The sequence below is a fragment of the Amycolatopsis cynarae genome (assembly GCF_026802195.1).
Lineage (GTDB): Bacteria > Actinomycetota > Actinomycetes > Mycobacteriales > Pseudonocardiaceae > Amycolatopsis_E > Amycolatopsis_E rhizosphaerae.
Map to the genome: position 1 here is coordinate 2,210,309 of NZ_CP113836.1, position 56,078 is coordinate 2,266,386.

A 56,078-nucleotide genomic window follows, 5' to 3' on the forward strand; every position below is an offset into this window, starting at 1 on the left:
AATCGTCAACGCGCTCGACCACGGTGTCCGCGTCATCCCGATCCTGTGCGACAAGGCCCAGCCCCTGACTCCCGCCGCGCTGCCCGCCGAGCTGTCCCGGCTCGCCGATCACCAGTTCCTTCGCTTCTCCACCAGGAACACCGAAGCCGATCTGAACACGATCGCGGCCGCGCTCGCCGACCTCGTCCCGGGTCTGGTGGACTCGACCGCCGAGAAGGCCGCGCCGGAGCCGGGGAGTGTGTACAACTCCAACACCGGCACCGTGCACGGTGGTCTGGTCCAGGCGCGCGACATCCACGGCGGTTCGGTCGGCGGAATCGTGATCAACAACGGATACACCGGTCCCCAGTACGCCGGGCCCGTTTTCCAAGGGCCCGTGACCGGCTATGTCGGCGGCGACAACTCGGGCGGCATTCACCAGAACATCGGCGCGGAGCAGCGGGAAGAACAGCGGTGACCGAAACACCCGGCGTTCCGGTGCCGCCGCACGACGGCGCCCAGCAGCAGTACTACCACTCGGTGGTCGTCAACATCTCCGAGATGTCCGAGATCGTGGCCCGGCAGGCCCGGGAACCCCGGCTGGTGCCCGCGGAGGACCTTCGCTGGCTGAGGCCGCGCTTCCTCGCACCACCCGGCCTGGGGCTCGCCCGCGCCCGCCTGCAGGAGTCCCGGATGGTGCTGCTCACCGGGCAACCGGGCAGCGGCAGGCGTACCGCGGGGAAGATGCTGCTGAGCGAGTCGGCCGCACCGGGCAGCCCGTTCACCATGCTGGACGACGAAGCCCACGATCCCCGTGAGAAGTTGAGTGAGGTTCACCCCGACTCCGGGCACCGGCTCCTGCTCGACCTTTCCGCCAGCACCGACGAGGCCTTCCGCTGCCGTCAACGGGAACTGCCCGCGTTCCGGACGGTGCTCCGGCAACGCGACGCGTACCTCGTGGTCGTGGTTCCCGACCGGCGCGAGCACCAGATCGACGGCGAGCTGTCCGAGTTCGTCGTGCGGATCGGCAGGCCCGACGGCGCCGTGGTGCTGCGCAGGCACCTCGAGTCGGCCAGCATCTCTCCAGGGGAGCGGGACCTCGGTGCCAAGCCGCTGGTGGCCCACCTGGCCGCGCCGATGCGGGACATCGCCGAACTGGCACGCATGGTGGTGCAGGCCCGCGATCGCGGCACTCCGGGGGGAGTGCGGGCGTGGCTCGACGAAGCCGTCTCCGCCGTGGACCGCGGCGGCGAGGTTTCCGACCAGATGCGGAAGTACTCCTCCGGCCGGATGCGGGCGGTGCTCCTCGCGGCGGCGATGTGCGAAGGCGCGTCGGCCGATGCGGTGTTCTTCGCGTCCGACCACCTGCTCCGGCTGCTCAAGGTCGGTGAGTCGGCGTCGCGGCTGGAGCAGGACGGCCATCACGCCAATCTGGACGTCCTCGGGGTCGAACTCGGCGAGGACGACGCGGCCCGCTTCGGCCGGTACGCCTACGACCGCGCCGTGCGGAGCCATTTCTGGGATAACTACCCCGATCTGCGCGAGCGTTTTCGGGATTGGGCCGACGAGATCGTCCGCCTGCCCCAGTTGATGCCGCGGGACCGGAAGCGGATCGTCGAACGCTTTGTGGAACAGTCGTTCCGGGCCGGCACCCCCGACCCCGTGGTGACCCTGGTCACCGGCTGGGTGAGGCCGAAGCAGAACGAACCGAAGTACCTGGTGGAACTGGGCGTGCAGGCGCTGCTGACCGGACTACGGGACGAGCGGCACGGCTGGCGGTTCCGGCGGCTGGTGTACGACTGGTCGTGCGACGAGGCGCTCCCGGCCGATCTGGGCCAGTTGGTCGTCGAGGTGTGCACGGAGGTGATCGCGCCGGACTTCCCCGACCAGGCCCTGGTGCGGCTGCACCACCGGGCGCGGCGCGAGGACGGTTCCGGGCGGCCCTCCGCGCGGCGGGCGCTGTGGCAGCTCACCGGGCGCGACCGGATGCTGTTGCGGCGATGGCTCTCCAGGCTCACGGAGAAGATGCAGCAGCCGGGGAGGTGGCAGCGCGCCGACGTCGCGTTGTTCCTGGACGTGGCCGTGCCCTTGCACGCCGGTTACGACGGTGCTCGGGGCCAGGCACTGGTCACGGACGCCTCGCTGAGGTCGTCTGTGGTGACCGGTTGGCGAGTGGGGATGGTTGTGCAACCGGATCTGATCTGGGCCGCGGTGCCCCGGTGGCTCTCGGCCGCCGCGGCGAGCCCGGCGCCGGACCGACTGCTGGCGATCCTGGTCGAAGCGGCGGACCGCGATGTCACCCTGCTCGGGGACCTCCACGTGGTCGCCCGGAACTGGAGCCTCCACGAGCACGGCGGCCCCGAGGTGGCCGCCCGGCTGGCCCGGCTGATCGACCGGGCACAGGGGATCGAGCCCGCTGACTTCGTCCTGCCGCGTGAGACCGAGGAGGCTGTTCGATGAGCAAGGAAAACGGGATCCTGCTGTCCGGCCTGGCCGTCGCGGCGGTGCTCCCGCTCGCGCTGGGCTGGCTGCTCGCCTGGCCCGCCTGGGTGACCGCGCCGGTGTTCGTGCTCGTGACGGCCGGGATCTACCGGAAACTCAGGCACGCGAACCCGTCGGCGGCCGATCACGTCGGCGCACTGCTGGACAAGATCGGCCTCTACCAGGGCAACAACGTGCGCGACCTGACCGCGCGCCGGATCGCCCAGTTCCTCGAGGCGGCGGGCAAACCGGAGATCGCGCGCGAGGTACTGCGGAGGTTCGACGCCCCGCCGAGCACTCCCGTCCGCCTGCCGGAGGGCCCTCCCGCCGGGACACGGGCACGCCCTCTCGAACCCCAGGGGTGACGCCGAGCCCGTACTTGTTCACGGCTCGCCCCAGCCCCGCATTGACGCGGTGGGACTCCGGCCACCGAAGCGCGGGCAGGCGCGCGCCGGTGGGTATGGTGGCTTTCCGGACATCGCACCCCAGTGCGGCGGTGTTGGGTGTGTGGCGTGACGATGCCGGGAGACCGATGTCGGGGGAGTGGTGATCACGGGTGTACTCACTGTGGCAGCACGGTGTGCTGGCTGTGCCGGGCGGAGCGGGAGCGCTGGGGCATGCCCGCGAAGTGCTGCTGGGCGAGTCCGCCGAGCCCGTGCAGATCGGCGAGCTGAGTTCGCCGGTGCCGGACCGGGTACTGCTGGAGGCCACCTGGGTGGAGGGCCGCGCTCAGGTCCGGGCGTTGCTGGTGCTCGACGAGCCGGAGGACGGGGGCGGCAGGCTCCGGTGGCGGCTGCTGGCCCTGTCGGACCGGGCGTGGCAGCCCAGTTCGTCCTCTCCCGTGACGCGGCTGGGCCTGCCGGAGGTGGGCGTGTGCAGCGATCCGGCCGGTGTGCCGATGCTGATCGCCCCGGACAACCACGTCGGCTCCAGCGGAGCGGACACCGAGGCGTGGGGCGCGCAGACCGCCGCGAGGCTGCGGCATCCCGACCGTAGTGCCGGGCTGGCCGTCGTCACCGTCGAGGCGGTGACCGACGTGGCCAACGACCCGTCGGTGATGTTGCCGCAGTTCGGCTGGCCCGGCCTGCTGACCTGCGTGATCATCGACGAGAGCGCCCGCACCGCGCTGAACCACCACTGCCGGGAAACCCCCGTGCCGGAGCGCGGGGCGAGGCTGTTCCCCGCAGTCTGCGACACCGTCCCCGCCGATGTTCTCCAGACCAGCCACCTCACCAAGTCCGGGCTGGCCACGATGGTGCGCCGGGTGCTGGCCGCCCGGCAGGACGCTCCGCTGCCGGTCTGGGCCGGTGAGAAGGACATCGCCGCCTGGATCGAACGGGCCCCGGCGGCCGCCGCGGCCGGGGCAGGCGTCCGGGAACACAGCGAACCGCCCCAGCCGCGTTCGGCGCCGCCGGAGCCGGGTTGGATCGAACGGGAACGCCTGCTGGCCGAGGAGAACGCCCGGTTGCGGACGGAACTGGCCCAGGCGCAGGAGACCATCGCCGGGTTGCGGCGCGCCCTCGACGCGCAGCGGGGACCGGCCGCGCCCGCGCCGCTTCCGCCGGGCGGGCGGCACCACCGCCCCCAGCCGGTCGCCGTCGCGCCCACTTCCGAGCACGCCCGGTTTCCGCGCCAGGGCATGCCCCCGGCCCCGCCGCGCCACGCGGCGGGGAACCGTCCCGTCACCAGCGACGCGTTCGGCAGCTTCGGCGAGCTGATCAGCGCCGCCCGCAGCCGGTTGAAGCTGCTGGTGATCGGCGCGGACCCGGACGAGGCGGGGGCGCTGGACTCCCATCCGCGGGCCGCGCTGCTGCGGCGGGAGGCGTGGCGCGCGCTGTGCACGCTCCAGGTGTACGCCCACGCCAAGGCCACCGCACACGCCCAGAGACGGCGGCTGGGGCCGGAGTTGCGCAACCTGCTGCAGTTCGTGTCGTCCGGGCAGGAGGGCGCGCTGATCGGCGAGGCCAGCATCAAGCTGAAGGAGCCGCCGGATCTGGCGCAGCATCCCGTCTACCGGCGCCGCCGCACCTACCCGGTTCCCAAGACCGTCGACGATTCCGGCTGGGCGTTCTTCCCCGCCCACATCCGGCTCGGCGGGGAGTCCGGGGTGCGGCTGCAGTTCCTGGACGACACCAGCCGTACCGGGAATGTCTACATTGGATACATCGGCGAGGATCGTTCGGCGCTCTGAAACGCGTCTTCGCCCGCAGTGGGTGGGGGCGCCCGTTCACCGATTGGTTGCGCCCTCGCCGCCCTGATAGCGTCGAACGCACTGAAAACCTCGTGCCGCCGAGGACGGCACGCCCGGCGGTGTGGCTCGCCGGGTGAGTGGACCGTTGGGTTCGACCTCGCCTGGCACCGGCCCTCAGGCGTCCGTTCAGGAAGGAGCGAACGCCGATGTTCACCAACGCCGACGAGGTTCAGCGGTTCCTCGCCGAACAGGAAGTCCGGTTCGTCGATGTCCGGTTCTGCGATCTGCCCGGCGTGATGCAGCACTTCACCATTCCGGCGGAGGCCTTCGACGCCGCGGCGTTCGAGGAGGGGCTCGCCTTCGACGGCTCGTCCGTGCGGGGCTTCCAGTCCATCCACGAATCGGACATGCTGCTGCTCCCGGATCCGTACACGGCGCGGCTCGACCCGTTCCGCGCCGAGAAGACGCTGATGATGAACTTCTTCGTGCACGACCCGTTCACCCAGGCGCCCTACAGCCGCGACCCGCGCAACATCGCCCGCAAGGCCGAGCAGTACATCAGCGAATCCACCATCGCCGACCGCGCGTATTTCGGCCCGGAAGCGGAGTTCTACATCTTCGACACGGTGCGGTTCGCCAACACCGAAAACGGCGCGTTCCACGAGGTCGATTCGGTGGAGGGCTGGTGGAACACCGGGCGCGAGGAGGAAGGCGGCAACCGCGGCTACAAGACCCCCTTCAAGGCCGGTTACTTCCCGGTCTCGCCACGGGACCACTTCGCCGATCTGCGGGACCAGATGGCGCTCAACCTGGCCGCCGTGGACATCGACGTGGAGAAGGGGCACCACGAGGTCGGCAGCGGCGGCCAGGCCGAGATCAACTACCGGTTCAACACCCTGCTCCACGCCGCCGACGACCTTCAGTTGTTCAAGTACATCATCAAGAACACCGCGTGGGAGAACGGGAAGAGCGTCACGTTCATGCCCAAGCCGCTCTACAACGACAACGGCTCGGGAATGCACTGCCACCAGTCGCTGTGGGACGAGAACGGCCCGCTGTTCTACGACGAGACCGGCTACGGGGGCCTGTCCGATCTCGGCCGCCACTACGTGGGCGGGATCCTGCACCACGCGCCGAGCCTGCTCGCGTTCACCAACCCGACGGTGAACTCCTACCACCGCCTTGTCCCCGGGTTCGAGGCCCCGATCAACCTGGTCTACTCGCAGCGCAACCGGTCGGCGTGCGTGCGCATCCCGGTCACCGGTTCCTCGCCGAAGGCCAAGCGGATCGAGTTCCGCTGCCCGGACTCGTCCGGCAATCCGTACCTCGCGTTCGCCGCGATGCTGATGGCCGGGCTGGACGGCGTCAAGAACAAACTGGAACCGCCCGCGCCGATCGACAAGGACCTCTACGAACTCCCGCCCGAGGAGGCACGGGGTGTGGCACAGGTGCCCGCCTCGCTGGAGGCCGTGATCGACCGGCTGGAGTCCGACCACGAGTTCCTGCTCGCCGGCGACGTGTTCACCCCCGACGTGATCGAGACCTGGATCGATTTCAAACGTGAGCACGAAATCGATCCGCTGCGTCTGCGGCCCCACCCGTACGAGTTCGCCCTGTACTACGACGTGTGAGGTGAAATCGGGTTCGGCCTGGTAAAACGCGTGACCAGCGTGTTCACTCCGCCTCGAAAAACTGCTGCGTGCCGATTACGCGTAGCAGCTCAAGCTTGTCGGCGGCATCCGTGCCCTCCAGCGGCAGGAGAACTCGCATCCGGATACCGGTCTCGGGCGTCACGAGCACCTGGCAACGCAGCCGGACCAGCCCGACCGTGGGGTGCTGGATATTCTTCAGATCGGTGCCTCGGACGGCCACATCGTGCCGGTCCCACAGAATCCGGAACTCCGCACTGTTCGCAGCGAGGTCGTTGACCAGCTCGGTGATCCGATCGTCTTCGGCCCGGCGGGAGTAGGTGGCGCGGAGGTCGCTGACGTGAGCCCTCGACAGGCGGTCCCGATCTGCTTCCGGAACGCGATCACGGGACGCTGGGCGGGTGAACCAACGCCAGTAGACATTGCTTTCCCGGCCAGGGCGAAGCCGGCCACGGCAGTGCAGAGCGTCATCGAGCGCGTTGGTGTGGAGCACCTCGCCGAGATCGTTGTAGACGCACGTCGGCAGGCCATCCAGGTGCACGGCAAGTTGACGCAGTCCCGGGCCGATATGGCGACCGACCTGCCGCGGCGGAATCGGCACACCGGCGAGGCGGAAGAGATGGTCCTTTTCATCCGGGGTGCACCGCAATGCGCGAGCGAGCGCGGCCACGACCGACTCCGACGGGTCGGAGCCGCGCGCCTGTTCCAGGCGCGCGTAGAAGTCGCTCGACACGCCGGCCAGTACGGCGACCTCTTCGCGGCGCAGGCCGGGCGTCCGGCGACGCGACGTTTCCGGCAGGCCGACGTCCGAGGGCGAGAGCCCCGCACGCCGCCGACGCAGGAATTCGGCGAGTCCGGGCCGGTCGATCACCGCATCAGTATGTCCCCGCCTATGCGGCCGCATCCAGGACCGGATCGGTCCTGGATGGACCAGCCCTGGCAGACCACGACGATCAGCCGCACGGTAGGGCCGTGACCAACAACTACGTCCAGCTCGCCCGGCGCATCCCCGTCCCGCAAGCAGTGCCCACCGTCTCGGTCAACCCGGTCACCCTGCCGGCGCCCGACCGCGGCCTCCCGCTGGAACTGCGGGTCACGGCCCCCCTGCGGGGCGACGCCCTGCCGATCGTGCTCCTGTCCCACGGTGGCGGCAGCTCGCACTATCTGAAGTCCAAGGACGGCTACTCGCCCCTCGTCGACTTCTACGCGAGCCACGGATTCGCCGTCATCCAACCGACCCATCTGAGTTCCCCCAGCGGCGGACTCGGCCTGGACAAGAACGCTCCCGGCTACCCGCTGTTCTGGCGATCACGGATCGACGACTTCGGACTCATCCTCGACAATCTGCACGCCATCGAGGCCCAGGCACCGGTGGTCGCCGGACGGCTTGACCCGGCGCGCGTCGCCGCCGTCGGTCACTCCGCGGGCGGTAACACCGTCAGCGCGCTGCTCGGCGCGCGGGCGACCGATCCGGCCAGCGGCACCGTCCTCGACCTGCTTGACCCCCGCATCAGCGCCGGTGTGCTGCTCGCCTCGACCGGCAGTGCCGAGGGCATGACCGGCACCATGCGCGAGCGGTACCCCGAGCTGGAAACCGACTTCTCCCACCTGACCACGCGGACCCTGGTCGTCTACGGCGACCAGGACGACAACCCCGCCGCCACCACCCGCGGCGCCGACTGGCACGCCGAGCCCTACCACCTCAGCCCCGGCGCCGACGCCCTGCTGACCCTCCCCGGTGCGAAGCACCACCTCGGCGGCATCATGGGCTACAGCCTCGCCGAGACCGACGACGAAGACCCCGAACGGCTCGCGGTCACCCAGCGCATGACGTGGGCCTACCTGCGATCGGCTCTCGATGCCGGTGACCCGGCGTGGCAACAGGCCACCGGCACCATTCGCAACAACCCATCACTCGCAAGTGTGCGCATCAAGTAGCCGCGAAGAATGACCACCGGCAACGCCCGGTAACCACCACAAAGGCGCAGGTCAGCGCGACGGTCGTCATCCGGCGGTGGCGGGGTGGACCGGGCCGATGTAGGTCCCGGGGTGGGTGGCGGAGTCCTGCTTGACCAGGTCGAGGCTGTCGGCCCACGGCATGGTCTGGGTGTTGGTGCTGTTGGGAGGAGTCACCGCCACGTGGGCGACGTGCCAGCCGGAATGGGCGCCGGAATCGTTACCAGGGACGACGGCGCTGGCGGTGAGGTAGGTGAGGTCGGCAGTGGCGTGCTCGCCGGGGCCGAGCAGCACTGGGGCGCCGGTTCCGCCGGCACGGACCAGATCCCAGCTGGTGCCGTCCTCACCTTCGAGGCGGACCCCGGGGAAACCCTGCACGGTGCAGGGAGCGCTGCTCTGGTTGGTCAGGATGATCGGGAGCTTCCACTGCGTGTTGGTGCCATTGACCAGGTCCGGCGACGACTGCGTCACCTTCAGGGCCGTGCAGTTCGGGTGGCCGCCCGCGGTGGCGACGCCCCTGCCGTCAGTGCCTTTGGCGTTCGTGGCACTCGTGGTGTCCGTACCCTGGCGAGTTCCGTTGTCCGGTGTCGCGCTGACGCTGTCCCCGGTGACAACGGCGCCCTGCGGCACCGGCGTGGCGTTGCCCGGCTGGCCGGTCGAGCACGCCCCCAGCGCACCCACCACCGACACCGCGGCAACCGCCATCGCGCCCCGCCGGATCGGTTTCGTGCTGATGTTCATAATCAGTGCCCCCCAAATGGTGCTTGTGCATTTGTCGATGAGCTTTGGTACTTGCCCACGGAGACGGGCGGGACCGCGAAAGCGGTGCGTGGGCGTGATGCACATCACCGTCGGGCAACGCCGTGAAAAAGCGGCCGGGCTGCCGACACCGGCCGAGTGGGACACAAGCGCGTGAGCGTGGGACACAAAACGGCCGTGAGGGGGTCCCTCACGGCCGTTTCGATCAGTGGAGCGGTGTGTGGCTACGAAGTCGGCAGGAGGTGCCGGACCGAACGGATGCTGGCGAGCACGGCGGCGAGGCTGGGAAGCCAGCGCTGGTGGGTGTCCGGGGCGACGAGCCAGTGGGCCAGGTCGTCGGGGCGGCGCTCGTTGGGCAGCGGGATCGCGGTGCCCGCGGTGAGGATCTTGACCTCCGGCGGCAGGGTTTCGCCGACCGAGGCGAGCATGTCGGCCTCGGCGAGCAGGATCGCGACCATGCCCTGCTTGGTCGGCAGGCTCAGCGCGGGACCGGAGCAGCCCTGGCGTGCGAGGGCTGCCAGCACGGGCCCGGCCATCGCCTTGGGGATGGCGACCGCGGTGATGCCGGAACCGGTCACCAGGGTGAGGCCGTCGTTGTGCCAGCGCACGGGCCAGCCGAAGGTCCCTCGGTAGTCCCAACGGGGCGCCGCGGTCGCGGGCATCGGGTTCTGTTCGAGGCGCATGGCAGGTTCCTTCCGCGGCGCGGCACTTCATTGGCCGCTCGCCCTCCTACTGTAAAGGCACTGCGTGCCGTTAGCAAGAGGACCTGTTAGGGTTTTCGCATGTCCGACGAGACCCGTCGCCGTCCGGGCCGGACTGTGGCCGGCCGTCGCCGTCTCCGCCATTCCCTCACCGTGGCGGCCATCGACCTGTTCCACGAGCAGGGTTACGAGGCGACCACCGTCGACGACATCGCCTCCGCCGCCGGGGTCGGCAGGCGCACGTTCTTCCGGTACTTCCGCTCCAAGGACGACGCGATCTTCCCGGACCACGACGAGGTGCTCCGGGACATCGAAGAGGCCCTCGCCGCCGCCGACACGACACGCAACGCGATCGAGGTGACCTGTGAGGCGGTCGGCCTTGTGCTCGACTTCTACCTGGCCGACCCGGACGTCTCGCTCAAGCGGTACGCGCTGACGCGGACGGTTTCTTCGCTCCGTGACAGGGAAGTCGCCAGCGTCGACCGGTACCAGCGGGTGTTCGCGCGGTACCTGCGGGGCCGGTTCGAGGCCGACGGCGAGCCGCTGCCGGACCTGCGCGCCTCCGTGGCCGCCGCCGCGGTCGCCGCCGCGCACAACCACGTGCTGCGGAGGTGGCTGCGCAGCGGCGGCAGGCAGGACGTGCGCGCCTACGCCAAGGAGGCCTTCGACCTCGTGATCGAGGCGTTCCCGCCGGGCGGGCCGCGGCGGAGTCTCGACGGGGAGGACACCGTGGTCGCGGTGCTGCGCACCTCCGCCGCATCGTCCGAAGTGGTCCGGCAGCTCGGCGCCGCCCTGCGCGAGCTGCGTCCGTAACGGCACGGCGTGCCGTAAATTAGTGCGCTGTCGTGGTGCCCGAGCGCGCTTCCCGTGAGGGGACCCCTCACGGCCCTGTTCGGGTGCCCTCAAGGCCGCCTTCAGGGTCCGCGTCCCTCAGTCGAAGCGCGCCGATTCCCCATCGGCGACTGCCTCGCTACCACTGAGCCAAGTGTCACATTCGGCATGCTTTGTCTCTGTTTTCATAACTAATATCGCCGGGTGCCGTTACCTGCCCGTGCCGCGACCGACGTGGCAGCCGAGCCCGTCGACTTCGCCGCGGTGGCGGGGCGGCCGGGCGCGCCGCTGCCCGTGCTGGTGTGCGCGGTGGAGCGGCGGCTGGGGATCGAGTATCCGGGCCGCTGATCGCCCCTCTGCGGAATTCCTTCCGCTGCTTGACTTTTCGATCCGTGTGCTCCCTTCGTGAGCCGGATCGGCCACCCCTCATCGAGACATCACAAGGAAATACATGGGAATCACTCCTGCCGATGGACTGTCGCAGGCGCAGACCGCCGCGCCGTCCCGAAGGGGAGCCCGAGCGAACCCCTGGCTCACACTGGCTTCCGTGGCCTTCGGGCTGTTCATGATCGGCCTCGACGGCAGTGTCGTCGCCATCGCCAACCCCTATCTCAGTGCCGACCTCAACGCTTCACTGGCTCAGCTCCAGTGGGTCACCAACGCCTATCTCCTCGCCCTCGCGGCGATGCTCATCCTGGGCGGCAAGCTCGGGGACCGGTTCGGGCGGCGCACCTTCTTCCTGATCGGGATCGCGGGTTTCACCGCGGCCTCCATCGCCATCGGGCTCGCCGGTTCCATCGAAGGCGTCATCGTGTTCCGTGCGCTGCAAGGTGCCTTCGGCGCGCTCATGATGCCCAACACCCTCGGCCTGATCCGCGCGGTGTTCCCGCCGCGGAAGTTCGGGATGGCGGTGGGAATCTGGGCGACGACCTCGTCGGTGTCCACCGCACTCGGTCCGATCGTCGGGGGACTGCTGGTCGAGCACGCGAGCTGGGAATGGGTGTTCTTCGTCAACGGCCCGATCGGCCTGGCCGGACTGGTCTTCGGCGCGTGCGTGCTGCCGCGGAGCAAGGCAGGCGACGGCGCCCGGCGGTTCGACGTCCGCGGGGTGGCGCTGCTGGCGGCCGGCATGCTCGTCCTGGTGTTCGGGGTGGTCAAGGGCGAAAGCTGGGGCTGGGGTTCGGCCGCGACGCTGGGCTGCCTGCTGCTCGGCGCGCTCGTCCTGGCGGCGTTCGGCTTCTCCCAGAAGCGGCATCCCGACCCGCTCCTGCCGATGCGGCTGTTCCGCAGCCCGGTGCTGACGGTCGGCGCGACCATCGTCGCGCTGAACTTCTTCGTCCTGCTCGGCGTGATCTTCCTGCTGATGCTGTACCTGCAGAACGTCCGCGGCTACAGCGCGGTGATGGCGGGCGTCTACACCCTTCCGCTCAGCCTCGCCAACGTCGTCTCCCCGCTGATCGGCGCGCGGCTCACCGAGCGGTTCGGCCCCCGGCTGACCATGCCGCTCGGCATGGCGCTGCAGGCCGGTGCCGCCGCGGACCTGCTCTGGCTGGACACCGGTTCGTCCTTCGGGTCGATGTGGCCGGGGTTCGTCCTGCTGGGCCTCGGGGTCGGCATGGTGATGGCAGCGGCGTCGGAGGCCGTCGTCGGCAACGCACCGATCGCCGACGCCGGCGTCGCGGGCGGGCTGCAGGCCACGGCACTGCACCTGGGCGGGGCGCTGGGCACCTCGGTCCTCGCCTCCGTGCTGGCGAGCCGGGTGAGCGCCGTCCTCCCGCGCGAACTGGCCGGGGCGGAAAGCGCCGTGTCCCAAGGCTTCGCGCCGGTCACCCCCGCCATGAGCCCGGCGGTACGGGACGCCGTGATCGGCGGGAGTCACCGGGCCTTCGTCACGGGTCTGCACACCGCGATGGCCGTCACCGCCGCGGTGTGCGTGACCGGTGCCGTTCTGTCCATTGTGTACATCCGGCGAGCACCTCTGCGGGATCTCGCGGGTTGACCCGCCGAGCTTTCGGGGTCACACCTTGATCCAGGTGGCGAGGGCTTCGTGCAGGCCCTCACCGGTGGTGCCCTGCCAGGCGACGTAGCAGTCGGGGCGGAGCAGGAGGGCGGAATCCAGCCCGGCGACGGTCACGGTGTCGACGTGCGGGGCCCAGGGACCGGGGTCGAGGGTGCCGGTGGGGTCCAGCAGGAGCGGGCGCCCGGACCGGGTCAGCTCGCGCAGGCCCGGCAGGTCCGGCGCCCATCGGCCGACCAGCGCTCCGTCGGCCGCACCCATCTCGTAGACGAGGTCGGAGCCCGCGAGCAGGTTCGCGATGTGCTGCCTCGCCGGGAGCAGGGTGAGCAGTTCGCCGAACAGTTCGCGCAGTGCCGTGACGTCGCCGCCCGGGCGGATCAGCAATGACTGGGCCTGCGTGTGCATCGCGACGCGGCGCGCCACGGGGCGGCGTTCCGCCTCGTAGCTGTCCAGCAGCCCGTCCGGGGCGTGGCCGCGCAGTTCCGCGGCCAGTTTCCAGCCGAGGTTCACCGCGTCCTGCAGGCCCAGGTTGAGCCCGGGGCCGCCGATGGCGGAGTGCACGTGGGCGGCGTCCCCGAGCAGGAACACGCGTTCGTCCCGGTACTTCTCGGCGATCCGCGTGTTTCCGCCGGACAAACGTCGCATCAGGTGCGGTCCGGGACCGGAGGGCGGCCCGAGCGGTACCTCCGTGCCGAGCACGCGGGCCGCGCTGGCGCGCAGTTCCTCCAGTGAGGCCTCGCCCTCGGCGGGCCGCCCCCACTCCGTCGTGCTGAACAGGGGAGTGCGGTCCGGGAACGGTGCCCAGGCGATCATGCCGTGCTCGGTGCGCAGGTGACGGAACGGCGGCACGACACCGAATCCGGGCACGACGAGCCCGCCGTCCGCGGCCACGCTGCCGGCCGGCACGCTCACGTTCCCGGAGAGCGACACCGAATCGTCGGTGGTGACGCCGGGGAAGCCGATTCCGGCGAGCTTGCGGACCACGCTGTGGCCCCCGTCCGCGCCGACCAGGAACGCCGCCTCGACCGGCGGCCGGTCGCGCACCTCGATCGTCACCGATTTCCCGCCCTGGACCAGACCGGTGACCTCGTGGCCGCGCAGGATTTCGACGTCCAGTTCGGCTGCGCGCGCGGCGAGCATCTCTTCGATGCGGCGCTGGGGAACCGGCAGGGTGTGGAGCGGGTTGTCCGGGAGGTCGTGCAGGTCGAGCGGGAAGGCCCCGAACACGTAACCGGGCGACGGTTCGGGGGTGGTGCCGGGGCCGGCCAGCCGTTCGTACAGGCCGCGCCGGTCGAGCAGGGGCACGACCTGTCCCACCAGGCCGTTCGCCCGCAGTTCGGTCGCGGGTTCGGTGCGCCGTTCCAGTACCAGCGGGCGGATGCCGGCCAGGGCGAGCTCGCAGGCGAGCATCAGGCCGTTGGGTCCGGCGCCCGCGATGACGACGTCGATCATGGTGGTCTTCCCTTTCCGGGCAGGAGGCAGCGGCTCCGTGGCGGCGGTGGTTTCCGGGCCGTGAAAATCCTGCACGGCAACCGCCCCCGCCCGGGCTGACTGTCTGAAGTGGAGTGATCAGGGGGTGGGCAGCCCCGCCGCGATGCGGGCGATGGCTTCTTCGAGCAGGCTCGACACCTTCACCGGCGGGTCGGTGCGGAGGTGGTGTGTGATGGCGGTGTTGGTCGCCGCCATCACCGCGGCGGCGACGAGGTGCGGGTAGAGGTCGTGCTTCGGGTCGGTGCCGGTGCGCTCGGCGACGGCCGCGGTGATTTCGGCCTCGGCGCGCGCACCCGCCCGCAGCATTTCGCCCTGCAGGGCCGGTTCGGTGAGCATCGCCCGGACACCCGCGGTCCATTCGATGGGGTCGGCAACGGGATGGGCCAGGGCGGCGTCGTCCGCCCCGAACCGGGGCAGCACGGAACGCGTGATGGCTTCCCACAGGGGTTCGCCGTCCGGGCGCTCGCGCAGCGCCTCGGCGATCCCCAGACACCGGTCCAGGTGCCGGGCGACGATCGCTTCGCCCTTGCTGGAGAAGTAATTGTTGAAGGTGCGCGGCGAGACTCCCGCGGCCTCGGCGATGTCCTCGACCTTCACCTGGGCGAACCCGCGTTCCACCACCAGCCGGACCGCCGCCCAGCTCAGTGCCGTCCGCGTCTCGGCCTTCTTCCGCTCCCGCAACCCCATGCGACGAGACTAGCAGAAGTTGCGTGGCACGCAAAGATGCGTGCCACGCAACTTTCCGGCAACTGCGCCAGCACTCCGAGTCCGGGCCGCCTCGATGTCGGCCCTCAAGGCGACCTTGAGGGCGTTTATGACCCTCAAGGCGACCTTCAGGGCATCCGGCACCTGCCCAAGTGGGGAACTCAAGCGCACCAGGGTGGACCCGGAAAGATCAGGCGCCCGGCCCGCTGTAGATGTCCTTCGCGGGGGGTGCGGTGACCGCCACGGGCTGGTTCCAGCCGGTGAAGTCCAGCGTGACGTTCTTCTCGTCGGTCATGCGGAGGAGGTAGTGCGGTTCGCTCGCGGCGACATAGGCGACGCCCTCCGGGCTGCGGAAGACCAGCGCGGACGTGCCGTTGACGGTGTCGGTGCCACCGTCGGTGAAGATCGCCGAGCGCATCTGGCCGACCGTGTTGTCCACGAAACCGCCGTAGGCCAGGAAATCCTTGAAGTTGGCCGCCACGCCGTCCCCCAGCTTGGAATCCGAGGACACCCACTTGTCCTTCATGAGGCCGCCCAGCTGCGAGGTGGGCGAGACGCCGAGCTTCTGCAGCATTGAACTCGCGACCTGGACGTAGACGACCTGGCCGACGCGGACCACCGGGACCAGGGTGCCGTCCGTTTCCACCGTGCCGCCGGCGCTGTCCTGGTTCAGCTGGAGATCGATCTTGACCGTGCTTCCCTGGTCGGTCATGGCGCCCTTGACGTGCACCGCCGACGCCTGCTTGTACGCGCTGACCACCGTCGAGCCGACCTGGTCGCCGGTGAGCGCGGCCTTGACAGCGGCCGCCGACATCGCCGCCGGGGACGACGGGGCGGAGGCCGGCGGCGTCGCCGTGGTGGCGGAGCAGGAGGCCGCGGTGGCCGCGGTGGCCGCGGCGGCCACGAAGGCGAGCGCGCGCAGGTGTCGACGAATCATGAAAGTGTCCGTTTCGTGAGAAAAGCCGGGTCCATTGTGGACCCCGAGGGGTATCCCCCGGGCGCGTGGTCCCGTTACCGCTTCCAGATCACGATTCGGAAGGCCGCGGCGAGACGGAAACCGCTTCCGTGCCCTGTTCCACCGGGGCCCGCCGGGTTGGTATCGTTCGCGCGCTGGTCCGGCTCGAAGTGGGGGAGAAACGTGGGACTGTTCGACAAGGTCCGCGGCGAGTTCATCGACATCATCGAATGGCTCGACGACAGCCGGGACACCATCGTCTGGCGGTTCCCGCGTTACGAGAACGAGATCAAGATGGGCGCCAAGCTCACCGTGCGGGAGTCGCAGGCGGCCGTGTTCGTCAACGAGGGCCACGTCGTCGACGTGTTCACCCCCGGCATGTACACGCTGCAGACGCAGAACATGCCGATCCTGTCCACCCTCAAGGGCTGGAAGTACGGTTTCAACTCGCCGTTCAAGGCCGAGGTGTACTTCGTCAACACCCGCCAGTTCACCGATCTCAAGTGGGGCACGCAGAACCCGGTCATCATGCGGGACCCGGAGTTCGGCATGGTCCGGCTCCGCGCCTTCGGCGGCTTCGCGGTGCGGGTGACCGACCCGGCCGCCCTGATCCGCGAACTGGCGGGCACCGACCCGCAGTTCCGCACCGAAGAGGTGTCCGAGTATCTGCGGCAGATCATCGTCAGCAGGCTCGGCACCGCGCTGGCCACCGCGGGCGTTCCGATGCTCGACCTGGCCACCCAGCAGGGCCTGATCGGCGACAAACTGGCCGTGGCGCTGTCCCAGGAACTGGCGCCGGTCGGTATCCAGATCGCGAAGTTCGCGATCGAGAACATCTCGCTGCCGCCCGAAGTCGAAGAGGCGCTGGACAAGCGCACGCAGATGGGCATCGTCGGCAACCTGGACCAGTTCGCCAAGTTCCAGGCCGCGACCGCGATCGAGGACGCGGCCAACAACCCGGGCGGCGCGGGCGAAGGGCTGGGTGTCGGGCTGGGCATGGCGCTCGGCCAGCAGATGGCCGCCGGTTTCCAGCAACCCGGCTACCAGCAGCCCGGCTATCAGCAGCCCGCCCCCGGCTACGCTCCGGCCCCGGGTTACCCGCAGGCCGCCGCGCCCCAGGCCCCTCCGCCCCAGGCGCCGCCGCCGATGCCCGTCCAGGAGCAGTGGTACCTCGGTGTCGGCGGGCAGCAGCTGGGCCCGTTCGACCGCGGCGCGCTCGGCGCGCAGGTGACCGCGGGCACGCTGAACGCGGGCACCCTGGTGTGGCATGCGGGGATGCCGCAATGGCTTCCCGCCGGCCAGGTGCCGGAACTGGCCCCGCTACTGGCGGGCAGCCCGCCGCCGCTGCCCCCGCAGGCCTGAGCGGGGGAGAGAAGCCGCCATGACCGATTCGTTCACGCAAGGCGGAACGACCTCGCCGAGTGCCTTCCCGTGCGGCGGCTGCGGCGCCCGGGTCGAGTTCGCGCCGGGTACCACCGTGCTGCGCTGCCCGTACTGCGGCCACCAGCAGGAGATCACCGCCGGGGACCGCCAGATCACCGAGCACGCGATCGAAGAACTGGCCGTGCTGCCGCGCAAACCCGTCGGCAGCATCGGCAACTACGTGTACGCCTGCCAGCGTTGCGGTGCGCGCACCGAATCCAGCGAATCGGCCACCCTGTGCCAGTTCTGCCGGTCGCCGCTGGTGATGGATCCGAACTCGACCGGTCAGATCGTGCCCGAGGGCGTCCTGCCGTTCCTGCTCGACCAGCGCGGGGTGCACGAGGCGCTGCGCAAGTGGATCTCGTCGCGGTGGTTCGCCCCGAACGCGCTGAAGAAGGTTTCCTCGGCCGAGTCCACCAGGGGCACCTACCTTCCCCATTGGACCTACGACTCGCAGACCTATTCCGCCTATGTCGGGGCGCGCGGCGAGTACTACTACGTCACCGAGACCTACACCGACAGCGACGGGCGGCAGCAGACCCGGCAGGTCCGGCACACCCGCTGGTACCCGGCCAGCGGTCAGGTCAGCCGCTTCTTCGACGACGTGCTCGTCCCGGCGAGCCTGATCGTGCCGCCGGACAAACTCGACAAGCTCGCGCCCTGGCCGCTGGACCGAGCGGTACCGTTCCAGCCGCAGTACATGGCGGGTTTCCACGCACTGCGCTACGACGTGGAACCCGAGCCCGCGCTCGACGAGGCCAAGGTGCGGATGTCCCGGGTCATCCACGAGGACTGCCGCCGCGACATCGGGGGCGACGAGCAGCGCGTCGAGGCGGTCAACACCAACTACGCGAACCTGATGTTCAAGCTGATGCTGTTGCCGGTGTGGATCGCCACCTACGTCTACGCGGGCAAGAACTGGCAGGTGCTGGTCAACGGCAGCACCGGCGAGGTGCTGGGCGACCGGCCCTACAGCAAGGCGAAGATCGCCGTGGCCGTGCTCGTCGCGCTGCTGGTGGTCGGGGTGATCCTGTACTTCGTCGTCACCGGGCAGCACCACCACACCCGGACACGCTGAAAACAGGTTGCCCGGGCTTGGCCGACGGCGCTAGGCTCGCCGCACTTCAAGATCACGCTCTCTGGAAACACAGCCGCAGAACGGGAGCGAGCCCGCGCACGGCAGCGCGGTGCCACGAAGGGGCGGCACCTGATTCGCCTTACCCTTCGGAGGTACCCCTGTGAAGATCGGTCTCGGTCTCCCCATCGATGATCCCGCCCTGCTGCTGACTTGGGCCCAGCGCGCCGACGCCGGCCCGTTCAGCACGCTCGGCCTGCTCGACCGGCTCGTCTTCGACAATCCTGAGCCCCTCGTCACCCTTGCGGCGCTCGCCGGTGCCACCTCGCGCATCCGCCTGCAAACCGAGGTTCTGCTCGCGCCCGTCCACAACACGGCGATGCTCGCCAAGCAGACCGCGACCCTCGACCGCCTGTCCGGCGGCCGGTTCACGCTCGGCATCGGCGTCGGCGGTCGTGAAGACGACTGCCTGGCCGCGGGCATCGACATCCGGCACCGGGGGCGCCGCCTCGACGAGCAGATGCCCCTGCTGCGCCGGATCTGGCGCGGTGAGCCGTACGGCGAAGGCGTCGGACCCATCGGTCCCGCGCCCACGACGCCCGGCGGTCCGGAAGTGCTGTTCGGCGGCTTCGCCCCAGCAGCGATCGAGCGAGTCGGCCGGTTCGGCGACGGCTTCCTCGGCGCGGGGCTGCCGCCGCAGGCGATGGCCGGCCTGTTCCGCGACGTGGAGGCGGCCTGGGAGAAGCACGACCGCTCTGGCAGGCCCCGCCTGGTCGCTCAGGTCAACGTCGCCCTCGGCCCGGTGAGCACCGTCGAGCAGGCCGGACGCAATATCCGTGACTACTACGCATTCACCGGCCGCGCCGACTACATGGCCGACGGTCTGCTCACCACGCCGGAGACGATCCGTCAGGCGGTCGACGACCACGTCCGCATCGGCGCCGACGAAGTCATGCTCTACTGCTGGTCCCCGGACATCGACCAGATCGACCGCCTTGCCGATGCCCTGTTCTAGGGACTGCGGCAGCCTCGACCGGGATGACGCCGGGAGCCTGCGGGGCGGAGGGGGTGCCGGGTTCAGCCCATGGTTTTCGCGCCGTCCAGGGATTCGCGGATGATGTCGGCGTGGCCCGCGTGCTGGCTGGTCTCCGCCAGGATGTGCAGCAGGGTGCGGCGAGCCGACCAGCGCGCGCCCGGTTCGAACCACGGTGCCTCCGGCAGGGGATGGGTGACGTCGAGATCGGGCAGCGCGGCCACGATCTCTTCCGTGCGGCGTGCGACCGCGTCGTACTCCGCCAGCACGCCGTCCAGCGTCTCGCCCTCCAGCAAGCGGAACTCGTCGGCCCAGCGTGCCCGCTCCGCCTCGGTCAGCTCGCTGAAGTTCCCGATCGCCGATGGGCCCTCCACCAGGAAGTTCGCCCAGTTCCGTTCGACGGCGGTGACGTGCTTGATCAGGCCGCCGAGGCACAGTTCGCTGGCCGTGGTGCGCTGCCGGGCCTGCTCGTCGCTGAGGTTGCGCACCGTGAAGCGCAGGAAACGGCGATGCTGGGCCAGTGTCGCGAGCAGGTCGGCCCGCTCGGTGGACAGGGTGCTGGTGAGGTCGCCGGTCATGTCTTGATCCCTTCGTGTCGGTTCCCACCCCACGTTATGTGGCATAGCGGTCACTTTCCGGCCTCAATGGGAGGAAAGTGGAAGCCATGGCGAACACGAGTTCCCGCACCCTGCGGCTGCTGTCGTTGTTGCAGACCCACCGGTTCTGGCGAGGCGCCGAACTGGCCGAGCGGCTGGAGGTTTCGGCCCGCACACTGCGCCGTGACGTCGACCGGCTGCGCGAACTGGGCTATCCCGTCGAGGCGAGTCGCGGGGTCGACGGCGGGTACCGCTTGGCGGCGGGGGCGGCGCTGCCCCCGCTCGTGGTGGACGACGAGGAGGCGGTCGCGCTGGCGGTGGGCCTGCAGTCCGCCGCACAGGGCGCGGTCGCCGGTATCGAGGAGTCCTCGCTCCGGATCCTGGCGAAGGTGATCCAGGTGATGCCCGCCCGGCTGCGCCGGCGGGTGGAGGCACTGCGGGCGATGACGGTTCCCGCGACCTGGCAGCCTGCCGGGGGAGCCGGGGTCGATCCTGCCGCCCTGACCACGGTGGCGCTGGCCTGCCGGGACAGTGAACGGCTCACGTTCGGCTACACCACCGCCGACGGACGGCGCGGTGACCGGCAGGTGGAACCGCACCGGCTGGTCTCGCTCGGGCAGCGGTGGTACCTGGTCGCCTACGACCTCACCCGGCACGACTGGCGCAGCTTCCGCGTCGATCGGCTGAGCGCTCCGGCGGCAACGGGCGAGCGCTTCCGCCCGCGGGAACTGCCCGCCGAGGACGCGGCGGATTTCGTCCGCGCGGGAATCGGGAACATGCCCCCCGCCTACGAGGTGGAGGTGCTCGTCCACGCCCCCGGCGAACCGGTGCGGGCCCGGGTGGGGCGGTGGTGCACGATCGAGGACCTCGGTCCGGACCGGTGCCTGCTGCGGATGACCACCGAATCGCTGGACTGGGCGGCGTTCGCGGTGGGACTGACGGGCGCGGAGGCCGAGGTGCGGGCCCCGCGGGTGCTGGCCGACCAGTTGCGGGAATGGGGACGGCGGTTCATCGCCGCCGCCGACGGCGCCGTCCACTGAGGACGGTCTCAGCCCTGGGCGGTCGGCCGGACCACGATCTCGTTCACGTCGACCTCGGCCGGTTGCTCGATGGCGAACGCGATGGCACTGGCGATCGCGTCCGGCGGGATCGCGATCCGGTCCCGGGTGTGCAGGAGTTGTTCCCGCACCTGCGTGTTCGTCGTCGTCTCGGCGAAGGCGGTCTCGACGAAACCGGGGGAGACGGTGGTCACCCGCAGCGTTTCGCCCGCCTCCTGGCGCAGACCTTCGCAGATCGCCCGCACGGCGTGTTTCGTCCCGGCGTAGACCGCCATGCCCGGCACGATGCGGAACGCGGCGGTGGACGCCGTGGTGACGAAGTGGCCGCCGCCCCGCGCCCGGAAGACCGGCAGGGCGGCGGCGATGCCGTACAGCAGTCCCTTGATGTTGACGTCCACCATCCGGTCCCATTCGTCCACGCGGAGGTCGTCCAGAGGGGAAACCGGGCCGATGCCCGCGTTGCCGACGAGAACGTCGAGCCCACCGAACCTCCCGCACGCTTCGTTGACCAAAGTGGACAGATCTTCCCGCCGGGTTACATCCGTACGAACGGCCACCGCCGTGCCGCCCGACCGCGTGATCCTCTCCGCGAGTGCCGTCAGGCGATCCGAGCGGCGTGCGCCCAGGACGAGCCGTGCACCGCGTTCGGCGAGCAGTGTCGCGGTCGCCTCGCCGATTCCGCTGCTGGCACCCGTGATCGCCACGACCTTGCCTTCGATTCCGGACATGCCGCCCCTTTCGGTTCCGGAGCCAGGACAGGCTCCTTTCACCGCCCAGTTTCGGGCCGGTTCAGCCTGGTATCCAGAATCAACTCATGCTGGAACCAGGAGTGCCACGGTCGATGCCGGACCCGGTCGAAAGGCGGCGCGAGCTCGGCGTTTTCCTGCGCAGCCGCCGTGAGCGGGTCGCCCCCGCCGAGGCCGGCCTGCCGCCGACCGGGCGCCGCCGGACGCCGGGCCTGCGCCGGGAGGAACTGGCGCTGCTCGCGGGGATCAGCGCCACCTGGTACACCTACCTGGAGCAGGGCCGGGACGTGCGCGCCTCCGACCAGGTGCTGGGGTCGCTCGCTTCGGCGCTGCGGCTCGACACCGCCGAACGCGATCACCTGTTCCGGCTCGCGGGAAGCGAACGGACGCCCGGTTCTCCCGGCCCCGAACAGGTCACCGCCGAGGCGGCCGCCGTGCCGTTCCTGCTCCAGCCCGCCCCCGCCTATCTCATCGATGCCACCTACGAGGTGCTGAGCCACAACGACGCGGCCGTGACGCTGTTCCCGTTCCTCGACGGGCCCGGGCAGCCGCCGAACTTCGCCCGATGGGTCTTCCTCGACCCGGCGGCCCGCGACGCCGTGGTCGACTGGGAGTCCGAGGCGCGCGGTCTCCTCGCCCGGCTGCGCACCCTGGCCGCACGCCGTCCCGGTGACCCCCGGTTCGCGCGGCTCGTGGAGGAACTGCACGCCGGCAGTGCCCAGGTGCGCCGGTGGTGGCCGCGCTACGACGTGCAGGAACGGCACGGCGGCCGGAAGCGGCTCCGCCTGGCGGACGGGCGGACGAGGGAGTTCGCCTACACTGCGTTCCACCTCGCTGGGCGGCCGGACCACACCCTGGTGGTCTATGCCGGACGGCCAGGGCCTCCGGCAAAGTCGTGTCGCTCGGCCGCGCGAGTCCCACCCTCCTGTGCTTGTGTCCCACCTTCGTGCGCTTGTGTCCCACCTTCGCCGGCCTGAGTTCCACGTTCGGTCCGGATGAGCAGGACACCGGGCTGGCGCCGGGATCTTGGCGTTCTTCCCGCCCCGGTCAGGGGGACGGGCAGGCGGCGGTCGAGCCGCGCACGATGAGTTCGGGCTGGAAGAGGTATTCGGTGCTGGGCACCGGCAACCCGGCGATCTCGTCCAGCAGCGCCCGCACCGCGGCCGCCGCGATGGAGGAGACCTGCTGCTGGATCGTGGTCAGCGGCGGATCGGTGAACGCGATCAGCGGGGAATCGTCGTAGCCGATGACCGAGAAGTCCCGGGGCACCGACAGGCCGCGCTTGCGCGCCCCCCGGATCGCGCCGAGTGCCATCAGATCGCTCCCGCACACCATCGCCGTGCAGCCCTCGTCCAGCAGGAACGACGCCGCGGAATGCCCGCCCTCCACCGAGTACAGCGAGTTCACGATCAGCCGTTCCACCTCGTCGTCGCCGGCCACAGGGGCCATGAGCCTGCGGAACTCCTCCGCCTTGCGGCGGGACGGGACGAACCGGCTCGGGCCGACCGCGAGGCCGATCCGCTCGTGCCCCAGTTCCCGCAGGTGGGCGATCGCGAGCTGCACGGCCGCCGCGTCGTCGTCGGAGAAGAACGGCGCCTTCACGTCCGGGGCGTAGCCGTTGACGAAGACCACCGGCAGGCCGCGTGTGATCAGCCGCGTGTAACGGTCGCGGGAAGCGGTCTGATCCGCGTGCAGGCCGGAGACGAACACGATGCCGTCCACACCACGCTCGGTCAGCGCCTCGATCAGCTCGTCCTCCGTGGCCGCTCCCGGCGACTGCGTGCACAGCACGGAGGTGAACCCGCGCATGGTCAGCGTCCGGTCGATGACCTGCGCGAAGGCGGGGAAGATCGGGTTGTTCAGCTCGGGGATGATCAACCCGATCAGTCCGGCGTTGCGCTGCCGGGAGCGGACGGGGCGGTCGTAGCCGAGCTGGTCCATCGCGGCCAGCACGGCCTGCCGCGTGGCCGCCGCGACTCCCGCCTTCCCGTTGACGACCCGGCTGACGGTCGCCTCGCTCACCTTGGCGAGCTCGGCGATGTCGGTGAGGCGGACGGGCTCGGTCATCGATGTTTCGCTATCTCTTCGGTGGGTTCGCGCGGAAAGGGCGCGGATGGCTGCTCGGTCGCCGCGGGCGCCTACGGCATTGTATCTTCCCCCTCCGCCCTCCGCTGTTCCCTCGCCTGCCACCAGACCGCCGAATGCGGCGGCAGGAGGCCGCCGTCGAGGGGGACACTGCTGAGCACGGGCCGGTGCGGCAGCCCGAGGTCCACGGCTTCGCCGGTGAAGTTCACCGTGCAGACGAAGTCCCGGCCACGGCGGAAGCCCAGTACCCCCTCGGGTGCCTCCAGCCACGCGAATTCGCCGGTCACGCTACGGCGCAGCCGCAAAGCCTTGCGGTACAGGGAAAGCGTCGAGTCCTCTTCGGATTCCTGCGCTTCCACGGTCAGCTCGGACCACGACTCCGGCTGCGGGAGCCACGGGGCCGAAGTGGAGAAGCCGAACGGGGAAGCCTTGCCCGACCAGGGAATCGGCACGCGGCAGCCGTCCCGGCCTCGCTCGGTGTGGCCGGAGCGTTCCCACATCGGATCCGCCAGTACCTCCTCGGGAAGGTCGGTGACCTCCGGCAGGCTCAGCTCCTCGCCCTGGTAGAGGTACGCGGAACCGGGGAGCGCGAGGGTGAGCAGTGCGGCCGCCCGCGCCCGCCGCACACCGCCGAGCCGGGTCACGTGCCGGACGATGTCGTGATTGGACAGTACCCAGGTGGCGGGCGCGTCCACCTCGGCGACGGCGGCCAGCGACTCGTCGATCACCTGCCGGAACTGCCCGGCGTCCCAGCCCGCCTTCACGTAGTGGAAGTTGAATGCCTGGTGCAACTCGTCGGGGCGGAGATAGTGCGCGAGCCGCTCGGCGTTCGGTGCCCAGGCCTCCGCCACGGCCATGCGTTCGCCGGGATAGGAATCGAGGATCTTGCGCCAGGCGCGGTAGATCTCGTGCACCCCGTCCTGGTCGAAGTAGGGGAGCTCGGCCTGGCCCAGCAGTTCGATCTGCCGGGTGCGGCCGGTGTCGGGCAGGCCGTGGGCCTTGACCATCCCGTGCGCCACGTCGATGCGGATCCCGTCCACGCCGAGATCGAGCCAGAACCGCAGGATCTCTTCGAACTCCGCGCGGACCTCGACGTTGTCCCAGTTGAGGTCGGGCTGCGCCGGGTCGAACAGGTGGAGGTACCACTGGCCGTCGGCGACCCGCGTCCACGCGGGCCCGCCGAACACCGATTCCCAGTCGTTGGGCGGCTGATCCCCGTTCCCGTCCCGGAAAAGGTAGCGCTCGCGCGCCCCTGGTTCACCGGCGAGTGCTTCCTGGAACCACTGGTGCCGCGAGGAGGTGTGGTTGGGCACGAGATCGATGATCACGCGCAGCCCCCGCGCGTGCGCCTCGCCCAGCAGCGCCTTGAACTCCCCGATATCACCGAACATCGGGTCCACGTCCCGGTAGTCGGCCACGTCGTAACCGCCGTCGGCGAGGGGAGACGGGTAGAAGGGGGTGATCCACACGGCGTCCACGCCGAGCCCGGCGAGATAGCCGAGCCTGCTGCGGATGCCCGCGAGATCCCCGTTCCCGTCGCCGTTGCCGTCGGCGAAGCTGCGGATGTAGATCTGGTAGATGGCCGCCGTCCGCCACCATTCGCCGCGGCCGGGCTGGTGCCCGGATCGTGTCGTTGTCATCAACTTCCCTTCACACCGCCGGAGGTCAGTCCGGCCACGAGATGACGCTGGACGAGGAAGAACACCACCGCGGTGGGGACCATCACCAGTACCGAGCTCGCGGTGAGCAGTCCCCATTCCGCCCTGAAATCACTGACGAACGTGCTCATGCCCACCGGGAGGGTGAACTTGTCCTCGCCCTGCATGAGGATGCTCGCGAACGCGAACTCGCCCCAGGCGGTGACGAACGCGTAGAACACCGTCGCCGCGATGCCCGGTTTGGCCAGTGGCACGATCAACCGCCAGAACGTGCCGAACGGTGTCAGGCCGTCGATGCGGCCGGCTTCGTCGATGTCGGTGGGGATGCTGTCGAAGTACCCCTTGAGCATCCAGGCGCAGTAGGACACCGCCACCGTGCACTGGGCGAGGATGAGGCCGCCGTAGGTGTTGAGCAGGCCCAGCCCGGACATCACGTTGTACAGCGGCACGATCAGTACCGCCGCCGGAAACATCTGGACGATCAGGAACAGCCACATCAGCGGCCGCTGCCCGGGAAACCGCATCCGGGAGGCGGCATACCCGGCGGTGGCCGCGATGAACACGGAAAAGGCGGTGGTCCCGGCGGCCACGATCAGCGAGTTGGCGAACCAGGTGCCGAACTGGGTGTCGCCGAGGACCTGGCGGTAGTTCCCGAAGCCCAGCTGCCCCAGGGTCTGCGGGCGGGCCCAGGTGTCCCGGTCGGTCTTGAACGAGGTGAGCGCCACCCACGCGACCGGGAACACCGCGATCGCGCTGGCGAACACCAGTGTCGTGTGCAGGCCCGCCGAGGCGAGGCGGCTTCGGGCGTTCCGGCGCGCCCGGGGGGAGGAGGTGCGGATGCGGGCGTTCATCGGGTGGCCTCCTGTGCCCTGGCCAGCCAGCGTTTGTAGAACGAGGCGAACACGACCAGCATCGAGGCGATGATCATCCCGTAGGTCGCCGCCCCGGAGTAGTTGCGGATACCGCGGAACGCCTCGTAGTACGACTCGGTGACCAGGATGCTCGTGGAGTCGCCGGGACCGCCGCCGGTGAGCAGCGCGATGACCGGGAACTGGTTGAACGTCCAGATGACGCCGAGCAGGATCACCGTTCCGGTCACCGGGCGCAGCCCGGGCAGGGTGATCACGCGGAACCGCTGCCACGGGGTGGCACCGTCCACTTCGGCCGCTTCGTAGAGCTCCTTCGGAATGGTCTGCAGGCCCCCGAGGAGGGCGACCATCATGAACGGGACCCCCATCCAGACGTTCACCATGATCACCGAGAGCTTGGCGGGCAGCGGCTGCCCGAGCCAGTCGACACCGGGAAGGCCCACCCGCTGCAGCACCGCGTCGAGCAGCCCGCCCTGGTTGTTGAGGATGAGCCGCCAGGCGAAGGCCGCGACGAACGGCGGCACGGCCCACGGCAGGATCAGCAGCATCCGGTAGAGGGTGCGCAGCCGCATCGCGCGGTTGAGCAGCATGGCCAGGCCCAGCCCGATGCCGTAGTGCAGGACCACGCACGCGACGGTCCATTCGATCGTCCACAGCAGACGCGGGTAGAACGTGCCTTCCGTTCCGCTCAGCACGTCGAGGTAGTTGCGCAGTCCGACGAAGTCGTAGGTCGCGGGAATCGTGTTGACCCCGATCCTGCGCCCGCTGTTCAGCTCCGTGGCGTCGGTGAGCGACAGCACGATCCCGCGGGCCAGCGGGTAGAGCACCAGCACCCCGAGCACGATCACCACGGGCACCACCATCGCCCAGGCGTAACCGTACTTCCCGAACCAGCCCCAGTCCCGCCGCGCCTTCGGGGCGGGACCGGGGAGGGCCGCCCCGGGGGCCTCGGAGACCCCCGGGGCGGACTCGGCCGTCTTCTGACTCATGACTGGAATCCGGGAACCGCGCCCTTGGCCTTCTGCTGAGCCTGGGCGAGCGCGTCCTGAAGGGATGCCTGGTTGCCGAGGATCTTCTGGTAGTACGGGGTGAACATGTCGTAGAGGTCGCCGGCGCCGGGTGCGGCCGGACGCGGCTTCGAGCCGTCCAACGGCGCCTGGAACGCGGCGATCTGCTTGTTCCCCGCGACCTCGGGCATGGCGTACACCGACTTGCGGGTGGGCATCGTGTTGTTCTTCGAGGCGATGTAGGCCTGGCTCTCCGCGGAGGTCATGAACTGCACGAACAACTCCGAAGCGGCGATGTTCGGCGACCCGGCGTAGACCACGAGGTTGTGCCCCCCGACCGGGCCGCCCTGGCCCGCGGGCCCGGCGGGCACCGGCGCCACGCCGAGGTTGTCCGGGTTGGCGAAAGCGCTACCGGAAAGGTATTCCTTCACCGCCCACGGCCCGTTGAGCACCATGCCGATAGTGCCGCTCTTGAAGCCGTTGTTCATGTTGGTGTACTTGTTCGAGCTCGTGTCGGTCGCGCCGATCCCGGGCTGGGCAAGGGATTTGGCCGTGGTGATGGCGGCCGCCATCTTGTCGCTGTCCAGCGTGATCTTCTTCGCCTGCGTGTCCACCACGTCCCCGCCCTCGCCGTAAAGGAACGGGAGCAGGAAGTAGGAATCGGCGTTGACGAACACGCCGGTGGTCCCCGGCACCTTCTGTTCCAGTTGCTGGGCGGCGGTTTTCACCTCGTCCCAGGTCCTGGGCACGCTGGTGATCCCGGCCTTGGCGAAGAGGTCCTTGTTGTAGAGCAGCGCGAGCGTGTCGGTGACCTCGGGGACGCCGTAGGTCTTGCCCTGGTACTTCGCACTGGCATAGGGCACCGGCAGGAAGTCGCCGTCGTCGGCGAGCGCGGGGGTGCCGTCCAGGGGCTGCAGGTAGCCGAGGGCGGCGAAGGTCGGGGTCCAGCCGACATCCGCCCGCATCACGTCGGGGGCGCCGTTGCCCGCCTGCGCGGCGGTCTTGAACTTGTCGTCCGAGCCATCGAACGGGACGTTGACGTAGTTCACGTGGATCTTCGGGTACTTCTGCTCGAACTTCGCCACGAGATCCTTGAACGCGGGCGATTCGGTGGAGGCCGCCGAGGTGTCCCACCAGGTGATGGTGCCGGAGACCGAGTTCGGGTCGGTACCGGCGGAGTTCTGCGTGCCGCCGCCGCAGGCCGTGGCGGCCAGGGCGACGGAGGCCACCAGGGCACCGAGGGCACTTCGTCTGCTGATCATCGTGCTGCTCTCCTCGTCGAGAGGGGGATGACGCCGGTTCGGGTGATCAAGACCATAACGACGCCGCCCCGCCGTTGCAAGAACTTTCTGCAACTTTCAGGAGACTCTTGCAAGAGTTGGTACGGACCTCACCGGCCTCGAGCGCGGCCCGACAAGTGTCCACTGTGGAGAGCCCGCCGCCTCCGCGGAGGCGGCGGGCGCCGGCTCACGCCTTGCGGGCCGCTTCGAACGGCACCCGGTCGAACACGAACCGGCTTCGGACGATCTTGCCGTTGACGACGGTCAGGCATTCGGCGGCGGGCGCGCTCTTCACCGGTACCGTCTCCGTGTCGTACATGATCACGGCGGTGTCCTCGTCGCCGAACGCCGCGATCAGGCGGGAGCCGGTCAGGATCCGCACGAACGGCGCCATGAAGGCCCGGTACGCCTCGGCGCCTTCCAGCCGGCCCGCGGGCGCGTCGCAGACGATGCCCTCCGCGACGTAGGTCATCGCGCTGTCCAGGTCGTGTCCGGTCCACGCCTCGAAGTAGGCGAGGGCCGTCCGCAGTGCGGGTGTGTCGGTCATGGTCGTTTCCCTTCGCGAGTGCTTGCGCTACCTGTACGGACACCGTGGGCGTGGCGAACGGAACGGTGGCACCATGCGAAAGGTGGATCACCGCACACTGGGGCTGGCGCGAGCGGGCGACGAAGAGGCGTTTCGCGAGCTGATCGAGCCGTACCGGCATGAGCTGCAGGTGCACTGCTACCGGATGCTGGGCTCGTTGACCGACGCCGAAGACATGCTGCAGGAGACCCTGCTCGCCGCCTGGCGCGGGCTGAGCGGGTTCCAGGAGCGAGCTTCGCTGCGCACCTGGCTGTACCGCATCGCGACCAACCGCTGCCTCAACGCGCTGAGGGCGGCGGGCAGGCGCGCCGTCACCGAGCAGTCACCGCCGTTCGAACCGCCGGAACCGACCGGCCGAGACGAGATCACCTGGTTGCAGCCCTGTCCGGACACTCTGTTGGAAGCACTCCCCGACACCGCGCCAGGGCCCGAAGCCCGTTACCAGACCGTCGAGGCGATCGAACTGGCCTTCGTCGCCGGCTTGCAGCGCATGCCACCCCGCCAGGCCGCCACCCTCCTGCTCCGTGACGTACTGGGCTTCGGCACCGACGAAGTGGCAGGGATGCTCGGCACCAGTCCGACCGCGGTCAAGGGTGCGTTGCAGCGGGCCCGAGCCGCGCTCGGGCAGGAGCCGGGCAGGGCGCGGCCGGACGCCGCGCTGGAAAGGGAACTGGTCCGCCGCTTCGCCGAGGCCTTCGCCGCCGCCGACGTCGACCGGGTGGTCGAACTGCTCACCGACGACGCGTGGTTGTCCATGCCACCGGCACCGCACCATTACCAGGGGCCGGTCGCGATCGCGTCGTTCCTTCGCGCGGCCTTCGGCTTCCGCGGCGAGCGCCGCATGCACTTGCTGCCCACCCGCGCCAACACCCAGCCCGCCCTGGCCACCTATCTCGCCGAGCGCGGTGCGCGAGTGGCCACCCCGGCGGGGATCATCGTGCTGGCGGCCCGGACTGATCGGATCAAGGCGGTCGTTCGGTTCCACGCCGAGGGCCTCTACCGGAGGTTCGAGCTTCCGGAGGCGCTGGCGGAGCCGGGCTGAGGCGGCGGTGGTGGGGAACTCCGTTCACGCGGTGCCGGTGCGGGCGGCAGTGAGGACCACGGTGGCGTAGGGCATCGTGAAGCGGCCTCCCAGCTTGTCGATCGCGGCGCCGACGCCCTCCAGGACCGCTGCCTGCTTTTCCGCCGGGAGATGGGTGAGCAGGCCCTGGGTGGGCATCTGGTCCAGCCATTCGTCCCGCGTGTACGAGCGTTCCCAGTCGAATCGCCACTGCTCCGGATCGCCGAACCCGCCCGCCTGCCGGATCCCGTCCGCGGGCTTGGTGAGCATCCGCTGGTAGACGTCCATCCCTTGGCGGTCGCCTCGGAGGTCGAACGGCGCGTCGGGTACCAGTCGCCGGTACACCGCGGCGAGGGCTTCCGCCACTTCGGGCGGAAGCTGGAACACGTGCCAGAACAGCGTCAGCCGTCCGCCGGGGCGCAGCACCTGCGCCGCCTTCGCCGCCCCCGCGAACGGGTCCACCCAGTGCCAGGCCGTCCCGGCGACGACGCCGTCGAACAGCCTGCCTGCCGGGTCCCAGGCCTCGAAGGTGGCCACCTCGACCGCGATCCCGCTCCGCCGCGCGAAGCCGGCCATGCGCTCGTCGGGTTCGACACCCAGCACGCGGCAGCCTGCCGCGCGGAACTGGCGGGCTTCGATGCCGGTGCCGCACCCCACGTCGAGGAGGTCGGGGCCCGGAGTGGCGGCGATGACGGCCTCCACCATGGCATCGGGATAGGGGGGCCTCGTGCGGTCGTAGCGCTCGGGGTCCACGCCGAACGATTCCGCCATCCGCCGGTGCCGATGCGGCTCGGAGTCGGTCGGGTGCGGTGGTTCATCCGGTAAAGTGGGCATGTGCCCACATTAGTGGGCACATGCCCACTATGGCAATCCGGGCCCTGCCCGGTGTGCGAGGGAGGACCACAGGTGCCGACTGGTGTCCACATCCGGGATGTGCGCGAGCAGCTGTTCGCCGCCGCCGAGCGTGTCCTGCTCCGGCAGGGACCGAACGCACTGACCAGCCGGGCGGTCACCACCGAGGCGGGTTGCGCCAAGGGGGTCCTGCATCGGCACTTTCCCGATTTCGACGCGTTTCTCGCCGAACTCGTGCTCGACCGCATCCGCCGCATCGACGAGCAGGCCGCCACCCTGCGCGCCTCCGCCGGAACCGGCACCGTCGCGGGCAATCTCACCGAGGCGCTGGCCGCGGTGTTCGACTCGGTCGCCGTGTCGATCGTCCCCCTGGTGACCTTCCGGGACGAACTGCGCGCCCGGATCCGCGAAGCCAGGCCCGGCGGCGGTGTTCCGGTCCTGGGGGACGCCGCGGCCATGGTCGCCGGCTACCTCGCCGCCGAACGGGACCTCGGCCGCATCGCGGCGACGACGGACATCGGCACCCTCGCGCCCACCCTGATCGGGGCCGGACACCTGCTGTTCGCCGATCGCGACACCCCGCCCCCGGACATCGACGCCGTGCGGAAGGTCGTGACCACCGTGATCGCCGACGCCTGATTGCGGTAGGCGCCGGCCGGGTCCGCCGAAGACCCGGCCGGCGACCAGCACGCTAAGACCACGAATCGAGAAGCTCCCGCAGCCCTTTCTTCGTGCCCGGGTCCGGTTCCCGGTGGTGTGCTTCACGAACGCGCGCCCGCATTGCCGGGGGGACGCTTTCCGGAGGCCAGGCCGCCAGGGTTCGCGCGGCCGTGTTCCGGTTGCGGGTCAAGCGGTTCGCCAGCGCCACCCCGAGCAGCGGCCCGCCGTGCCCCGGATGCTCGGCCAGGTGGTTCACCAGGAGGCCGAGCACCCGGTCGAAGGCGCGGTCGCGGCCGAAGCCCGGGTCCGTCGCCGGTCCGGTGACCAGCTCGGGCAGCGGTAACAGTTCCTGGGCGAACGCCACGACCTCGGCGATCTCAGGGGCCGGGTGCTCGTCGAGCAGGCACTGCCACAGGTAGCCGTCGTCGGGATGGGCGTGCAGCCTCCCCCGGAGGTGCTCGCCCACCGCGATGCCCAGTTGCCGGGCGGGCCAGAGGGCGTTCCGGAAGGCAGGTAGATCACCTCCGGTCAGTGCACTGGCCACGGTGGCGCGCCACCCGGGCTCCTTCGCCACGGCGAGGCAGGTCTCCCGCAGACCCGACCGGGTCCGCTCGTCCCAGTCCAGGCTCGCCGCGATCTTCGTGTCGAGGAACTTCGCGAGCCGGAGGAGGACGATGACGCGGCCCAGACGCGGCGGCCGGGTGCGCACGAGTTCCACGTAACGGCACAGGGCCGGGAGACCGTCCGGGTAGTCCTCGATGTTCTTCGCGGGTCCCGCGGGCCCGGCCAGGGTTTCGAGGATGTCACCCGCGCCGTCGAGCAGGGCGTCGTCGACCTCCTCGTCGAGCAGGGCCGGATAGAGCCCGCCGGTGGTGGCCGCGAGGTGCGCCAGGTACTCGGCGGTGATGCCGTTGCGGAACCCTTCGCGCAGCAGCCAGTTCCTGATCTCCGGATCGCCGGTGCCCGCCAGCCGTTCCACGGCGTGGATGCGGCCCCAGCCGTCGACCCGCCGGGCCAGCTCGAACACGGCACGCGGTGGCTCCGGCTGGGATCTCAGCAACGCCACCACGGCGTAGAGGCTGAGATCCTCCAGAGTGCCCAGCGCCAGCAGGAGTTCACGGTCCTGCTCGTCGCCGGACAGGCCCAGCAGGACCATCCCCGTGGCCACCGCGTTGCGGCGGGTGCCGTGTCCGGTGAGCCGGAGCGCGATCTCGCGCAACCGGTCGGTGGGCAGGCTTCGCCGTCGCAGTTCCGCGGTGAGGGGATCGGCGATGGTGAGCGTGTCGACGGCGGCGAGCCTGTCGTGCAGGGCGGCCAGATCGGTTGCGGTGGGCGGGGAGCCGACGAGGCGCTGGAGCGCCTCGGCCGTCTCGGCCGCACCCGCCTCGTCCGGGCGGAAACCGAAATGGTGAGTTCGCACCCCGTCTTCGACGGCACCCGACATGACGCGAACCTCGTCCGGGTCCTCGTCGGGCAGGGGATAGCCGCCATGCGGCCAGGGACCGGGGCCATGGAGCGCGGCCAAGGCCAGCGCGTGGGAAAGAAACGTCGGTTGCGCGTCGACCGCTGCCTCCGGCAGCCGCCACGCCTGGCGCCTCATCGGCGCGGGCTGAAGGAGCCCTTCCTGTCGATCATGCGGCTCATCATGCCCGATCCCTCCGGGCCCGGGCAACCGGGTTCGCCGGTGCCCGCCTCAGCCGATTTCGTAGTCGAACCAGATCCGGTGCGTGCCGTCGGAGTCGACCGCCAGCCCGCCCGAACCGGAGATCCCCGCCAGTTCCCCGGTGCCGCTGGCGGGCACGATGGTGAAGAACTCGGCCGTGCGGTCGGTGCCCGAGGTGGTCGCCGAATGGGCGAAGTTGAACGCGCCGGTGCGGCCGTTCAGCGACCCCTCGAAGGATTCCATGGCGACGTAGGTGCCGACCCCCTTCGCCTGGTCGAACGCCGCGGTGAACAGCGTCGCCGAACGGCCCGAGGCCGCGCCCTCGAAGTGTTTTTCCATCGTGGCGACCCCGACGGGGAGGCCGGTGGCCACCGCTGGGTCGGGCACCACTTCGGTCGGGACGAAGGATTTCACGGTGAACGTGGCTTCTGCTCTCATGCCGCCGGAAGCTAGCAGGCGGGTACGACAGAACCCGGCATCCCACGCCCAGCCGCCGGAACGTGGCGGGGCGTGGGCGTGCCGTGAAGGGTCCCTTCACAGCAAATACGACCAGGGGCCCGGCAAAGTCTGGTCGGGACCCTTCACGGCACCGCCCACGTCCAGACCGAGGGTGGGAGGGTGCCGGTCAGAAGCCGAAGGGGTGCGGGGCGCCTGCCCGCACGTAGGCGGGAATCCGGTTCGGCGGTGTGTCGGCCGTGATGGCCTGTCCACCGTGGTGGGTGTCGCCGGTCCACGCGTCGGTCCAGTCCGTGCCGTGCGGCAGATACACGGTGCGGCTCATCGAACCGGGGGAGAGCACGGGGGCGACCAGCAGGTCCGGGCCGAGCAGGAACTCGTCGTCGGTCTCCCAGGCGCGCTCGTCGCCGGGGAAACCGAGGAACAGCGGGCGCATCGGCGGGATGCCCTGCTCGTGCGCCACCCGCATCTGCGCCAGCAGGTACGGTCGCAGCCGCTCGCGCAGCCGCAGGCTTTCCTCGATCAGTCCCAGCGCCTCCTCCCCGTAGGACCAGACCTCGTTCGGCCCGCCTTCCATGTCCGGCCCGAACTCCGTGCGCGGATCCCGGTGCCCGTGCAGCCGGAACAGCGGGCAGAACACCCCGTACTGGAACCAGCGCACCATCAGCTCGCGGTAGGCGGGCGAATCCGGGTCGCCCCCGTGGAAACCGCCGATGTCGGTGGTCCACCAGGGAATCCCGGACACCGCGACGTTGAGCCCGGCCCGCACCTGGGCGCGCAGCGAATCCCAGGTCGCCGCGATGTCACCGGACCACAGTGCCGCGCCGTAGCGCTGGCTGCCCGCCCACGCCGACCGGCACAGCAGCACGACCTCGTCGTCGCCCTCGGCGCGGATGCCCTCGTGGAAGGCGCGGGCGTGCTCCCTCGGGTAGAGGTTGGCGACCTCGGCCCCGGCCCCGGTGTGGAAACGCAGGTTCTGCGGATGTCCCGGCTGGATCTCCGGCTCGGACGCGTCGAGCCACCAGACCCGCACGCCCTTGTCGTAGTAGTTCCGCTTCACCTTGTCCCAGACGAACTTCCGGGCGGCGGGATTCGTCGGGTCGTAGAAGGCGACCGGCAGCCGCGTGCCGAATCCCTTGTCCTTCCAGGGTGCGTGGAACGGCATGCCCTGCTCGGTGGCGATGAGCAGGCCGTCGTCGAGCATGGTCTCGTAGTTTTCCGAAAGCGGGCTTACCGACGGCCAGATCGACACCATCAGCCGAATGCCCAGTTCGTCCAGCTCGCGGATCATCGCCTCCGGATCGGGCCAGTCCGCCGGATCGAACCGCCAGTCGCCCAGATGCGTCCAGTGGAAGAAATCCGTGACGATCACCGATATCGGCAGCCCGCGGCGCTTGTGCTCGCGGGCGACCGCCAGCAGTTCCTCCTGCGTGCGGTACCGCAGTTTCGACTGCCAGAACCCGGCGGCCCACTCCGGCAGCATCGGCGTGTGTCCCGTGGCGTCGGCGTAGTTCGCCAGAATCCCGGACGGTTCGGAAGCGGTGGTCACCCAGTAGTCGAGCTGGCGGGCGCTGTCGGCGACCCACCGGGTGCCGTTCTCGGCCAGTTCCACCCGTCCCACGGATGGCATGTTCCACAGGAACCCGTAGCCCCGGTTCGACAGCAGGAACGGGATGGAGACCTCGGCGTTGCGCTGCACGAGGTCCAGCACCATGCCCTTCTGGTCGAGCCTGCCGTGCGTGTGCTGGCCGAGACCGTAGATCCGCTCCCCGGGATGGGCGGCGAAGCGCTGCTCCAGCCGCGCGTAGCCGTTACCGTCCGAAGTGTACAGACGTGCGCCCGGCCACCAGAAGTGCGCGCGCTGCTCGGCGAGCAGCTCTTCCCCGGTGCCGCTGCGGACGAAACGCACCAGGGCGCTGTCACCGGTGTCGGACGGCGCGATCTCCACGATCGCGGTGAGCGCGCCGTTGACGATCGTGCCGGTCCGGTCCTCGGCGGTGACCGTGACCGCCACCGGTTTCGGCGGTACGAGCGCGCCGGGCACGTCGTCGAGGATGGTGTGCTGCCCGGCGCGCACGCGCAGGCTGTCCGGGCCCCAGGGCTCCACACGCAGCACCTCGTGCTGCACCCGGACCTCGAGCACGCGGCCGTCCTCACGAATGGTGATCACACCGACTCCTTGTCTTTTCAGTCTTTCACCGCACCGGCGGTCAGGCCGGCGACGACGTAGCGCTGGGCGATCACGAGCAGGATCGCGGCGGGAACGGAGGCGAGCACGGCGGTGGCCATGATGCTGTTCCAGTTGATCGAGTTGTTGCCGACGAAGCGGTAGATCCCGACGGTGACCGGCTGGAAGACCCCTCCGGTGGTCAGGGTGACCGCGAACAGGAAGTCCGCCCAGGCGAACAGGAACGAGAACAGCCCGGCGGTCACCATCGCGTTGCGGCTCACCGGGACGATGACGGAGACGAAGGTCCGCCAGTAGCCCGCGCCGTCCACCCGCGCCGCTTCGGAAAGCTCCTTCGGGATCGAGATCAGGAACGCGCGCAGCACCAGGATCGCGAACGGGATCGTGGCCGTGGAATCGGCCAGCACGAGCCCGAGGTAGCTGTCGATCAGGCCCAGGTTGGAAAACACGGTGTACAGCGAGTTCGCCATCACGATCCCGGGGATCATCTGCACGATCAGCAGCAGGAAGATCACCGCCGGGCCGCCCCGCATCCTCAGCTGGGCCAGTGCGTACGCGGCGGGCATCGCCACCGCCAGTGAGACGAGCACCGTGCCGAGCGCGACGATCAGGCTCGACACCAGATGCGGGCCCTGGTTGGCGAGCGCCTCCCGGTAACCGGCCGTCGTGCCGCCGAAGGGCAGCAATGCCGGTTCCGGGCTGAGCAGTGCTCCACTCGGCTGGAACGAGGCGTTCACCATCCAGTACAGCGGGAAGAGCAGCACGAGCACGATCACCACGCCCGCCGCGGTGCGTCCGTAGGTCCTCATGCGACTCCTCCGGCGGTCATGACGCGGTCTCCGACAGGCCGGCCCTGGCCGAGCGGAGGTAGATCAGGCCGAACACGGTGGCCACCAGGATCAGGATGTTGCCCACCGCGGCGCCCTGCCCGAACGCGAAGCTGTTGAACGACAGGCTGTAGGACCAGGTGGTCAGCGTCTGCGTGGCGTTGGCCGGCCCGCCGCCGGTGACCACCATGATCACGTCGAACACCTTAATGGTGTAGACCAATCCGAGCATCAGGACCACGCCGGTGACCGGCCGCAGCATCGGCCAGGTGAGGTACCGGAACCGCTGCCAGGCGGTGGCGCCGTCGAGTTCGGCGGCTTCGTAGAGCACGGCCGGGATCGCGCGCAGCCCGCCGTGCAGGATCACCAGGTTGAACGGCACCCCGATCCAGATGTTGGTGAGGATCACCGCGGGCAGCGCCCAGCCGGTGCTGGTCAGCCACGGCACCGGGGCCAGATGCAGCGCCCGGAGCGCGGCGTTGAGGATCCCGTGGTCCTGGTCGAACATCCAGCGCCATACCGCGCCACTGACCACCAGTGGCAGTAGCCACGGCAGCAGCAGCAACGCCCGCAGGGTGCCGCTTCCCGGGAACCGGCCGTTGAAGAACACCGCGAGCGCGAGCCCGATGGTGAACTGGAAGAAGATCGAGCCGATCGTGAACAGCAGCGTGTTCAGCACGGCCGTGCCGAACAGCGGATTGTGCAGCACGGCCGAGTAGTTGCCGAAGCCGGTGAACGGCGCTTCCCCGGTGTAGAAGGACTTCACGGTGAAGTCGCGGAAGCTCATCGACAGGTTGTTCAGCAGCGGGTAGCCGAAGAACACCACCAGGTAGACCAGGACGGGCAGCAGGAAGCCCGCCGCCGCCCAGCCCTGGCCGGAGCGGCGGCGGGTGCGGGACCGGGCGTTCGCCACGGTCCCGCTGGTCGCGGTGAGCGTCATGCCCCGGCCTTCGCCGCCTGCTGCAACGCCTGCGCCGGGGTCTGGCTCCCGGTCAGCGCCGACTGGATGGCCGCGCCGAGCGCGGTGGACAGCGGCTGGTACTTCTCGCCGAGGTCGGCGGTGCGGGACTTCGCCGTCGCCACTTCGTCGATGAACGGCTGCATCTCCGGGTACTGCTGCCCGTACCTTGTGGCGACGGCCGTCTTGGCCGGCACCAGGGAGTGCGCGGTGTCCCAGGTCAGCATGTTCTGCTCGGACAGCAGGCAGGACAGCACCTTGCCCGCGGCCTGCTGGGCGGCGGAGTTGGTCACCGGGACGGCGGCGACCTCACCGCCCAGCGCCACGGACGGCTTGCCGCCCGCCTGCGGGACCGGGATGGGCACGATGCCGTAGTGCAGCGACTTCTCGGCGTCCAGCTTGTTCAGGTTCCAGGACCCGTTGACCATCATCGCCGCGTTGCCCGAGACGAACTGGTTGGTGACGTCGTCCTGCTTCCAGTTCAGCACCGACTTCGAGGCCGAGCCGCTGCCGAGGAGGTCGGTCACGTACTGCAGCGCCGCCACGCCCTGCGGCGAGTCCACATGCGACAGGTCGCCGCCGTTGCTCCAGAAGAAGGGCAGGAACTGCCAGGTGCCCTCCTCGGACGGGATGGCGGAGAACGCCAGGCCGTACTTGCCGTCTTTGGTGAGCTTCGCGGCCGCGGCCTTCAGCTCGTCCCATGTGGACGGCGGCTGGACTCCGGCGGCGGCGAGGGCGTCCTTGTTGTAGAACAGGGCGAGCCCGTTCACCCCGGGGGCGAGGCCGTAGACCTTCCCCTGGTACGTACCCGCCTTGAGGATGCTGTCGTAGTAGCCGTCGGTGGAGATGCCGTAGTCGGTGAGCGGGGTGAGCGCACCGGTCGCCGCCACCTGCTGGATGGTCGGGTTGTCGGTCATCAGCAGGTTCGGCAGGGTGTGCGAACCGGCCGCCTGCAGCACCTTGGGCAGCAACTGGTCGGTGGGCACGGACTGCCGCTCGATCTTGACGCCGGTCTGCTGGGCGCAGTCGTCCAGGTTCTTCTGCCAGGCGGCCGAGCCCTCGGCGTCGGTGTAGTAGTCGAGCTCGGTGATGGAGGTGGCCGAGCCGCCCGAGGCCGAGTTGGACGGGCCGGGGGTGCACGCGGCCGCGAAGAGCGCGGCCGAGAGCAGGACGGGGACACACCACTTCGCTGTGGGCATGATTCTCCTTGTGTTTCGGCGGGTTCGGGGGGGAGGGTCAGCGTGCCGCCGCGGTGCTCGCCCTCGGGGTCAGCCGTGGTGAGAGCAACCGGGTTTCGGGGGTGGTTTCTCCGGCCAGTTGCCGGATGGTCATTTCGACGGCCAGTGCGCCGATTTCGTCCGTCGGGATGCTGACGGTGGTCAGCGGCAGGGCGTGGTTTTCGGCCATGGAATCCGGGCAGATCGCCACGACCGAGACGTCTTCCGGCACGCGCTTGCCGCGATGCCGCAGGTCGGACAGCACCGGCCCGAGCACCGCCTCGTTCTGCACGACCAGCCCGGTGAGCCCGGGATCGGCCTCGAACAACTCGGCCAGGCAGGCCTGGGCGGCTTCGTAGGAATGCCCGCACGGGCGTGCCCAGTGGCGCACTCCGTGCGCGTCGGCCGTCTCGGTGAACCCACGCCGGAACCGGTCGGCGAAGCTCGTGCCGCGTTCGTAGACCGCGGGGGAGGGGCCGACCAGTCCGACGGAGCGGTGGCCCTGGTCCGCCAGGTGCCGCACGGCGGCCGCGCCCGCCGCGGCGAAGTCGAGGTCGACGCAGCTCAGGCCGGTGGCGTGGCCGGGCACGCCGATCAGCACGGCGGGCCGGTCCAGGGCGAGCAGCATCGGCACCCGGGGGTCGGCCGATTCGACGTCCATCACGATCAGTGCGTCGGCGATCGCGGAGCCCGCGACGCGCTTGAGGCCGCCGGGCCCCTCGTCCTTGGTCACCAGGAGCACGTCGTGGTCGTGCCGGCGTGCCTCGGTGGTGACCGCCGCGACGAACTCCATCACCACCGGCACGTTGAGGTCGGTGCGCAGCGGGATGACCAGTGCGAGGACGTTGGTCTTGCTGCTGGCCAGCGCGCGGGCGCCGGCGTTCGGGTGGTAGCCGAGCCTGCGGATGCTCTGCTCGACCTGGCGCCGCGTTTCCGCCGAAATGGAGCGCTTTCCGGACAACACGTACGAAACCGTGCTGGGGGAGACTCCGGCCGCGCGGGCTACGTCGATGATCGTCACCACGGCGGCCTCGTCCCGGGATGCGGCCACGTCATCGTGAACGGCCTCCTCGCTGTCGAAGCGTATCGATTGTCGACGAACGGTAGACGACGAAACAACCGAAGACAAGGCCGGAAACGAAGGGTCGGGAATTCGCTTTCCGGGCCTCGATCGTCGAATTCGTCGAACGCCCAGGTCGCGGCTTTCGGCGGTCTACCAGGGCCTTGACGACTTTGTTACCGGCCTGGAATAGTCCGTCCCCGCACCCACCGACTTACCCGGCCCGTTCGCCGGGTGATACGTCGAATCGATTCGACTGGAGTGGACTTCGATGAGGAAATCCCGTATCCGGTACCTGCGTGCTCTCGTGCTGTCACTCGTGGCGGTCCTGTGCGCCGCGCCGCTCCCCGCACCCGCCGAGGAGTACCCCTTCCGCGATCCCGCCCTCCCGCTCGCCCAGCGGATCGACGACCTGCTCTCCCGGCTGACCCTGGACGAGAAGGTCTCACTGCTGCACCAGTACCAGCCCGCCATCCCCCGGCTGGGCATCGCGTTCTTCAAGACCGGCACCGAGGCGCTGCACGGCGTCGCCTGGTCCACCGACTACTTCCACAACGGCAGCGTGGTCACCGCGCAGGGAACCGTGTTCCCGCAGGCGATCGGCCTGGGCAGCACCTGGGATCCCGCGCTGGTGAGGCAGGTCGGGGACGCCGTCGGTCAGGAGGCGCGTGCCTACCACGCGAAGGACCCGACGGTCTGGGACCTCAACCTGTGGGCCCCGGTGGTCAACCTGCTGCGTGACCCGCGCTGGGGCCGCAACGAGGAGGGCTACTCCGAGGATCCCTATCTGACCGGGCAGATCTCCACCGCCTACGGGCAGGGGATCGAGGGTGACGACCCGCGGTACCTGCAGGCCGCACCCACGCTCAAGCACTACCTGGCCTACAACAACGAGGTCCACCGCGACACCAGCAACTCCTCGGTGCCGCCGAGGATACTGCACGACTACGACCAGAAGGCCTTCGAACCGGCGCTCGCCGCCAACGCCGCGACCGGCGTGATGCCCTCGTACAACCTGGTCGACGGCAGGCCGAACACCGTCAGCCCCGAGCTGGACAGCACCGTGCGGTCCTGGGCGAGCAAGGACCTGATGATCGTCAGCGACGCCGGGGCGCCGTCCAACCTGGTCGGCTCGGAGCAGTACTACGCGACCAAGCCCGAGGCGGTGGCCGCCGCGCTCAAGGCGGGGCTGGACAGCTTCACCGACAACGACAACAACCCGTCGATCATCACCACCGCCGTCAAGGACGCGCTCGCCCAGGGCCTGCTCAACCTCGGCGACGTGGAGAAGGCCGACCGGCACATCCTGTCCCTCCGGTTCCGGCTCGGCGAGTTCGACCCGCCCGGGGCCGACCCGTACGCCTCGATCGGGCCCGACGTGATCGACTCCCCGGCGCACCAGGCGCTCGCGCGCAAGGCCGCCGACGAGCAGATGGTGCTGCTGCGCAACGACGGCGTGCTCCCGCTCGACGCGGCCAGGACCGGGAAGATCGCCGTGGTCGGTCCGCTGTCCGACACGCTCTACACGGACTGGTACAGCGGGTCACTGCCCTATGGCATCACCCCGGTGCAGGGCATCCGGCAGCGGCTCGGTTCGCACGGCACGGTCAGCTCGACCGAGGGGGTGGACCGCATCGCGCTCAAGGACCTCGCGACCGGCCGGTACCTCACCGCCCCCGCCGCCTCCGAGGGCGGCGCGCTCACCGCGACCGGCACCGCGGCCGGGGCCGGGCAGGCGTTCGACGTGTTCGACTGGGGCGCCGGGAAGCTGACCCTGAGGACGGTCGCCAACGGCAAGTACCTGTCCTACTCGGGCGGAAGGCTGGTCAACAACGCCGCGCAGCCCAACGGCTGGTTCGTGCAGCAGCAGCTCCGGCTCGACCCGCAACCCGACGGCAGCTACGTGCTCGAATACGCGGGCAACGAGGTCGGCCAGCCCTGGTTCGGGCCGGACAAGTACGCCGTGGCCGGAGCCGACGGCACGGTGACCCTCGGGGCGGCCACCCCCGAGGCGGCGACGAAGTTCTCCCGCGAGGTGCTGGTCGGCGGGGTGGACAGCGCGGTCGCGGCGGCGAAGTCGGCCGATACCGCGGTGGTCGTGGTGGGCAGCATGCCGTTCATCAACGGCCGGGAGGACAACGACCGCACGAGCACGCAGCTCGCCGACGCGCAGCAGGCGCTGATCAAGGCCGTGCGCCAGGCCAACCCGCACACCGTCGTCGTGGCGGAGAACAGCTATCCGACCTCGGGCTGGGAGAGCACCGGGGTGCCGGGCATCATCTGGACCACCCATGCCGGGCAGGAGACCGGGCACGCGCTGGCCGACGTGCTCTTCGGCGACGTCAACCCGAGCGGGCGCCTCACCCAGACCTGGTACGCCTCGGACGCCGCGCTGCCGAGCATCCTCGACTACGACATCGCCAGGACCGGCATGACCTACCAGTACTACCGCGGCACGCCGCTGTATCCGTTCGGCTTCGGGCTGAGCTACACGTCGTTCCGCTACACGAACCTGCGGCTGGACCGGGCGGCGGTGAACGCGGACGGTCAGGTACGGGTCACCGTCGACGTCACCAACACCGGGGCCCGCGCCGGGGACGACGTCGTGCAGCTCTACTCGCGCGAGCGGGAGTCGCGGGCCCGGCAGCCGGTCGAACAGCTGCGCGGCTTCCAGCGGGTGAGCCTGGAACCGGGACAGACCAGGACGGTGTCGTTCACCGTGCGAGCGGCCGACTTGGCCTTCTGGGACGTCACCCGGAGCCGTCCGGTGGTCGAGACCGGGACCTACGACCTGATGATCGGGCATTCGGCGGGCGAGCTCGCGCTGACGGCCCCGCTCGAGGTGGCCGGTGAACGGATTCCGCCCCGCGACCTGACCCGGCCGACCCGGGCGGAGAACTTCGACGACTACCAGGCGGTGACGCTCACCGACGAGAGCAAGGCGAGCGGCACCTCCGTGGCCACGGGCCCGGGCAGCTGGCTGTCCTACGCGGACGTGCGGCTGGACGCCGACGCCACCGGGTTCACCGCGTCGGCGTCCAAAGCGGACAGTGGGGACGCGCACCTGACCGTCCGGCTGGACGATCCGGTCACCGGCCCGGTGCTGGGCACGGCGACCGTGCCGGGTACGGGGGACCGCTACCGCTACACGACGGTGACCGCGCCACTGGCGAAGGCGGCGGGCAGGCACACCGTGTACCTGGTGTTCGACGGGGCGGTGAACCTGGCCTCGTTCCGGTTCACCCGCTGACCGGGCGTCCGGCCGTCGCGATTTCGCGGCGGCCGGACGTCTTCCCGCCGCCACGCGCCGCTCACAGCGCCGCGACGTTCGCCGACACCCGTTCCAGGAGGCCGACCAGGGTGGCGTAGTCCTTTTCGGACAACCCTTCGATGGTCTTTTCGCGGAAGGTGTGGACCTTCGCGGCAATCTGCTGGTGGGCGAGCCGGCCTTGCCCGGTCAGTGCGTACCCGCTTTGAACCCAGCCCCGGGACACGAGTTCCGCCACGGCGGGCTGGAAGGTGGGCGAGTCGCTGTCGCGGAACGGCGCTAGCGCCTCGTCGATCTCTTGGAGGCTTCGCGGGCCGGTGGCGAGCGTGTTGAGGATCTGCCATTGCCTGCGGCTCACCGCCTCCTCGGCGAGCAGGTGGTCGATGGCGGCTTCGAGCTGCCCGTCGATCCGCTTGAGCCAGTACCCCAGTGGTTTCACGGTCCCTCCAGTTGCATGTACTTGTACATGTGAATGTACGGTAGCATGCATGGACGCGGTCGAGCGGATCGAGCGGGCGATGGTGGCCATCCGGCGCCGTCAGAGCAGGCGTGCGCTCGCCCGCCAAATGCCGGGTGACCCGGCGGTCTTCGCCGTGCTGGACGCCGTCGAGGCCAGCGGGCCGTCCTCGGTCACCGAAATCGCCGCGGCGGTGGGGGTCGACCAGCCGCGCGCCAGCCGGCTGGTCGCGCGTGCGGTCGAGGAGGGACTGCTGGCCCGCCAGGCGGACCAGCACGACGGGCGGCGCAGCGTGCTTCGCCTCACGGCCGCCGGGCGACGGCAACTGGACGCAGGGCACGCCGCGCGGCGGCAGGCGTTCGCCGCCGCCATGGCGGACTGGCCCGCCGCCGACCGGACGACCTTCGCGCGGTTGCTGACCGCGTTCGTGGAAGCCCTCGACGCGTCGGAATCCCCCTAGCGGCCGCGCGCCCCGGCGAGGCCGGACCTGCGGTGACTCGCCTGGGGGACGCCGGGGGATCAGAAGGACTCTTCGTCGCCGCCGTCGAAGGCGTCCTCGATCATCTCGCCGAGGATCATGCCGCCGATCGCGCCCGCGGCCGCACCGGCGACGACCCCGCCAATGCCCGGCCCGCGCCGCTCCCCGTGTCCAGGCCCGTATCCGGGGCCGTAGCCGGGAGCGCCGCCGAACCTCTCCGGATGACCGGCGGGCCCGTGCGCCGGGGCGTGGTGGGCGAGTTGGTCCAGCCATTCGCCGATGGCCGCCGCCCAGTCGGTCTCCAGCGCCTCCTGGTGGCTCACGCCGATCCGGCCGAGCGCCTCTCCGCCCGGCCGGAACAGGCCGCTGCGCCGGTCGGCCTCCAGGATCACCACGAGCCCGTCGGGACTGGTCGCGAACGCCAGCCCGACCTCGCCGACGCGACCGGCGTAGGCCGGCGGCGGGTAGAACTCGATCTCCTGGAAGAACGGCAGCGTCTGGCGGACGCCGGGCAACCGCCCGGCCTCCAGCTCGGCGGACTTGAAGTGGAAACCCAGCCTGCCGAAGGCGTCGAGCACGGCCTCCTGCCCCGGCGTGGGCAGGAGGCGCACCGGGTCGGCGTCGCCCTTGTCCACCGCCTTGGCCACCGCCAGTTCCGTGCGCAGGCCGAGCGACAGACCGTGCAGCGGCTGCCCGAACAGGTCGGTGACCGGGGCCTCCCACGGTATCCCCAGCTCGAACGGGATCACCCGGTTTTCCTTGGCCGCCAGCCGGAAGCGCCCTGCCACCACGGCCCGGTGGAACTCCACCGGAGCACCCGCGCCCTGCCCCCGCGCGACGTGCGCGACCAGGGATAGGGCCAGGTGCTCGATCTCCGCCTCGGTCTCACCCCCGGCCAGGCGCACTTCACCGGTCAGCACCTCGCCGGGGCGGCACTGCGGGGTGGACAGCACCGTGTCCACCGAGGGACCACCGATTCCCACCGCTTGCAGCATCCTCTTGAACACCATGCGGGCCTGCGCTCCTCTTGCTCATCGGGCTCGGCGACGTCGTCAAGATCGTCATCCTCGTCCCTGCAACGCGCCCGGCATGGCTGGAGTTCCGGCAAATCGCCCAAAACCCCGAAATCGGCCGTCAGGTGTACTGCGCTCGCAGCGCCTTCTTGTCGGGCTTGCCCAAGGCCGTCACCGGCAACGAGTCCGCGACGACGACGCGCTTGGGGACGTGCACCGGTCCCTTGCGCTCCTTGACGGACGCGGTGATCTCCGCAGTCAGCCGTCCGATCGCTTCTTCGTCCCGCGCGGCGTCCTCGCGGAGTACGACGATCGCGGTCACCGCCTCCCCCCACTTCTCGTCGGGCACCCCGATCACGCTGACCTGGGCGACCGCCGGGTGCTCGGCGACGACGTCCTCCACCTCCCGCGGGAAGACGTTGAACCCGCCGCTGACGATCATGTCCTTCACACGGTCGACGATGAACCAGAACCCGTCCTCGTCCTCCTTGGCCACGTCGCCGGTGTGCAGCCACCCGTCGCGGAACGTCTCGTCGGTGGCCTCGGGCAGGTTCCAGTAGCCTCCCGCCAGCAGCGGCCCGGACACGCACACCTCGCCCGGTTCGCCGTGCGGGACCGGCTCGCCGTCCGGGCCGAGCAGCGCGGTGCGCAGGAACGCCGAGGGGCGGCCGCAGGAGGACAACCGCTTCTCGTCGTGATCGCCCTTACCCAGGTAGCTGATCGCCATCGGGGCCTCGGTCTGCCCGAAGAACTGCGCGAAGATCGGGCCGAACCGCTCGATCGCCTCCTTCAGCCGTACCGGGTTGATCGAGGAAGCGCCGTAGTAGACCGTCTGCAGCGAGGAAAGGTCCCGGGTGTGCGAGTCGGGGTGGTCGAGCAGTGCGTAGAGCATGGTGGGGACCAGCATGGTGGCCGTGATCCGCTGCTCCTCGATGGTGCGCAGCACCTCGGCCGGATCGAACTTGGGCAGCACCACCAGCGAGCCGCCCTTTATCAGGGTCGGGGCGAAGAACGCCGCACCCGCGTGCGAGAGCGGGGTGCAGACCAGGAACTTCGGCGCCTCCGGCCACTCCCACTCGGCCAGTTGGATCTGGGTCATCGCCGACATCGACCGCGCGGTCCCGATGACGCCCTTCGGCTTGCCCGTGGTGCCGCCGGTGTAGGTGATCGACACGATGTCGTCGGGCGCCAGGTCCGCGGCCTTCAGCGGCTGGGGTTCGTAGGCGGCCGCCGCCGCGACGAGGTCCGTGCCGACGTGGGCCAGCGCCTCCGGCACCGGCCCGATCGTGAGCACCTTGGTCAGCCCGGGCACCTTCTCGAGCAGGCCCGCGGCGCGCTCCACGAAGGCGGGCACCGGGTCGATGATCAGCGTGGTGATGCCCGCGTCGTCGAGGATGTAGGCGTGGTCGTCGAGTGAGCCCAGCGGGTGCAGCGAGGTGCGCCGGGACCCCTGGATCTGGCCCGCGCCGATGATGAGCAGCACCTCGGGGCGGTTGAGCGAGAGCAGCGCCACCGGGGAGCCGGTGGACAGCCCGAGCCCCTCGAACGCCTGGACGTACTGGCTGATCTTCTCGGCGGTTTCGCCACCGGTCAGGGTGGTCTCACCCAGCACCATCACCGGCCGGTCACGGTGCCGCTTCAGTGCGGAGATCGTCAGATGACCGAGGTGGGTCGGGGTGCGCAGGGCCTGCTGGTTCATCGGCGGTCCTTCCGGATCATCGGGCGTCGTCGGGCCGGTGCGGGCCGGTGCGGCCGTGGAAGAACTCTGCACCCCCGCGCCGATTCAAGCAAGTGCTTGGTTGGATCGGTGCGGCTTCAGCCGCCCTGGGCAAACGACAGCCGCGTATCGTCACCGCGCGGTTCGTTTCGGTCAACACGGTTTCCCGGCCCCCGCGGGTAGGTGGCGTCGTCACGGGTACGCCACCCTCGGTGCCCGGAAACCACGAAAGGCGGGAGGGAAAACCATGCCGGGAGGGCTCGAATTGCGCAGCAGCGCCTTCAGCGACGGCACGCTCATCCCCGAGCGGCATTCCCACGGCCGCGGCAACCATTCCCCGGCACTGGAATGGCTTGCCGTTCCCGGCGGCGCCGCCGAACTGGTCCTGGTGTGCGAGGACCCGGACGCGCCGGGCGGCACGTTCACGCACTGGGTGGTCACCGGCATCCCAACGGAGACCTCGGGTGTCGAAGAGGACGGTTCGATCCCCGGGGCGCTCGAGGGCCGCAACGACTTCGGCGAGCACGGTTGGGGCGGGCCGTGGCCTCCCGCGGGCGACGAGCCGCACCGGTACTTCTTCCGCCTCCACGCGGTGGACCGCCCACTGGGGCTGGGTGAAGACGCCACGGGCGGGCAGGTCCGCGCCGCGCTGGCCGGGCACGTACTCGGCACCGGCACCCTCGTCGGCCGTTTCGGCCGGTGACCACCGCCCGGCACCGCCGGCCGAGTCCCAATGTTCGTGCGGGGTTGTGTGCCCTGAAGGTCGCCTTGACGGGCATAAAGGCTCTCAAAGTCGCCTTGAGGGCAAGCGCTCCTCAGCCGAGGAGCGTCTGCCGAAGGCTGCTGTGAGGGGACCCTCACGGCCGCGTTGGAGCACGGTTCGCCGGGAGGGGCCCGGGTACTCGCGCGGCGAGAACCGCGGAGCGGGTGGGAGGCGAGCGCGAATGTCGTGGCTGTACGGAAACTGGACCGCGGTCGGCGCGGTGTGTGCCAAGACGCTGCTACTGGCGCTGACCGCGCTGGTCGGGCTCCGGCTCGCGCCGCGGCGCGCCCTGGCCGAGCTGCGCATCTTCGACTTCGTCGTGGCGGTCGCCCTCGGCGCCATCATCGGCCGTACGGCCACCGCGACCAGCACTTCCTTCGTGCTGGGTTTCGCGGCACTGGTGACGCTCCTGCTGGTCCACGTCGTGCTCACCAGGCTGAGGCTCTTCGCCGCACCGGCCCGGCTGATGGACCATCCCGTGCGCGTGCTGGTCCGCGACGGTGTGGTGGATCGGCACGAACTGCGGGCCTGCGGGCTGACCGAGGACGACCTGCATGGTGCTTTGCGGCAGAAACAGGTCTACACGCTGGCAGACGTCCGGTTCGTGCTCTACGAGTCGCAAGGGGGATTCTCCGTGGTGCGGAGGGAAGACCATACTGGCGAGCTGCTCGCCTCGGCCCCGGTCATCCACCGGGCAGGAGATTGAGCGAGGCGCGGTTTTCCTTGTCCTGCCGGGGTTAGGTGCCCGCGGCGCCGGGTACGCGGGGACGGACCGGAGTCCGGTGCTCAGGCTGGAGTGCTCATGCTTTCGTCGAAGGAGCGGCGGGATCTCGCTGCGTTGGACCATGTTCTGTCGGCCGATGCCACCCTGGCGGCATTGTGCGCCCTGTTCCCCGAACCCGCGCGGCCGGTGGCGGAACGGCCGTTCACCCGTCCGGCTGGTCTTCCGCGCGGCCGGGTGCTCGCGCTGGCGCTGGCCCCGCTCGCCCTGGTGGCGGGCCTGGTAGTGGCGCTTCTGGCGGGAAGCGCGGCGAACCCGCTGGTGGCCGCGGCCAGCGGACTGGCGGTGGTCATCGGGGTGGCTTTGCTGCTGACCGGGTTGGCCTGGGGTGGAGTCCGCCGCCGCGGCCGCCCGCGGCCGGGTTCGATCCGCCGCCACGCGCCCGCCCCCTGATCAGGCGGCGCGAGGGTCCCGTTGGCTCCGGCTTTCTCCCGGCCCGCCCGGGGGCTCGGTACGATGCGGCCCTCGGAAGACATGATCGCGGACGTGACCGCGGCGCCGGACAGGGGGAGTGCGACATGGGGCAGGAAACCGGTGAAGACACGACGAGCCGGGCTCCCCGGCCGTGGGGTCTTCCCTGGCCGGTCGCGCTCCTGCTCGCTCTGGCCGCCTCGGTCGTGGGCGGGCTGTACGACCTGCGCGTCTCACACGGGCTCGACATCCCGTTCACCGCGGCGTACGGGCTGGGCAGCGTCGCCGCGGCCGGTTTCGTGCGCCGGCGCGGCCTGTTCGTCGTGATGGCCACGCCTCCGCTGGTGATGCTCGCGGCCGCCACCCTCGCGGTCTACCTGGAGAACAGGCCTGCGCCGGGGCTGTCGTCGCTCATTTTCGCGGTCGCCACACCGGTGGTGCCCCGCTTCCCGGTCATGGCCGGCACCACCGTCGCGGTGCTGCTGATCGGGACCGCCCGGCTGCTGGTCGCCCGGCGCCACAACCGCGCCGAGAGCAGCACCGCCGCCGGTTCTAGCTGAGCGCGCGGTCCGGCAGGCGGGAGAACCGCAGGTTGCCGTCGTCGATCCGGCGGTGCCGCAGATTCACCAGGTCGTGCGCGTAGCTCATGCCGAGCCGCCACGGTGCCCGGGAACCGGCACGCGGGAATTCGTCCACCGAGCGCAGCACGTAACCGGCGTCGAAGTCGAGCAGGGGCCGCTCGGTGACGGTGGGATCGTCGTTCACCGGGATGCAGGTGTCGTAGCCGTGTGCGCCGAGGTGCCGCAGCAGCCGGACGACGTACTCGCTGACCAGATCGGCCTTCAGCGTCCACGACGCGTTGGTGTAGCCGATGGTGAAGGCGAAGTTGGGCACCCCGCTGAGCATCATTCCCTTGTAGGCCATCGTTTCCGGCAGCTTGACCTCGCGGCCGTCGACGGTGAGGGTGATCCCGCCGAAGGCCAGCAGCCGCAGCCCGGTGGCCGTGACCACGAGATCGCCTTCGAGTTCTTCCCCCGATTGCAGGCGGATCCCGGTCTCGGTGAACTCGGCGATGCGCCCGGTCACCACCGAGGCGTCGCCCCGGCTGAGTGCGGCGAACAGGTCCCCGTCCGGCACCAGGCACAGGCGCTGGTCCCAGGGCTGGTAGCGCGGCTTGAAATGGGTGTCCACGTCGTAGCCCGCGGGCAGTTGCCGCACGGTGGCCTTGCGGATCAACGATTTCACCAGTTCCGGCCGCCGCCGGCTGAGCTGGTAGAGCAGGGTGGTCGCGACGACGTTCTTCCAGCGCGCGATGGGGTAGGCCGCGCGGGCCCCGAGCAGGCGCCGCAGCGCGGTGGCGATGCGGTCCTCGGCGGGCAGCGACAGGATGTAGGTGGGTGAGCGCTGCAGCATCGTGACGTGCGCGGCCCGGTCGGTCATCGCCGGGACAAGGGTCACCGCGGTGGCGCCGCTGCCGATCACGATGACCTTCTTACCCGCGTAGTCGAGGTCCTCCGGCCAGTGCTGCGGGTGGACCACCCGCCCCCGGAACCGCTCGATGCCGGGGAAATCGGGGAGATGACCGGCGTCGTAGTGGTAGTAGCCGGTGCACACGTACAGGAACCGGGCGGTGAACCGGACCGGTGTTCCCTTGTGGACGGTGTCGACGGTCCAGCGGGCCCGTTCGCTCGACCAGGACGCACCGACCGCCCGGTGCCCGAAACGGATGTTCCGGTCGATCCCGGCCTCGGCGGCCGTGTCGCGCACGTAGCGCAGGATCGACGGACCGTCCGCGATGGCCTTGGCCCTGGTCCACGGGCGGAACCGGTAACCGAGCGTGTGCATGTCCGAATCGGAGCGGACCCCGGGATAACGGAACAGGTCCCAGGTTCCGCCGATCGCGTCACGGGCTTCGAGGATCGCGTAGCTGCGGCGGGGGAAGGCCTTCTGGAGGTGGTGGGCGGCACCGATACCGGACAGGCCGGCACCGATGATCAACACGTCGACGTGGGTGCTTTCACTCCGCATCGATGCTCCTTGCCGTCCTGAAGCGGGGGACCTTTGCTCCGAATGATGCCCAGCAAAGGTCCCCCGATGCTACGTCAGCCGCGGACCAGGAACGACCGGTCCTCCATCCCGTCGTCCCCGTCGTCGTCGTCGTTGGAGGGGGCGGGACGCTTCGGTGCCGGACGGGCGGGAGGTGCCGGGGGAGGCGGGGGAGCCGGACGGGCGGGCGGGGGCGGTGCGGGCTCTTCTTCGGGCAGCTCGCCCAGCCGCTTTTCCCGTACCTGGCTCGTAGGCGGGGCCGCCGCCTCCTCCGGGTCCGGTTCCGGCTCCGGGAACTTCGCCCGGTAGTTGCCGACGATGGTGTCCCTGGTCCTGGTGTCGTCACCGATCGTCTCGGCCATCACCTCGCCCAGCCGCTCCGGCAGCCGCGCCTGCGCGCGCCGCACCGTCGTCAGCACCAGCGAGGCCACCTGGGCACCCGAAAGCTCCCGCACCCGGTCCGTGATCCGCAGATCCGACAGGTTTCCCGCCGAATCCACCGTCACCGTGACCACGCCGTCCTTCGACGACTCCGTCACCGACACCCCGGCCACCGCCGCCTGCATCGCCTGGTACCGCTGCGCCTTGGCCTTCGCCTCCGCCACCCAGCGATCCACACCCGCCGCCGCGTCACCGCCGGACCCCACCGGGCCGCTCATGTCCACCGCCTTCGCAGTCTGCCTTCGCCCTGTCTCTTCGCGCTCGGACACCGACAGCCAACCAGCGCTTTCCCCTTTCCGGGCCGACTCGACCGGAATTACCCTGAACAGCCCAACCGCCCTGTGCCGTGAGGGGCTGGGGCGAGCCGTTAGGGACCCTTCACGGCCAACGCCCAAGGAGTTTGAGCGAGCCCGGGGATCAGGCTGGGGCGATGTCGGCCGGGGTGGTCATGACCCGGTCGTGCCCCACGGTGCGGACGGGGCCGGTCAGCCGGAAACCGGCGGTGCACGGCAGGTCGGCGGCCGAACGCCCGACGAACACCTCGATCCGGCCGGGTTCCACGATGCGGCGCAGGTCCAGGCCGGTGAAGCTGGTGCGGTCGGCGTGCAGGGTGAACCTGACGCGGGCGGCGGCTCCCGCCGCCAGCGGCACCCGCGCGAACCCGGCCAGCTCCAGCACCGGCCGGGTCACCTGCGCCTGGACGTCGTGCAGGTAGAGCTGCACGGTCTCCTCGGCGGCGCGCTCGCCCGTGTTGCGCACGGTGACCGAAACGGACAATTGCCCGTCGGTGGGGATTTCGTCCGCGCTCAGTTCGAGCCCGGAGTACTCGAAGGTCGTGTAGGACAGACCGTGCCCGAACGGGAACAACGGTGTCGGGTCGAGGTTGCTGATGCCCTCGCTGTTGCGGCCCAGCGGCGGGGTGAGGTAGGTGCTCGGCGCGACCCCGGCCACGCGCGGGATCTGCACCGGCAGGCGGCCCGAGGGCGCGATCCGTCCGGACAGCACGCCCGCCAGCGCGGCACCGCCCTCCTCGCCCGGCATGAAGGCCTGCACGAGAGCGGCGGCCCGGGCGGCGTGACGGCCCAGCGCGTAGGGCCTGCCCGAGACGACGACGATCACGACCGGGGTGGCCGAGGCGAGCAGCGCTTCGAGCAGTTCGTCCTGCACACCGGGCAGGCCCAGGTCCTCGGCGTCGCAGCCTTCACCGGAGGTGCCCAGGCCGAACAGGCCCGCCCGGTCGCCCACCACGGCGACGCAGACGTCGGCCGCTTCGGCCGCGGCGACCGCCTCGGCGAATCCCGAGCGGTCCTCGTCCCGGATGGAGCATCCCTTGTGGACGGAGAGCAGGGCCGCCGGGAACTCCTCGCGAAGCGAGTCCACAAGCGACGGTGCCGCCACGCCGATGCCGAACCCGGGGTGACGGGGCAGGACGTGGTTCGGGTAGGAGTAGCACCCCATGAACGCGAGCGGGTCGTCGGCGCAGGGCCCGACCACCGCGATCCTGGGGGTGGACAGGGGAAGCGTGCCGTCGTTGGCCAGCAGGACGACCGACTTCTCCGCGATCTCCCCGGCGAGGGCGCGATTGCGGGGTGAGTCGAGATCGATCGGCTCGGCGGAGGGCGCCCAGCCGGCGTCCAGCAGTCCCAGCTCGGCCTTCTGCCGCAGCAGGCGCAGGGCCGCCCGGTCGACCAGCTCTTCGGGCAGCTCGCCGCCGCGCACGAGTTCGGCGAGTTCCTTGCCATAGCAGAGGGTGTCCGGCAGTTCGACGTCGATGCCCGCGGCCAGTGCCAGCGCCCCGGCTTCGCCCACACCGTCGGCCACCCGGTGCATGCTCTTGAGGAACGCGATCGCCCAGTAGTCGGAGACCACGACCCCGTCGAAGCCCCATTCCTCCCGCAGGATTCCGGTCAGCAGCGGGGTGTTCGCGGCGGCGGGAACCCCGTCGAGGTCGACGTAGGCGTTCATCACCGAGCGCGCGCCGCCGTCCCGCACGGCCAGTTCGAACGGCGGCAGGACGACGTCGCGCAACTCGCGCGGGCCGATCGAAACCGGCGCGTGGTTGCGCGCAGCCCGCGAGGCGGAGTACCCGGCGAAGTGCTTGAGCGTGGCGATGACACCGGTCTTCTCCAACCCGCGCACGTAGGCGGTGCCCAGCATCGAGACCAGGTAAGGGTCCTCGCCCAGCGTCTCCTCGACCCGGCCCCACCGGTAGTCGCGAACCACGTCCAGGACCGGCGAAAGCCCCTGGTGCACGCCGACCGCGCGCATGTCCTCGGCGATCGCGGTCGCCATCCGCTCCACCAGATCGGGATCGAAGGTCGCCGCCCAGGCCAGCGCGGCCGGGTAGACGGTGGCGCCGAGGGTGGTGAACCCGGTGAGGCATTCCTCGTGCACGATCGCGGGCACGCCGAGCCTGGTCTCTTCGACGATTTCCCGCTGGAGTTCGCGAACCCGTGCCACCCCTTCGGCCGCGGTGACGGGAGCGGTGCCGAAAACCCTGGTCAGATGGCCGATCCCGTGTGCACGGGCCTGCTCGAAGGGCACCGCGCCCCGGGCGAACACGTCCTGCATCGGGGCCACGTTCCCGCTGACGTCGTCGTTGCCCGGCCACGCGCTGCCCAGTTGCGCGATCTTCTCTTCGAGGGTCATCTCGGCCAGCAGCGCCTGCGCGCGCTCGCCCGCGGACAGGGACGGGTCATGCCAGCGGCTCATCATGCTCCTTGTCGGGAGTGTTCGGGTACGGGGCCGGTCGAGTCGCGCACGACCAGGTGGGTGGCGAGCTCGACGTGGTGGGAGTCCAGGGTTTCCCCGGCGATCAGTTTGAGCAGCGTGCGCAGGGCGACCCGGCCCATGTCGTGCAGCGGCTGGCGGATCACGGTCAGCGCGGGAGTGGCGAGCCGGGCGAGCATCGTGTCGTCGAAGCCGACCACGCTCAGGTCCTCGGGCACGCGCAGCCCGCGCCGCCGCGCCGCCTCCAGCACGCCCAGCGCGGTGGCATCGCTCGCCGCGAAGATCGCGGTCGGCCGGTTTTCCCGTGCCAGCAAGCGGTTTCCCATTTCGAGGCCGTCCTGGTAGCCGAAGCCGCCGTGGAGGACGAGAGCGGGATCGGCGGTGGCACCGGCGTTCTCCAGCGCCGCACGGTAGCCGTGCAGGCGGGCTTGGCTGCACGAGGCCCCCACCGGGCCTCCCGCGAAGGCGACACGGCGGTGGCCCAGTCCCAGGAGGTGTTCGGTCGCGGTGATCCCGCCCGAGAAGTTCGTCGCCCCGACGCTGGTGACCTCGACGCGCGGCAGGTTGAGCGGGTCGATGACCACCAGCGGAAGCCCGGCGCGCGTGAAGCTTTCGACCTGGGCCAGGGTCAGTTCCGAGGTGACGACGATGAGCCCTTCCCGGTCACCGCTCTTGATCCGCTGGGCCCAGGCGTCCTCGGGGGAAAGCGGGCCGGACGGTTCGGCGCCCGCCTCGGGCATCCGGCCGATGACCACGTCCACGCCGAGTTCGGTGCCCGCGTCCGTCACGCCGCGCAGCACCTCCAGCGCGTACGGGCTGACCAGGTCGTCGAAGACGATGTCCACCAGGCGCCGGGAGGCGACGGTACGACGGCCGTTCTGCGGTACGTAGCCGAATTCGCGAAGGACGTTCTCCACCCGCACGCGGGTGTCCGCGGCGACGTCGGACCGGCCGTTGAGCACCTTCGACACGGTCGCGAGGGACACCCCAGCGGCGTCGGCCACCATCGCCAGTGTCGCTCGCTTTCCGGAAGCTGTCGGCACGACTTCTCCTATCGCAAAATTTCGAGCCACTCTAACTCGGGCGCAGCGCAAAAAGAATCCCTTGACGCTGGGTGGACACTACCTTAGATTCCGTGCCACACCGCAGTGTTTTCGAAACTTTTCGAACCTTCGACGGGGAAGGCGCATCATGGCACTGGGAACTCGCCGGACAGCGTTGCTCGCGGCCGGGCTGGCCGCGCTGCTCAGTTTCACCACGGCCTGCGGCTCCAGCGGGCCCGCCGGGCCCGGCGGCAAGGCCACCGCCTGGGCCCTCACCGGCGGCGACGAGCAGGTGTTCCGCACCTCGTTCGGCACCGCGGGCATCGACGGCCAGTTCTTCGGCAACGACGCCTACAAACAGAAGATCCGCTCCGCCGTCGGCGCGGGCCAGGCCCCCACCCTCGTCTTCAGCTGGGGCAACGGCGGGATGCTGAAGTCCTGGGTGGACGCCGGGAAGATCATGGACCTGACCCCGGAGGTGCAGAAGGATCCGGCACTGACCAGCCGCTACCTGCCCTCGGTGGCCGCGACCGGCGTGATCGATGGCAAGACCTACGCGGTACCGAACAACAGCATGCAGCCGGTCTTCCTGTTCTACAACAAGGATCTGTTCGCACGGATCGGCGCGCAGCCGCCGTCCACATGGGACGAGCTGATGGCGCTGGTACCGCGGTTCAACCAGGCCGGGATCGCCCCGTTCTCCCTCGGCGGGCAGAGCAAGTGGCCGCAGCTGATGTGGGAGGAGTACCTGGTCGACCGCATCGGCGGGCCGGAGGTGTTCAACGCGATCGCGGCGAACAAACCGGGCGCGTGGTCCGATCCGGCGGTCGTGCGGGCCAACACGATGATCCAGCAGCTG

General features: G+C 70.2%; 52 protein-coding genes (2 of these 52 running past the window's edge). 23 read left to right on the forward strand and 29 right to left on the reverse strand.

The genetic code is table 11. From position 1 onward, the window contains the following. The 5 genes from ORV05_RS10445 to glnA all read left to right on the forward strand — a co-directional run. Positions 1-457: the 3' portion of a toll/interleukin-1 receptor domain-containing protein gene (locus tag ORV05_RS10445; protein ID WP_268758254.1), read on the forward strand. Its footprint begins 269 nt before the window's first position; only the last 457 of its 726 coding nucleotides appear in the window; its start codon lies beyond the left edge, outside the window; the stop codon is at positions 455-457. Then, positions 454-2,439, forward strand: a complete 1,986-nt coding sequence (locus ORV05_RS10450) for a hypothetical protein (protein WP_268758255.1) — start codon at positions 454-456, stop codon at positions 2,437-2,439. Before ORV05_RS10445 ends, ORV05_RS10450 begins: the two co-directional genes overlap by 4 nt. After that, positions 2,436-2,825, forward strand: coding sequence for a hypothetical protein (locus ORV05_RS10455; RefSeq protein ID WP_268758256.1), 390 nt, complete (start codon positions 2,436-2,438; stop codon positions 2,823-2,825). The genes ORV05_RS10450 and ORV05_RS10455 overlap by 4 nt, the downstream gene beginning before the upstream one ends. Positions 2,826-3,016: 191 nt before the next feature. Then, the gene (locus ORV05_RS10460) at positions 3,017-4,651 is read left to right on the forward strand and encodes a hypothetical protein (RefSeq protein WP_268758257.1); all 1,635 of its coding nucleotides are present in this window, start codon (positions 3,017-3,019) and stop codon (positions 4,649-4,651) included. Between the two features lie 206 nt (positions 4,652-4,857). Beyond that, positions 4,858-6,282, forward strand: coding sequence for a type I glutamate--ammonia ligase (glnA, locus tag ORV05_RS10465; RefSeq protein ID WP_268758258.1), 1,425 nt, complete (start codon positions 4,858-4,860; stop codon positions 6,280-6,282). Between the two features lie 43 nt (positions 6,283-6,325). Here the strand turns inward: glnA and ORV05_RS10470 are convergent, their stop codons facing one another. Continuing rightward, a complete protein-coding gene (locus ORV05_RS10470) occupies positions 6,326-7,171 on the reverse strand; it encodes a helix-turn-helix transcriptional regulator (protein ID WP_268758259.1) in 846 nt (281 codons plus the stop codon). 101 nt (positions 7,172-7,272) lie between these two features. Here ORV05_RS10470 and ORV05_RS10475 point away from each other — a divergent pair, with 101 nt between their 5' ends. Further along, positions 7,273-8,238, forward strand: a complete 966-nt coding sequence (locus ORV05_RS10475; RefSeq protein WP_268758260.1) for an alpha/beta hydrolase family protein — start codon at positions 7,273-7,275, stop codon at positions 8,236-8,238. A 66-nt stretch (positions 8,239-8,304) separates the two neighbouring features. Here the strand turns inward: ORV05_RS10475 and ORV05_RS10480 are convergent, their stop codons facing one another. Continuing rightward, a complete protein-coding gene (locus ORV05_RS10480) occupies positions 8,305-8,997 on the reverse strand; it encodes a DUF4232 domain-containing protein (protein ID WP_268758261.1) in 693 nt (230 codons plus the stop codon). 242 nt (positions 8,998-9,239) lie between these two features. Further along, positions 9,240-9,698, reverse strand: a complete 459-nt coding sequence (locus ORV05_RS10485; RefSeq protein ID WP_144586728.1) for a hypothetical protein — start codon at positions 9,696-9,698, stop codon at positions 9,240-9,242. A gap of 99 nt (positions 9,699-9,797) precedes the next feature. Here ORV05_RS10485 and ORV05_RS10490 point away from each other — a divergent pair, with 99 nt between their 5' ends. From ORV05_RS10490 to ORV05_RS10500, 3 genes are all read left to right on the forward strand, one after another. Beyond that, positions 9,798-10,529, forward strand: coding sequence for a TetR family transcriptional regulator (locus ORV05_RS10490; protein WP_268758262.1), 732 nt, complete (start codon positions 9,798-9,800; stop codon positions 10,527-10,529). Between the two features lie 222 nt (positions 10,530-10,751). Next, a complete protein-coding gene (locus tag ORV05_RS10495) occupies positions 10,752-10,895 on the forward strand; it encodes a hypothetical protein (protein WP_268758263.1) in 144 nt (47 codons plus the stop codon). 103 nt (positions 10,896-10,998) lie between these two features. Next, on the forward strand, positions 10,999-12,546 hold the full coding sequence (locus ORV05_RS10500) for an MFS transporter (RefSeq protein ID WP_268758264.1): 1,548 nt from the start codon (positions 10,999-11,001) through the stop codon (positions 12,544-12,546). An 18-nt stretch (positions 12,547-12,564) separates the two neighbouring features. Here ORV05_RS10500 and ORV05_RS10505 read toward each other — a convergent pair whose 3' ends face one another. From ORV05_RS10505 to ORV05_RS10515, 3 genes are all read right to left on the reverse strand, one after another. Next, positions 12,565-14,016, reverse strand: a complete 1,452-nt coding sequence (locus tag ORV05_RS10505) for an FAD-dependent monooxygenase (protein WP_268758265.1) — start codon at positions 14,014-14,016, stop codon at positions 12,565-12,567. Between the two features lie 117 nt (positions 14,017-14,133). After that, a complete protein-coding gene (locus tag ORV05_RS10510) occupies positions 14,134-14,742 on the reverse strand; it encodes an acyl-CoA-like ligand-binding transcription factor (protein WP_268758266.1) in 609 nt (202 codons plus the stop codon). 208 nt (positions 14,743-14,950) lie between these two features. Further along, a complete protein-coding gene (locus ORV05_RS10515; RefSeq protein ID WP_268758267.1) occupies positions 14,951-15,697 on the reverse strand; it encodes a hypothetical protein in 747 nt (248 codons plus the stop codon). Positions 15,698-15,898: 201 nt separating this feature from the next. On the opposite strand from ORV05_RS10515, the gene ORV05_RS10520 reads away from it, so the two are divergent. From ORV05_RS10520 to ORV05_RS10530, 3 genes are all read left to right on the forward strand, one after another. After that, positions 15,899-17,077 (forward strand): SPFH domain-containing protein, encoded by a 1,179-nt coding sequence (locus ORV05_RS10520; RefSeq protein ID WP_268758268.1) that lies wholly within the window; start codon positions 15,899-15,901, stop codon positions 17,075-17,077. A 19-nt stretch (positions 17,078-17,096) separates the two neighbouring features. Next, on the forward strand, positions 17,097-18,215 hold the full coding sequence (locus tag ORV05_RS10525; RefSeq protein WP_268758269.1) for a hypothetical protein: 1,119 nt from the start codon (positions 17,097-17,099) through the stop codon (positions 18,213-18,215). 160 nt (positions 18,216-18,375) lie between these two features. Further along, positions 18,376-19,227, forward strand: a complete 852-nt coding sequence (locus ORV05_RS10530; protein WP_268758270.1) for an LLM class flavin-dependent oxidoreductase — start codon at positions 18,376-18,378, stop codon at positions 19,225-19,227. 62 nt (positions 19,228-19,289) lie between these two features. On the opposite strand, the gene ORV05_RS10535 is transcribed toward ORV05_RS10530, so the two are convergent. After that, complete coding sequence (locus ORV05_RS10535) at positions 19,290-19,823, reverse strand: DinB family protein (protein WP_268758271.1); 534 nt, start codon at positions 19,821-19,823, stop codon at positions 19,290-19,292. Between the two features lie 86 nt (positions 19,824-19,909). Here ORV05_RS10535 and ORV05_RS10540 point away from each other — a divergent pair, with 86 nt between their 5' ends. After that, the gene (locus ORV05_RS10540; RefSeq protein ID WP_268758272.1) at positions 19,910-20,881 is read left to right on the forward strand and encodes a helix-turn-helix transcriptional regulator; all 972 of its coding nucleotides are present in this window, start codon (positions 19,910-19,912) and stop codon (positions 20,879-20,881) included. A gap of 8 nt (positions 20,882-20,889) precedes the next feature. Here ORV05_RS10540 and ORV05_RS10545 read toward each other — a convergent pair whose 3' ends face one another. Next, positions 20,890-21,627 carry an SDR family oxidoreductase gene (locus ORV05_RS10545; protein WP_268758273.1) on the reverse strand — a complete coding sequence of 246 codons (738 nt, stop codon included), beginning with the start codon at positions 21,625-21,627 and terminating at the stop codon, positions 20,890-20,892. 86 nt (positions 21,628-21,713) lie between these two features. Between ORV05_RS10545 and ORV05_RS10550 the strand changes: the two genes are divergently transcribed. After that, positions 21,714-22,622 carry a helix-turn-helix transcriptional regulator gene (locus ORV05_RS10550; protein ID WP_268758274.1) on the forward strand — a complete coding sequence of 303 codons (909 nt, stop codon included), beginning with the start codon at positions 21,714-21,716 and terminating at the stop codon, positions 22,620-22,622. 70 nt (positions 22,623-22,692) lie between these two features. Here the strand turns inward: ORV05_RS10550 and ORV05_RS10555 are convergent, their stop codons facing one another. From ORV05_RS10555 to ORV05_RS10580, 6 genes are all read right to left on the reverse strand, one after another. Then, positions 22,693-23,712, reverse strand: coding sequence for a LacI family DNA-binding transcriptional regulator (locus ORV05_RS10555; protein WP_268758275.1), 1,020 nt, complete (start codon positions 23,710-23,712; stop codon positions 22,693-22,695). Between the two features lie 71 nt (positions 23,713-23,783). Continuing rightward, entirely contained in the window at positions 23,784-25,370 is a 1,587-nt protein-coding gene (locus ORV05_RS10560; RefSeq protein ID WP_268758276.1) for a glycoside hydrolase family 13 protein, read from the reverse strand. After that, complete coding sequence (locus ORV05_RS10565; protein ID WP_268758277.1) at positions 25,370-26,239, reverse strand: sugar ABC transporter permease; 870 nt, start codon at positions 26,237-26,239, stop codon at positions 25,370-25,372. The genes ORV05_RS10560 and ORV05_RS10565 overlap by 1 nt, the downstream gene beginning before the upstream one ends. Further along, positions 26,236-27,246 (reverse strand): carbohydrate ABC transporter permease, encoded by a 1,011-nt coding sequence (locus ORV05_RS10570; RefSeq protein WP_407652740.1) that lies wholly within the window; start codon positions 27,244-27,246, stop codon positions 26,236-26,238. The genes ORV05_RS10565 and ORV05_RS10570 overlap by 4 nt, the downstream gene beginning before the upstream one ends. Further along, positions 27,243-28,526 (reverse strand): extracellular solute-binding protein, encoded by a 1,284-nt coding sequence (locus tag ORV05_RS10575; protein WP_456062017.1) that lies wholly within the window; start codon positions 28,524-28,526, stop codon positions 27,243-27,245. The genes ORV05_RS10570 and ORV05_RS10575 overlap by 4 nt, the downstream gene beginning before the upstream one ends. Before the next feature lie 205 nt (positions 28,527-28,731). Then, positions 28,732-29,091, reverse strand: a complete 360-nt coding sequence (locus tag ORV05_RS10580; RefSeq protein ID WP_268758278.1) for a nuclear transport factor 2 family protein — start codon at positions 29,089-29,091, stop codon at positions 28,732-28,734. A 73-nt stretch (positions 29,092-29,164) separates the two neighbouring features. Here ORV05_RS10580 and ORV05_RS10585 point away from each other — a divergent pair, with 73 nt between their 5' ends. Further along, positions 29,165-30,172, forward strand: coding sequence for an RNA polymerase subunit sigma-70 (locus tag ORV05_RS10585; RefSeq protein WP_268758279.1), 1,008 nt, complete (start codon positions 29,165-29,167; stop codon positions 30,170-30,172). A 24-nt stretch (positions 30,173-30,196) separates the two neighbouring features. Here ORV05_RS10585 and ORV05_RS10590 read toward each other — a convergent pair whose 3' ends face one another. After that, positions 30,197-30,961: a class I SAM-dependent methyltransferase gene (locus ORV05_RS10590; RefSeq protein ID WP_268759754.1), complete on the reverse strand. Its 765-nt coding sequence runs from the start codon at positions 30,959-30,961 to the stop codon at positions 30,197-30,199. Positions 30,962-31,096: 135 nt separating this feature from the next. On the opposite strand from ORV05_RS10590, the gene ORV05_RS10595 reads away from it, so the two are divergent. Then, positions 31,097-31,681 (forward strand): TetR/AcrR family transcriptional regulator, encoded by a 585-nt coding sequence (locus ORV05_RS10595; RefSeq protein ID WP_268758280.1) that lies wholly within the window; start codon positions 31,097-31,099, stop codon positions 31,679-31,681. A gap of 52 nt (positions 31,682-31,733) precedes the next feature. Here the strand turns inward: ORV05_RS10595 and ORV05_RS10600 are convergent, their stop codons facing one another. From ORV05_RS10600 to ORV05_RS10630, 7 genes are all read right to left on the reverse strand, one after another. Then, complete coding sequence (locus ORV05_RS10600) at positions 31,734-33,302, reverse strand: hypothetical protein (RefSeq protein WP_268758281.1); 1,569 nt, start codon at positions 33,300-33,302, stop codon at positions 31,734-31,736. Between the two features lie 93 nt (positions 33,303-33,395). After that, positions 33,396-33,803 (reverse strand): DUF3224 domain-containing protein, encoded by a 408-nt coding sequence (locus tag ORV05_RS10605; protein ID WP_268758282.1) that lies wholly within the window; start codon positions 33,801-33,803, stop codon positions 33,396-33,398. 187 nt (positions 33,804-33,990) lie between these two features. Then, the gene (locus ORV05_RS10610; RefSeq protein ID WP_268758283.1) at positions 33,991-35,991 is read right to left on the reverse strand and encodes a glycoside hydrolase family 31 protein; all 2,001 of its coding nucleotides are present in this window, start codon (positions 35,989-35,991) and stop codon (positions 33,991-33,993) included. A 17-nt stretch (positions 35,992-36,008) separates the two neighbouring features. After that, complete coding sequence (locus ORV05_RS10615; protein WP_268758284.1) at positions 36,009-36,818, reverse strand: carbohydrate ABC transporter permease; 810 nt, start codon at positions 36,816-36,818, stop codon at positions 36,009-36,011. 16 nt (positions 36,819-36,834) lie between these two features. Then, the gene (locus ORV05_RS10620) at positions 36,835-37,776 is read right to left on the reverse strand and encodes a carbohydrate ABC transporter permease (protein WP_268758285.1); all 942 of its coding nucleotides are present in this window, start codon (positions 37,774-37,776) and stop codon (positions 36,835-36,837) included. Then, positions 37,773-38,993: an ABC transporter substrate-binding protein gene (locus ORV05_RS10625; protein WP_268758286.1), complete on the reverse strand. Its 1,221-nt coding sequence runs from the start codon at positions 38,991-38,993 to the stop codon at positions 37,773-37,775. Before ORV05_RS10625 ends, ORV05_RS10620 begins: the two co-directional genes overlap by 4 nt. Positions 38,994-39,030: 37 nt before the next feature. Further along, positions 39,031-40,035: a LacI family DNA-binding transcriptional regulator gene (locus ORV05_RS10630; RefSeq protein WP_268759755.1), complete on the reverse strand. Its 1,005-nt coding sequence runs from the start codon at positions 40,033-40,035 to the stop codon at positions 39,031-39,033. Between the two features lie 307 nt (positions 40,036-40,342). On the opposite strand from ORV05_RS10630, the gene ORV05_RS10635 reads away from it, so the two are divergent. Beyond that, on the forward strand, positions 40,343-43,321 hold the full coding sequence (locus ORV05_RS10635) for a glycoside hydrolase family 3 protein (protein WP_268758287.1): 2,979 nt from the start codon (positions 40,343-40,345) through the stop codon (positions 43,319-43,321). Positions 43,322-43,382: 61 nt separating this feature from the next. Here the strand turns inward: ORV05_RS10635 and ORV05_RS10640 are convergent, their stop codons facing one another. Then, positions 43,383-43,778 (reverse strand): MarR family winged helix-turn-helix transcriptional regulator, encoded by a 396-nt coding sequence (locus tag ORV05_RS10640; protein WP_268758288.1) that lies wholly within the window; start codon positions 43,776-43,778, stop codon positions 43,383-43,385. A gap of 49 nt (positions 43,779-43,827) precedes the next feature. Between ORV05_RS10640 and ORV05_RS10645 the strand changes: the two genes are divergently transcribed. Continuing rightward, positions 43,828-44,256, forward strand: coding sequence for a MarR family winged helix-turn-helix transcriptional regulator (locus tag ORV05_RS10645; RefSeq protein ID WP_268758289.1), 429 nt, complete (start codon positions 43,828-43,830; stop codon positions 44,254-44,256). Positions 44,257-44,315: 59 nt separating this feature from the next. On the opposite strand, the gene ORV05_RS10650 is transcribed toward ORV05_RS10645, so the two are convergent. Then, the gene (locus tag ORV05_RS10650) at positions 44,316-45,284 is read right to left on the reverse strand and encodes a sporulation protein (protein WP_268758290.1); all 969 of its coding nucleotides are present in this window, start codon (positions 45,282-45,284) and stop codon (positions 44,316-44,318) included. Between the two features lie 124 nt (positions 45,285-45,408). Beyond that, entirely contained in the window at positions 45,409-46,986 is a 1,578-nt protein-coding gene (gene fadD8, locus ORV05_RS10655; RefSeq protein WP_268758291.1) for a fatty-acid--CoA ligase FadD8, read from the reverse strand. 265 nt (positions 46,987-47,251) lie between these two features. Between fadD8 and ORV05_RS10660 the strand changes: the two genes are divergently transcribed. The 4 genes from ORV05_RS10660 to ORV05_RS10675 all read left to right on the forward strand — a co-directional run bounded on the left by ORV05_RS10660 (position 47,252) and on the right by ORV05_RS10675 (position 49,519). Beyond that, positions 47,252-47,707 carry a YbhB/YbcL family Raf kinase inhibitor-like protein gene (locus ORV05_RS10660; RefSeq protein ID WP_268758292.1) on the forward strand — a complete coding sequence of 152 codons (456 nt, stop codon included), beginning with the start codon at positions 47,252-47,254 and terminating at the stop codon, positions 47,705-47,707. A gap of 241 nt (positions 47,708-47,948) precedes the next feature. Continuing rightward, on the forward strand, positions 47,949-48,473 hold the full coding sequence (locus ORV05_RS10665) for a DUF421 domain-containing protein (RefSeq protein ID WP_268758293.1): 525 nt from the start codon (positions 47,949-47,951) through the stop codon (positions 48,471-48,473). Between the two features lie 96 nt (positions 48,474-48,569). Continuing rightward, the gene (locus ORV05_RS10670) at positions 48,570-48,941 is read left to right on the forward strand and encodes a hypothetical protein (protein ID WP_268758294.1); all 372 of its coding nucleotides are present in this window, start codon (positions 48,570-48,572) and stop codon (positions 48,939-48,941) included. A 125-nt stretch (positions 48,942-49,066) separates the two neighbouring features. Next, on the forward strand, positions 49,067-49,519 hold the full coding sequence (locus ORV05_RS10675) for a DUF6542 domain-containing protein (RefSeq protein ID WP_268758295.1): 453 nt from the start codon (positions 49,067-49,069) through the stop codon (positions 49,517-49,519). On the opposite strand, the gene ORV05_RS10680 is transcribed toward ORV05_RS10675, so the two are convergent. From ORV05_RS10680 to ORV05_RS10695, 4 genes are all read right to left on the reverse strand, one after another. Further along, positions 49,512-50,987 (reverse strand): flavin-containing monooxygenase, encoded by a 1,476-nt coding sequence (locus ORV05_RS10680; RefSeq protein WP_268758296.1) that lies wholly within the window; start codon positions 50,985-50,987, stop codon positions 49,512-49,514. The genes ORV05_RS10675 and ORV05_RS10680 overlap by 8 nt on opposite strands. 74 nt (positions 50,988-51,061) lie before the next feature. Further along, on the reverse strand, positions 51,062-51,664 hold the full coding sequence (locus ORV05_RS10685) for a YbaB/EbfC family nucleoid-associated protein (protein WP_268758297.1): 603 nt from the start codon (positions 51,662-51,664) through the stop codon (positions 51,062-51,064). Between the two features lie 199 nt (positions 51,665-51,863). Continuing rightward, positions 51,864-54,158 carry a beta-xylosidase/alpha-l-arabinosidase gene (locus ORV05_RS10690; RefSeq protein ID WP_407652741.1) on the reverse strand — a complete coding sequence of 765 codons (2,295 nt, stop codon included), beginning with the start codon at positions 54,156-54,158 and terminating at the stop codon, positions 51,864-51,866. Beyond that, positions 54,158-55,183 (reverse strand): LacI family DNA-binding transcriptional regulator, encoded by a 1,026-nt coding sequence (locus ORV05_RS10695; RefSeq protein ID WP_407652782.1) that lies wholly within the window; start codon positions 55,181-55,183, stop codon positions 54,158-54,160. Before ORV05_RS10695 ends, ORV05_RS10690 begins: the two co-directional genes overlap by 1 nt. Before the next feature lie 184 nt (positions 55,184-55,367). On the opposite strand from ORV05_RS10695, the gene ORV05_RS10700 reads away from it, so the two are divergent. Then, on the forward strand, positions 55,368-56,078 hold the 5' portion of the coding sequence (locus ORV05_RS10700) for an extracellular solute-binding protein (RefSeq protein WP_268758300.1). It continues 579 nt past the right edge of the window; 711 of the gene's 1,290 nt are visible here — the first part of the coding sequence; its start codon is at positions 55,368-55,370; its stop codon lies beyond the right edge, outside the window.

Coding starts and splice junctions, on each gene's coding strand:
- ORV05_RS10675 (WP_268758295.1), top strand. CDS start 49,067: ATGGGGCAGGAAACCGGTGAAGACACGACGAGCCGGGCTCCCCGGCCG.
- ORV05_RS10620 (WP_268758285.1), bottom strand. CDS start 37,776: ATGACGCTCACCGCGACCAGCGGGACCGTGGCGAACGCCCGGTCCCGC.
- ORV05_RS10665 (WP_268758293.1), top strand. CDS start 47,949: ATGTCGTGGCTGTACGGAAACTGGACCGCGGTCGGCGCGGTGTGTGCC.
- ORV05_RS10670 (WP_268758294.1), top strand. CDS start 48,570: ATGCTTTCGTCGAAGGAGCGGCGGGATCTCGCTGCGTTGGACCATGTT.
- ORV05_RS10455 (WP_268758256.1), top strand. CDS start 2,436: ATGAGCAAGGAAAACGGGATCCTGCTGTCCGGCCTGGCCGTCGCGGCG.
- ORV05_RS10680 (WP_268758296.1), bottom strand. CDS start 50,987: ATGCGGAGTGAAAGCACCCACGTCGACGTGTTGATCATCGGTGCCGGC.
- ORV05_RS10605 (WP_268758282.1), bottom strand. CDS start 33,803: ATGAGAGCAGAAGCCACGTTCACCGTGAAATCCTTCGTCCCGACCGAA.
- ORV05_RS10650 (WP_268758290.1), bottom strand. CDS start 45,284: ATGGTGTTCAAGAGGATGCTGCAAGCGGTGGGAATCGGTGGTCCCTCG.
- ORV05_RS10565 (WP_268758277.1), bottom strand. CDS start 26,239: ATGAACGCCCGCATCCGCACCTCCTCCCCCCGGGCGCGCCGGAACGCC.
- ORV05_RS10645 (WP_268758289.1), top strand. CDS start 43,828: ATGGACGCGGTCGAGCGGATCGAGCGGGCGATGGTGGCCATCCGGCGC.
- fadD8 (WP_268758291.1), bottom strand. CDS start 46,986: ATGAACCAGCAGGCCCTGCGCACCCCGACCCACCTCGGTCATCTGACG.
- ORV05_RS10615 (WP_268758284.1), bottom strand. CDS start 36,818: ATGAGGACCTACGGACGCACCGCGGCGGGCGTGGTGATCGTGCTCGTG.
- ORV05_RS10480 (WP_268758261.1), bottom strand. CDS start 8,997: ATGAACATCAGCACGAAACCGATCCGGCGGGGCGCGATGGCGGTTGCC.
- ORV05_RS10525 (WP_268758269.1), top strand. CDS start 17,097: ATGACCGATTCGTTCACGCAAGGCGGAACGACCTCGCCGAGTGCCTTC.
- ORV05_RS10555 (WP_268758275.1), bottom strand. CDS start 23,712: ATGACCGAGCCCGTCCGCCTCACCGACATCGCCGAGCTCGCCAAGGTG.
- ORV05_RS10485 (WP_144586728.1), bottom strand. CDS start 9,698: ATGCGCCTCGAACAGAACCCGATGCCCGCGACCGCGGCGCCCCGTTGG.
- ORV05_RS10510 (WP_268758266.1), bottom strand. CDS start 14,742: ATGGGGTTGCGGGAGCGGAAGAAGGCCGAGACGCGGACGGCACTGAGC.
- ORV05_RS10570 (WP_407652740.1), bottom strand. CDS start 27,246: ATGAGTCAGAAGACGGCCGAGTCCGCCCCGGGGGTCTCCGAGGCCCCC.
- ORV05_RS10625 (WP_268758286.1), bottom strand. CDS start 38,993: ATGCCCACAGCGAAGTGGTGTGTCCCCGTCCTGCTCTCGGCCGCGCTC.
- ORV05_RS10505 (WP_268758265.1), bottom strand. CDS start 14,016: ATGATCGACGTCGTCATCGCGGGCGCCGGACCCAACGGCCTGATGCTC.
- ORV05_RS10535 (WP_268758271.1), bottom strand. CDS start 19,823: ATGACCGGCGACCTCACCAGCACCCTGTCCACCGAGCGGGCCGACCTG.
- ORV05_RS10500 (WP_268758264.1), top strand. CDS start 10,999: ATGGGAATCACTCCTGCCGATGGACTGTCGCAGGCGCAGACCGCCGCG.
- ORV05_RS10585 (WP_268758279.1), top strand. CDS start 29,165: ATGCGAAAGGTGGATCACCGCACACTGGGGCTGGCGCGAGCGGGCGAC.
- ORV05_RS10690 (WP_407652741.1), bottom strand. CDS start 54,158: ATGAGCCGCTGGCATGACCCGTCCCTGTCCGCGGGCGAGCGCGCGCAG.
- ORV05_RS10635 (WP_268758287.1), top strand. CDS start 40,343: ATGAGGAAATCCCGTATCCGGTACCTGCGTGCTCTCGTGCTGTCACTC.
- ORV05_RS10490 (WP_268758262.1), top strand. CDS start 9,798: ATGTCCGACGAGACCCGTCGCCGTCCGGGCCGGACTGTGGCCGGCCGT.
- ORV05_RS10600 (WP_268758281.1), bottom strand. CDS start 33,302: ATGAGGCGCCAGGCGTGGCGGCTGCCGGAGGCAGCGGTCGACGCGCAA.
- ORV05_RS10515 (WP_268758267.1), bottom strand. CDS start 15,697: ATGATTCGTCGACACCTGCGCGCGCTCGCCTTCGTGGCCGCCGCGGCC.
- ORV05_RS10590 (WP_268759754.1), bottom strand. CDS start 30,961: ATGGCGGAATCGTTCGGCGTGGACCCCGAGCGCTACGACCGCACGAGG.
- ORV05_RS10580 (WP_268758278.1), bottom strand. CDS start 29,091: ATGACCGACACACCCGCACTGCGGACGGCCCTCGCCTACTTCGAGGCG.
- ORV05_RS10550 (WP_268758274.1), top strand. CDS start 21,714: ATGCTGGAACCAGGAGTGCCACGGTCGATGCCGGACCCGGTCGAAAGG.
- ORV05_RS10695 (WP_407652782.1), bottom strand. CDS start 55,183: ATGGTGGCCGACGCCGCTGGGGTGTCCCTCGCGACCGTGTCGAAGGTG.
- ORV05_RS10560 (WP_268758276.1), bottom strand. CDS start 25,370: ATGACAACGACACGATCCGGGCACCAGCCCGGCCGCGGCGAATGGTGG.
- ORV05_RS10660 (WP_268758292.1), top strand. CDS start 47,252: ATGCCGGGAGGGCTCGAATTGCGCAGCAGCGCCTTCAGCGACGGCACG.
- ORV05_RS10685 (WP_268758297.1), bottom strand. CDS start 51,664: ATGAGCGGCCCGGTGGGGTCCGGCGGTGACGCGGCGGCGGGTGTGGAT.
- ORV05_RS10545 (WP_268758273.1), bottom strand. CDS start 21,627: ATGTCCGGAATCGAAGGCAAGGTCGTGGCGATCACGGGTGCCAGCAGC.
- ORV05_RS10540 (WP_268758272.1), top strand. CDS start 19,910: ATGGCGAACACGAGTTCCCGCACCCTGCGGCTGCTGTCGTTGTTGCAG.
- glnA (WP_268758258.1), top strand. CDS start 4,858: ATGTTCACCAACGCCGACGAGGTTCAGCGGTTCCTCGCCGAACAGGAA.
- ORV05_RS10575 (WP_456062017.1), bottom strand. CDS start 28,526: ATGATCAGCAGACGAAGTGCCCTCGGTGCCCTGGTGGCCTCCGTCGCC.